General features: G+C 35.7%; 53 protein-coding genes (1 of these 53 running past the window's edge). 30 read left to right on the top strand and 23 right to left on the bottom strand.

The window, feature by feature from the left end; all coding sequences use genetic code 11:
* The 8 genes from DEU42_RS02260 to DEU42_RS02225 form a co-directional block, all read right to left on the bottom strand.
* Positions 1 to 159 carry the 5' end (the start) of a sodium:solute symporter gene (locus DEU42_RS02260; protein WP_114756660.1) on the bottom strand. Its footprint begins 1,548 nt before the window's first position, so only the first 159 of its 1,707 coding nucleotides appear in the window; the start codon lies at positions 157 to 159; its stop codon lies off the left edge, out of view.
* A gap of 156 nt (positions 160 to 315) precedes the next feature.
* The gene (locus DEU42_RS02255; RefSeq protein ID WP_114756659.1) at positions 316 to 2,802 is read right to left on the bottom strand and encodes a PIG-L family deacetylase; all 2,487 of its coding nucleotides are present in this window, start codon (positions 2,800 to 2,802) and stop codon (positions 316 to 318) included.
* Positions 2,803 to 2,806: 4 nt separating this feature from the next.
* Entirely contained in the window at positions 2,807 to 3,334 is a 528-nt protein-coding gene (locus DEU42_RS02250; protein ID WP_114756658.1) for a mechanosensitive ion channel domain-containing protein, read from the bottom strand.
* Between the two features lie 2 nt (positions 3,335 to 3,336).
* A complete protein-coding gene (locus DEU42_RS02245; RefSeq protein WP_114756657.1) occupies positions 3,337 to 3,921 on the bottom strand; it encodes a Maf-like protein in 585 nt (194 codons plus the stop codon).
* On the bottom strand, positions 3,914 to 4,807 hold the full coding sequence (locus DEU42_RS02240; protein WP_114756656.1) for a prenyltransferase: 894 nt from the start codon (positions 4,805 to 4,807) through the stop codon (positions 3,914 to 3,916). The genes DEU42_RS02245 and DEU42_RS02240 overlap by 8 nt, the downstream gene beginning before the upstream one ends.
* A 43-nt stretch (positions 4,808 to 4,850) precedes the next feature.
* Positions 4,851 to 5,378: a KdsC family phosphatase gene (locus DEU42_RS02235; RefSeq protein ID WP_114756655.1), complete on the bottom strand. Its 528-nt coding sequence runs from the start codon at positions 5,376 to 5,378 to the stop codon at positions 4,851 to 4,853.
* Positions 5,371 to 6,126: a Rossmann-like and DUF2520 domain-containing protein gene (locus DEU42_RS02230; RefSeq protein ID WP_114756654.1), complete on the bottom strand. Its 756-nt coding sequence runs from the start codon at positions 6,124 to 6,126 to the stop codon at positions 5,371 to 5,373. The genes DEU42_RS02235 and DEU42_RS02230 overlap by 8 nt, the downstream gene beginning before the upstream one ends.
* Before the next feature lie 114 nt (positions 6,127 to 6,240).
* Complete coding sequence (locus DEU42_RS02225; RefSeq protein WP_114756653.1) at positions 6,241 to 8,169, bottom strand: M1 family metallopeptidase; 1,929 nt, start codon at positions 8,167 to 8,169, stop codon at positions 6,241 to 6,243.
* A gap of 186 nt (positions 8,170 to 8,355) precedes the next feature.
* Here DEU42_RS02225 and ccsA point away from each other — a divergent pair, with 186 nt between their 5' ends.
* The 4 genes from ccsA (at position 8,356) to DEU42_RS02205 (ending at position 14,739) form a co-directional block, all read left to right on the top strand.
* Positions 8,356 to 11,484: a cytochrome c biogenesis protein CcsA gene (gene ccsA, locus DEU42_RS02220; RefSeq protein WP_114756652.1), complete on the top strand. Its 3,129-nt coding sequence runs from the start codon at positions 8,356 to 8,358 to the stop codon at positions 11,482 to 11,484.
* A 33-nt stretch (positions 11,485 to 11,517) separates the two neighbouring features.
* Positions 11,518 to 12,108, top strand: coding sequence for a glutathione peroxidase (locus tag DEU42_RS02215; protein WP_114756651.1), 591 nt, complete (start codon positions 11,518 to 11,520; stop codon positions 12,106 to 12,108).
* Between the two features lie 50 nt (positions 12,109 to 12,158).
* On the top strand, positions 12,159 to 13,814 hold the full coding sequence (menD, locus tag DEU42_RS02210) for a 2-succinyl-5-enolpyruvyl-6-hydroxy-3-cyclohexene-1-carboxylic-acid synthase (RefSeq protein ID WP_114756650.1): 1,656 nt from the start codon (positions 12,159 to 12,161) through the stop codon (positions 13,812 to 13,814).
* Between the two features lie 91 nt (positions 13,815 to 13,905).
* Positions 13,906 to 14,739 carry a S1 RNA-binding domain-containing protein gene (locus tag DEU42_RS02205; protein WP_114756649.1) on the top strand — a complete coding sequence of 278 codons (834 nt, stop codon included), beginning with the start codon at positions 13,906 to 13,908 and terminating at the stop codon, positions 14,737 to 14,739.
* 1 nt (position 14,740) lies between these two features.
* On the opposite strand, the gene DEU42_RS02200 is transcribed toward DEU42_RS02205, so the two are convergent.
* Together DEU42_RS02200 and DEU42_RS02195 are read right to left on the bottom strand one after the other, a co-directional pair.
* Positions 14,741 to 15,955 carry a sterol desaturase family protein gene (locus tag DEU42_RS02200; RefSeq protein WP_114756648.1) on the bottom strand — a complete coding sequence of 405 codons (1,215 nt, stop codon included), beginning with the start codon at positions 15,953 to 15,955 and terminating at the stop codon, positions 14,741 to 14,743.
* Positions 15,956 to 16,067: 112 nt separating this feature from the next.
* Positions 16,068 to 17,210: a serine hydrolase domain-containing protein gene (locus DEU42_RS02195; RefSeq protein ID WP_233506599.1), complete on the bottom strand. Its 1,143-nt coding sequence runs from the start codon at positions 17,208 to 17,210 to the stop codon at positions 16,068 to 16,070.
* 298 nt (positions 17,211 to 17,508) lie between these two features.
* Here DEU42_RS02195 and DEU42_RS02190 point away from each other — a divergent pair, with 298 nt between their 5' ends.
* Genes DEU42_RS02190 through DEU42_RS02165 form a run of 6 tightly spaced genes read left to right on the top strand, consistent with a single transcriptional unit; the run spans position 17,509 to position 23,070 of the window.
* On the top strand, positions 17,509 to 18,351 hold the full coding sequence (locus DEU42_RS02190; RefSeq protein WP_199509034.1) for a 1,4-dihydroxy-2-naphthoyl-CoA synthase: 843 nt from the start codon (positions 17,509 to 17,511) through the stop codon (positions 18,349 to 18,351).
* Between the two features lie 15 nt (positions 18,352 to 18,366).
* A complete protein-coding gene (locus DEU42_RS02185; RefSeq protein WP_114756646.1) occupies positions 18,367 to 18,894 on the top strand; it encodes a PH domain-containing protein in 528 nt (175 codons plus the stop codon).
* Positions 18,887 to 20,395 carry a PH domain-containing protein gene (locus DEU42_RS02180; RefSeq protein WP_114756645.1) on the top strand — a complete coding sequence of 503 codons (1,509 nt, stop codon included), beginning with the start codon at positions 18,887 to 18,889 and terminating at the stop codon, positions 20,393 to 20,395. Before DEU42_RS02185 ends, DEU42_RS02180 begins: the two co-directional genes overlap by 8 nt.
* A 26-nt stretch (positions 20,396 to 20,421) precedes the next feature.
* Entirely contained in the window at positions 20,422 to 21,324 is a 903-nt protein-coding gene (gene menA / locus DEU42_RS02175; RefSeq protein WP_114756644.1) for a 1,4-dihydroxy-2-naphthoate octaprenyltransferase, read from the top strand.
* Between the two features lie 31 nt (positions 21,325 to 21,355).
* A complete protein-coding gene (locus tag DEU42_RS02170) occupies positions 21,356 to 22,033 on the top strand; it encodes a metal-dependent hydrolase (RefSeq protein WP_114756643.1) in 678 nt (225 codons plus the stop codon).
* A gap of 2 nt (positions 22,034 to 22,035) precedes the next feature.
* Positions 22,036 to 23,070, top strand: coding sequence for an o-succinylbenzoate synthase (locus DEU42_RS02165; RefSeq protein ID WP_114756642.1), 1,035 nt, complete (start codon positions 22,036 to 22,038; stop codon positions 23,068 to 23,070).
* On the opposite strand, the gene DEU42_RS02160 is transcribed toward DEU42_RS02165, so the two are convergent.
* Together DEU42_RS02160 and nudK are read right to left on the bottom strand one after the other, a co-directional pair.
* Positions 23,067 to 25,370, bottom strand: coding sequence for an acyl-CoA dehydrogenase (locus DEU42_RS02160; protein WP_114756641.1), 2,304 nt, complete (start codon positions 25,368 to 25,370; stop codon positions 23,067 to 23,069). The two genes, DEU42_RS02165 and DEU42_RS02160, sit on opposite strands and share 4 nt — an antisense overlap.
* Positions 25,371 to 25,428: 58 nt before the next feature.
* The gene (nudK, locus tag DEU42_RS02155) at positions 25,429 to 26,007 is read right to left on the bottom strand and encodes a GDP-mannose pyrophosphatase NudK (RefSeq protein WP_114756640.1); all 579 of its coding nucleotides are present in this window, start codon (positions 26,005 to 26,007) and stop codon (positions 25,429 to 25,431) included.
* 162 nt (positions 26,008 to 26,169) lie between these two features.
* Between nudK and DEU42_RS02150 the strand changes: the two genes are divergently transcribed.
* Positions 26,170 to 26,583, top strand: coding sequence for a hypothetical protein (locus tag DEU42_RS02150; RefSeq protein ID WP_114756639.1), 414 nt, complete (start codon positions 26,170 to 26,172; stop codon positions 26,581 to 26,583).
* 138 nt (positions 26,584 to 26,721) lie between these two features.
* Here DEU42_RS02150 and DEU42_RS02145 read toward each other — a convergent pair whose 3' ends face one another.
* Positions 26,722 to 27,228: a DUF2911 domain-containing protein gene (locus DEU42_RS02145; protein WP_114756638.1), complete on the bottom strand. Its 507-nt coding sequence runs from the start codon at positions 27,226 to 27,228 to the stop codon at positions 26,722 to 26,724.
* A gap of 147 nt (positions 27,229 to 27,375) precedes the next feature.
* Between DEU42_RS02145 and DEU42_RS02140 the strand changes: the two genes are divergently transcribed.
* Together DEU42_RS02140 and DEU42_RS02135 are read left to right on the top strand one after the other, a co-directional pair.
* Positions 27,376 to 29,295, top strand: a complete 1,920-nt coding sequence (locus DEU42_RS02140) for a DUF294 nucleotidyltransferase-like domain-containing protein (RefSeq protein WP_114756637.1) — start codon at positions 27,376 to 27,378, stop codon at positions 29,293 to 29,295.
* A 2-nt stretch (positions 29,296 to 29,297) separates the two neighbouring features.
* Entirely contained in the window at positions 29,298 to 29,906 is a 609-nt protein-coding gene (locus tag DEU42_RS02135) for a PolC-type DNA polymerase III (protein WP_114756636.1), read from the top strand.
* Here DEU42_RS02135 and DEU42_RS02130 read toward each other — a convergent pair.
* From DEU42_RS02130 to DEU42_RS02120, 3 genes are all read right to left on the bottom strand, one after another.
* The gene (locus DEU42_RS02130) at positions 29,903 to 30,352 is read right to left on the bottom strand and encodes a DinB family protein (protein WP_114756958.1); all 450 of its coding nucleotides are present in this window, start codon (positions 30,350 to 30,352) and stop codon (positions 29,903 to 29,905) included. The two genes, DEU42_RS02135 and DEU42_RS02130, sit on opposite strands and share 4 nt — an antisense overlap.
* A 47-nt stretch (positions 30,353 to 30,399) precedes the next feature.
* A complete protein-coding gene (gene acs / locus DEU42_RS02125) occupies positions 30,400 to 32,307 on the bottom strand; it encodes an acetate--CoA ligase (RefSeq protein WP_114756635.1) in 1,908 nt (635 codons plus the stop codon).
* Between the two features lie 114 nt (positions 32,308 to 32,421).
* The gene (locus DEU42_RS02120) at positions 32,422 to 34,716 is read right to left on the bottom strand and encodes an O-antigen ligase family protein (protein WP_114756634.1); all 2,295 of its coding nucleotides are present in this window, start codon (positions 34,714 to 34,716) and stop codon (positions 32,422 to 32,424) included.
* A 324-nt stretch (positions 34,717 to 35,040) separates the two neighbouring features.
* On the opposite strand from DEU42_RS02120, the gene DEU42_RS02115 reads away from it, so the two are divergent.
* The 9 genes from DEU42_RS02115 to DEU42_RS02075 all read left to right on the top strand — a co-directional run bounded on the left by DEU42_RS02115 (position 35,041) and on the right by DEU42_RS02075 (position 44,279).
* Entirely contained in the window at positions 35,041 to 35,652 is a 612-nt protein-coding gene (locus DEU42_RS02115) for a flavin reductase family protein (protein WP_114756633.1), read from the top strand.
* A gap of 1 nt (position 35,653) precedes the next feature.
* Entirely contained in the window at positions 35,654 to 37,963 is a 2,310-nt protein-coding gene (locus tag DEU42_RS02110; RefSeq protein ID WP_114756632.1) for an FAD-dependent monooxygenase, read from the top strand.
* Between the two features lie 13 nt (positions 37,964 to 37,976).
* On the top strand, positions 37,977 to 39,593 hold the full coding sequence (locus DEU42_RS02105) for an AMP-binding protein (protein ID WP_114756631.1): 1,617 nt from the start codon (positions 37,977 to 37,979) through the stop codon (positions 39,591 to 39,593).
* Entirely contained in the window at positions 39,593 to 40,021 is a 429-nt protein-coding gene (locus DEU42_RS02100; RefSeq protein WP_114756630.1) for an acyl-CoA thioesterase, read from the top strand. Before DEU42_RS02105 ends, DEU42_RS02100 begins: the two co-directional genes overlap by 1 nt.
* Positions 40,022 to 40,025: 4 nt before the next feature.
* Entirely contained in the window at positions 40,026 to 41,009 is a 984-nt protein-coding gene (locus tag DEU42_RS02095; protein ID WP_114756957.1) for a carbon-nitrogen hydrolase family protein, read from the top strand.
* Positions 40,999 to 41,397, top strand: coding sequence for a hypothetical protein (locus tag DEU42_RS02090; protein ID WP_114756629.1), 399 nt, complete (start codon positions 40,999 to 41,001; stop codon positions 41,395 to 41,397). The genes DEU42_RS02095 and DEU42_RS02090 overlap by 11 nt, the downstream gene beginning before the upstream one ends.
* Before the next feature lie 62 nt (positions 41,398 to 41,459).
* Positions 41,460 to 42,566: a cupin domain-containing protein gene (locus DEU42_RS02085; protein ID WP_114756628.1), complete on the top strand. Its 1,107-nt coding sequence runs from the start codon at positions 41,460 to 41,462 to the stop codon at positions 42,564 to 42,566.
* A gap of 28 nt (positions 42,567 to 42,594) precedes the next feature.
* Complete coding sequence (locus DEU42_RS02080) at positions 42,595 to 43,512, top strand: fumarylacetoacetate hydrolase family protein (protein ID WP_114756627.1); 918 nt, start codon at positions 42,595 to 42,597, stop codon at positions 43,510 to 43,512.
* A gap of 11 nt (positions 43,513 to 43,523) precedes the next feature.
* Positions 43,524 to 44,279: an Asp/Glu racemase gene (locus tag DEU42_RS02075; RefSeq protein ID WP_114756626.1), complete on the top strand. Its 756-nt coding sequence runs from the start codon at positions 43,524 to 43,526 to the stop codon at positions 44,277 to 44,279.
* Positions 44,280 to 44,663: 384 nt separating this feature from the next.
* On the opposite strand, the gene DEU42_RS02070 is transcribed toward DEU42_RS02075, so the two are convergent.
* The 3 genes from DEU42_RS02070 to DEU42_RS02060 form a co-directional block, all read right to left on the bottom strand.
* Positions 44,664 to 45,035, bottom strand: coding sequence for a hypothetical protein (locus tag DEU42_RS02070; protein WP_114756625.1), 372 nt, complete (start codon positions 45,033 to 45,035; stop codon positions 44,664 to 44,666).
* A gap of 10 nt (positions 45,036 to 45,045) precedes the next feature.
* A complete protein-coding gene (locus tag DEU42_RS02065; RefSeq protein WP_114756624.1) occupies positions 45,046 to 45,240 on the bottom strand; it encodes a hypothetical protein in 195 nt (64 codons plus the stop codon).
* A gap of 191 nt (positions 45,241 to 45,431) precedes the next feature.
* Positions 45,432 to 46,955 (bottom strand): DEAD/DEAH box helicase, encoded by a 1,524-nt coding sequence (locus DEU42_RS02060; protein ID WP_114756956.1) that lies wholly within the window; start codon positions 46,953 to 46,955, stop codon positions 45,432 to 45,434.
* 158 nt (positions 46,956 to 47,113) lie between these two features.
* Between DEU42_RS02060 and nfi the strand changes: the two genes are divergently transcribed.
* Positions 47,114 to 47,830, top strand: a complete 717-nt coding sequence (gene nfi, locus DEU42_RS02055; protein ID WP_114756623.1) for a deoxyribonuclease V — start codon at positions 47,114 to 47,116, stop codon at positions 47,828 to 47,830.
* On the opposite strand, the gene DEU42_RS02050 is transcribed toward nfi, so the two are convergent.
* A complete protein-coding gene (locus DEU42_RS02050) occupies positions 47,831 to 48,343 on the bottom strand; it encodes a DUF6155 family protein (protein ID WP_114756622.1) in 513 nt (170 codons plus the stop codon).
* A gap of 125 nt (positions 48,344 to 48,468) precedes the next feature.
* Between DEU42_RS02050 and DEU42_RS02045 the strand changes: the two genes are divergently transcribed.
* From DEU42_RS02045 to DEU42_RS02035, 3 genes are all read left to right on the top strand, one after another.
* Positions 48,469 to 48,840 carry a hypothetical protein gene (locus DEU42_RS02045; protein ID WP_114756621.1) on the top strand — a complete coding sequence of 124 codons (372 nt, stop codon included), beginning with the start codon at positions 48,469 to 48,471 and terminating at the stop codon, positions 48,838 to 48,840.
* A gap of 142 nt (positions 48,841 to 48,982) precedes the next feature.
* Positions 48,983 to 49,267 (top strand): DUF3817 domain-containing protein, encoded by a 285-nt coding sequence (locus tag DEU42_RS02040; protein ID WP_114756620.1) that lies wholly within the window; start codon positions 48,983 to 48,985, stop codon positions 49,265 to 49,267.
* 16 nt (positions 49,268 to 49,283) lie between these two features.
* The gene (locus tag DEU42_RS02035; protein ID WP_114756619.1) at positions 49,284 to 50,528 is read left to right on the top strand and encodes a mechanosensitive ion channel family protein; all 1,245 of its coding nucleotides are present in this window, start codon (positions 49,284 to 49,286) and stop codon (positions 50,526 to 50,528) included.
* On the opposite strand, the gene DEU42_RS02030 is transcribed toward DEU42_RS02035, so the two are convergent.
* From DEU42_RS02030 to DEU42_RS02020, 3 genes are all read right to left on the bottom strand, one after another.
* Entirely contained in the window at positions 50,525 to 50,917 is a 393-nt protein-coding gene (locus tag DEU42_RS02030; RefSeq protein ID WP_114756618.1) for an acyl-CoA thioesterase, read from the bottom strand. The genes DEU42_RS02035 and DEU42_RS02030 overlap by 4 nt on opposite strands.
* A complete protein-coding gene (locus DEU42_RS02025; protein ID WP_114756617.1) occupies positions 50,914 to 51,333 on the bottom strand; it encodes an NUDIX domain-containing protein in 420 nt (139 codons plus the stop codon). The genes DEU42_RS02030 and DEU42_RS02025 overlap by 4 nt, the downstream gene beginning before the upstream one ends.
* Before the next feature lie 257 nt (positions 51,334 to 51,590).
* A complete protein-coding gene (locus tag DEU42_RS02020; RefSeq protein ID WP_114756616.1) occupies positions 51,591 to 53,567 on the bottom strand; it encodes a thiamine pyrophosphate-dependent enzyme in 1,977 nt (658 codons plus the stop codon).
* Between the two features lie 197 nt (positions 53,568 to 53,764).
* On the opposite strand from DEU42_RS02020, the gene DEU42_RS02015 reads away from it, so the two are divergent.
* The 4 genes from DEU42_RS02015 to DEU42_RS02000 all read left to right on the top strand — a co-directional run bounded on the left by DEU42_RS02015 (position 53,765) and on the right by DEU42_RS02000 (position 57,555).
* Positions 53,765 to 55,153, top strand: coding sequence for an AAA family ATPase (locus DEU42_RS02015; protein WP_158537843.1), 1,389 nt, complete (start codon positions 53,765 to 53,767; stop codon positions 55,151 to 55,153).
* On the top strand, positions 55,140 to 55,658 hold the full coding sequence (locus DEU42_RS02010; RefSeq protein ID WP_114756614.1) for a hypothetical protein: 519 nt from the start codon (positions 55,140 to 55,142) through the stop codon (positions 55,656 to 55,658). Before DEU42_RS02015 ends, DEU42_RS02010 begins: the two co-directional genes overlap by 14 nt.
* A gap of 90 nt (positions 55,659 to 55,748) precedes the next feature.
* Positions 55,749 to 56,684 (top strand): helix-turn-helix domain-containing protein, encoded by a 936-nt coding sequence (locus DEU42_RS02005; protein WP_114756613.1) that lies wholly within the window; start codon positions 55,749 to 55,751, stop codon positions 56,682 to 56,684.
* A 103-nt stretch (positions 56,685 to 56,787) separates the two neighbouring features.
* The gene (locus tag DEU42_RS02000) at positions 56,788 to 57,555 is read left to right on the top strand and encodes an SDR family oxidoreductase (protein ID WP_114756612.1); all 768 of its coding nucleotides are present in this window, start codon (positions 56,788 to 56,790) and stop codon (positions 57,553 to 57,555) included.
* Positions 57,556 to 57,671: the final 116 nt, after the last annotated feature.

The following is a 57,671-nucleotide window of genomic DNA, read 5'->3' as shown; positions in this document are numbered from 1 at the left end:
CTGAGTTGCCATAACAGATAAACCTACAGTCCACCATGGCGTTTCATTATTTCCTAATATGTATTCGTTAACATTCTTACTCCCTTTGGTTTTTATAGCGCCATAGGCGACAATAAACAAAAGAGTAGCCGAAAGAATAATCCAGTCTAATAGCTGCATATTAATAAATTTGCATTATAAAATAAAACAGCACGATGTAAATAATATTAAGCAAAAGCACCAGCGAGTAGCTTTTTTTCCAGCCTGCGGATTTATCTTTCATTTGTGTTTTATTTTTAGTTTTTAATAAGACTCATTTCTTGTTGGTTTGTTACATTATTTACCAATAGCAATCAGGTTTGCCATAAGCCTGTATGCTCCGGAAACTCCTTCGGGTAGCTCTCTGAAAAAGCTTAAGCCTGTATAAATGTAATATCCCTTACCGTATTTTGCGACCAATAAACCACCTTTTTTTGCTTCTTCACCTTTATCATGAGAAGTGAATATTGGAGTAAATTCTTTGCCCCATTCATCAGGATAATACAATCCCTGTTCCTGAACCCAACCTGTAAAATCTTTCTCAGTTATCTTATTAGGATAATTTAGCACAGGGTGTTTCGTATCCAGGAAATTAACTTTGGCATCTTCTTCAGTTACCCTATCTCTTGATATCCTCAATGGGTAAGGAGCTATATCTCTTGTAACTAAATCTCCGGTTGTGTTATATTGCACCACCATCGTTCCTCCATTAGCAACGTAATCAAATAATACCTGTTGTTTGAAAACTATGCCATCCAAAACATTGTAAGCACGTATACCTACAACGACAGCATCATAAGAACTTAATGTTTGCATAGTTATTACTTCCGGAGTCAACAATGTTACATTATATCCCATTTGCCTAAGGCTTTCCGGAACAGAATCTCCTGCACCCATGATATAAGCGATACTATTTCCCTCTATTTTAAGGTCGACTTTGGTAAACTTAGCTGTTGAAGGCATTAATACCTGTTGTATAGAAATATGAGGATAATTAATTATTACCTGTTCCCTGTCAAAATCTTCGCCATCAATAGTAGCTATACTTTTTGCGGTTACTTCAGAAGGACTGTCAGGAGGCGTTATTTCAAAGTTTACAATTGTTTCACTTCCTTTTCTAACAAGTTCAAACGGTATTGACGCCGGCGAAACCTTCCAACCATCAGGTAATTCTAAACGCAGTTCGCCTTTGCAATTGTCTTTTCCTGCTTTAATTTTAACACTGGCAGTTTGTCTTTTATTATCCTTAAACAACTGAACCTTATTCATTATACTTGTTGTAACGGAAGGTATAATGTCAAGAGGTTCATACACTTCCCCCTTTACAGGATCATTATATTTATAAACTATTGTACGTTCAAAAGGAATAGATACATCGCCAAACTTTACTGTAAAAGTAGCTGACATTTCCCTTATGATATCAGGAATCCCTATTTTTTGAAGATCATTTACAGTATACATTCCTTTATCTCCTTTTTCTGTCAACCAATAGGGAGAAGTAAAGTTTGCTGATTTAGGTATAACAACATCAAAAGAATTATCAACGCTTATGTTGTTAGCTAACAGTGTATCCTGTGTAATTGTTTTTCCTTCCGGATACAAAGCAACCGAACTAAGTTTCATTACAATATTGCTACGGTTAGTTGCTTCCCATCTGATCTTTAAATTGCTACCGGGCGTGGCAGACTGATTCTCGGCAGTTGCTTCAAGATAAAGACCAGTACATAATGCAATAATTTCTTTTATCTCTTTGGATTTTAAACTTTTCCAGTGTTTATCTTCAAGCTTTAAAATAGAAGAATATACTTTTAAAAGTTCAGGCACAGAAGCTGAGGGATTTCTGAAATCATAATTTTTAATTATAACTGCAATAGCATCTCCAATTGCTTTACCACCTTCAACTCGGTTCCATGAAGTATCAATTCCTTCAAAAAGGTTTTGTTTATCTTTCAGGTTATCGCCTTTAATCAGCTCAAGGTATTCCATATCGTCGCCACGAACGCCTGTAGTACCAAATCCTTGTGATTTATGTTTGCTCCTGCTTAAAGCAGCAATTTCCTGATTGGATAAACCAAGAGTAGGGTAGTAGTCTCCTGTCTGAAGGTTAATATATTTTGATTTATCTGCCTTCTCAAATTTGTCTTTCCCTCCAAAAAACCACCATGAAACGTTAAACATCACCCTTTTTGGTTGCCACAACTGTACATATTTCAGCTGTTCAGGCTCATAATTAGGATCTGCGGCGAGTGAATAGGCTTCTTGTGTCAACATAGCTGAAGACGTGTGGTGACCGTGAGTAGTTCCCGGAGAACGGTGATCAAAACGATTAATGATGATATCCGGCTGGAATTTTCTTATTATCCATACCATATCCTGCAAAACTTTTTCTTTATCCCAAATCTGGAGTGTTTCGTTAGGGACTTTAGAAAAACCAAAATCATTAGCGCGACTAAAGAATTGTTCTCCACCGTCTACCTTTCTAGCTTCAATAAGTTCCTGAGTACGGATTACTCCTAACTGCTCCCTTAATTCCAGACCTATCAGATTCTGTCCTCCATCACCACGGGTTAGTGATAAATAGCCTGTTCTTGCTTTTAATTTATTAGCCAGATAGGAAATAAGCCTTGTATTCTCATCATCGGGGTGCGCAGCAATGTATAAAGCACTTCCTAAAAAATTCAATTTTTCAAGTTTATTGTATATCTCAGCAGAAGCAGGTTTTTGAGGTTGAGTAAAACCTAAAGTGTAACTTAAAATAAATATTAATAATGATATGTTCTTCATTTAATTAGTCGTAAAATTCTTTGTCTTCCTGTCTAATTGGTACTATACTAACACCTTTTTGCAACAGTAAATTATTAGGATAAGTTATTACTTCTCCATCCCTGGTTTTTATGAGCGTATGAAAGGCTTTTATATCTTCAATCTGTCCTTCAATAGGAAAATCTTTGTCGTGTACTTTTATCACATCGCCAATACGGAAAGGGAAGCTAAAAAAAAGTATGATTCCCGAAGTAATGTTACTAAGTATAGACCACTGGGCAAAAAAAGCTACTCCAATAACTGTGAGGGCTCCTGAAATGTAAGTAAAAATTAATTCGGCCTGAAGCCCCCATATTGCAATTATTATAATGATATAGAATATCATTATAAAGAAGTTAATATATTTTGCAATAAGGTTAGTTCTGTGTTCCGATAACTCAGCAGAACGTGCATATCTTTTTATTAGCCTTTTTACTATGTAACCTACTATAAAAAAAACCGCCGATGTTATCAGGGTAATCATTAGTTGGGTATATACATAAGATTCTGACATTATTAAGCAAGCTTCATTAAGTATTGATACACTTTATCTACAGGCATGCCTACTACATTAGCATAAGAGCCTTCAATTTTTGCGATTGCAACAAGGCCAATCCATTCCTGAATACCATAAGAACCGGCTTTATCATAAGGTTTATACTCTTCAAGATAATAGGCTATCTCCTCATCGGTAAGTGGATTGAAAGTTACCTTAGTTGTTTCGTTAAATGTTTCGCTCTTCCGTGTATTTTTGATACAAACAGAGGTTATAACTTCATGTGTCTTGCCTGAAAGAGATTTAATCATATTAAAAGCATCCTCTTTATCCTTAGGTTTGCCAAGGGCTATCCCTTCGTGCCATACAATAGTGTCACTTGTAATTAGTATCTCATCATCGGAGAGTGTTTCTTCTAATGCAGAAGCCTTAAGTTCAGCCAGATAATCTGTAATTTCGGCACCTTTCAATGAATCAGGATAAATCTCTTCTACTTCCTTAAGGCGCACTTCAAAGTTTGCATCGAGCTCCCTAAGGAATTGCTGCCTTCTGGGAGATCCTGACGCAAGCACTATAGTATACCCTTTTAGTTTTTCCTTAAGCATTGCTATTAATATTAAAAGTTATTACTGCTATCGATAATGAGGTGAAAAATATTACGGCTTTAATCACAATTTCAAGTACTGCAAAATCTTTACTCGTTTTAGCTGACCATAAATTGATAAGGCAATAAATAACAGGCCCCAATACAAAAACCAATAAATAACCCATAGCCCATAAAAGTTCCTTCAGGTAAGCATTAATGTAATACAACACAAGACCTGCTACAATTATACCTACTCCAAAAGTAATTTTTGCTGCTCTTTCTTTCCCTATTGCAATTGGTAGAGTATTTAGTCCTTCATTATAGTCAAGATCAGTATTTTTAAGATCATTAAGAAGTGTAACAAGTAAACCTAAGGCAACCGAAAAGATTGAATAATGCTTTATAACTTCATATATATTTGCAAGATGTACAGGATCACCATTACCAAAAACAGGGTAAACGGTAAAGAATCCAATAATCATTATGCTTAATCCCATAACAATCGCAATTGCAATATTACCTAGCAATAGGCTTTGCCTTAAATTAGTTGAATAGAAATACAGAGTAGCTACCGGAATAGCAAAAGCCATCAAAAAACTAGTTCTTCCTATTATATCAGTTAAAAAATATCCTATAATTAATCCACCGATAGTTAGTGCTCCATATATATAAAATGCTACCGACTCATTCAGTCCGTAACTTTCACTTCCATTGGCTGTTATATTATTAATTAAGAAACCTCCTGCAGCAATCATGACACTTGCTAACACTAAAAGGTTGTAATAGGCATCACTGAGATTTAATATTATACCCGGTTGATAATCCAAAAAACCATATTTAAAGATAAATTGGGCAAAAGCAAGCAATATGAGATGGCCGAAACCTATTAGTTTTAAAAATTTCATTGGTAAGTTTTAAAGTTTGAACAAAATAAAAAATGAATAAATATTAGTCGTATCTGGCATTAAAATGTTCCATCCATTTGCCTTGTACTTTCATTACCTGTTCGATAACATCTCTTACACAGCCAGTTCCTCCATTTTTATGAGAGATATACTTGCTGATTTCTTTAATTTCCGGAGCTGCATCCTGAGGACAGGTTGGCAGTCCTACTAATTGCATTACATGAAAATCAGGAATATCATCTCCCATATATAACACCTGCTCCGGCTTTATATTATAAATATCTATAAATTCATCAAATGTCTCAACCTTATTAGGTACTCCGAGATAAATATCTGTAATTCCAAGGTTTCTGAGACGTATACGCACTCCTTCATTTAATCCACCCGATATAATACACACAGTATATCCATTTTCAACCGCTGCTTTCATGGCATACCCATCACGGATATTCATATTTCGCAACATTTCTCCGGTAGGTGTTACATGTATTGTACCATCTGTCAAAACACCATCCACATCAAAAATAAATGTGGTGATGTCATTCATTAATTCTTTATAGCTTTTAGCCATTTGTTCTTTGTATCGATTGAGTTAATAACCTATATATGTCTTTTTGCATAGGATCCTTAATAAAATCAAGATGCCTTTGTATTGTCGTTTTATCATTTCTCTTAGCAGGTCCGGTTTGGGCATTAATCGGAGAAACTGTCTTTATCTTGTCAGCCGTTTCGTGTATCAACGGCTTTAATATATCAAACGGAATATTATTTTCATCACAAACTCTACTCCCTAATACGTATAAATGGTTTGTGAAATTATTTACAAATACAGCTGCCACATGCAAAGCTTGTCTCTGTTCAGAACTAATACTGTAGGTTAGGGGAGAGATGCTTTTAGCTAATTCTTCTAATGCATTGTAATCATCAGGATGTTCTGCTTCTAGACATAATGGTATCTCTTTAAAATCAACATCTTTGTTTTTTGAAAAGGTTTGAAGAGGATAAAACACACCTCTTCTGTTTTTAGCATCTGATTTTTCAAGTGGAGTACTGCCTGAAGTATGCACTACAAGTCTGTTGCTAAAAGGCAATTGTTTCGATACGTTGTCAATGGCATCATCTGTAACAGAAATAATATACACATCAGCTTCCTTAAGATCCTGAATTGAATCAGTTATATATTCTAAAGAAAGAATATGTTCGAGTTTTCCAGGATTACGGGCATAAGCCTGCACTAATTCTACTTTTCCAGAATTTTTGAAAGCCTTTATCAAATGCTGTGCAACATTGCCCGAACCTATTACTATTACTTTTAGCATGCCGCTAAATTAGTAAAAAACTTTCAGGTATACCGACTATTGGAGGGTGTCAAAATGATGTATTCAATTCGTCAAAGCAACAAAAAAGCGGTTTAATTTTTAAACCGCTTTTTGTTATTCTTTTATCCAGGAATTATTAGATCCGTCAACATCAGGTAATATTCTGGAAGGATCAATATCAACAGCTTTTACCTTTTTAGACGATCTAAGCAGGTATTCCCATTCGTTAGTACGCTGCCAAACTTCTACAGGCAGTGTTTTTATCTCTTTTGAATCATCTTCATAAATTACTTTAAACACTATCGGCATTGGAACATCTCCTTTATTTGTAAAGGTAATAATCGCTGAATCCTGATTTTGTACTACATTACTAATTCCAAGATCAATATTGCCACTACCCATAAACCATCCTCTCCAGAACCAGTTCAGATTTTCACCTGCTCCGTTTTCCATAGCATTAAAGAAGTCTGATGGCTGAGGATGTTTGTATGACCAGTTTTTTATGTAAGCTTTAAAAGCATTATCAAAACGCTCTGCACCAAGAATATATTCACGAAGCATGATTAATCCTAATGCAGGTTTAGAATAAGCAGTGTAGCCTAAGTTCATAGGTCTTGCTACATCAGGGTAAGTATTGATGCCTTCTCTGTTTTTTGAGCGGTACCAAAACACCTGGTTACGGCCTTTAGCAGCGTCAGATGGATATTCTCCTTTATTGAATTCAAGTGTACTGTAATGATTGATAAAAGTATTAAAACCTTCATCCATCCATGCATATAGACGTTCGTTAGATCCAACTATCATCGGAAACCAGTTGTGTCCAAACTCATGATCAGTAACTTCCCAAAGATCCTGACCCTTACTGCGCGCATGACAGAAAGAAACACCTGGATATTCCATACCACCAACATTTGAAGCCACATTTACGGCATTAGGATAAGGATACTCAAACCACTTTGATGAGTAATTTTCTATAGATGCTTTTGTATACTCTGTAGATCGGCTCCATGCCTTAGGCCCGTCACTTTCTTTTGTATAAACAGATTGTGCTACTGCTTTCTTTCCACTTGGCAAATTGATACGTGCTGCATCCCATATAAAGCCTCTCGAAGCTGCAAAAACGGCATCACGGCTGTTTTTTATCCTGAAATGCCATGTTGTTTTACCATTTTGCGAAGGTCTTGTCAGTTTAGTATTCCCAATTTCATTGGGAGCTATCAGATAAACAGTTTTATCACTTTGAGATGCTTTATCCCAACGGTTTTGCAATTCTTTTGAAAGTACTTCTTTTGGGTTAACCAATTCTCCTGAACCTACAACTATAAAATCATAAGGTACAGTGACTTTAAAATCATAATCTCCATAGTCAAGATAAAACTCTCCGGCTCCAAGATATGGTTCGGTATTCCATCCTTTTACATCATCAAAAACAGCAACTCTCGGATACCATTGTGCAACAGAGTATATAATACCATCTTTGGTTTTAAGTTGTCCCATACGATCCATGCCTTCTTCCGGTATTTTAAATTCAAAATTCATTGAAACAGTCGCAATACCTCCTTTAGCTGCAATAGGTTCATTAAAGAAAACCTGCATGCGGGTATCAGTTATAAGATATTTTGAAGAAGCATCACCCTTTACTTTTGCTGAAAGCGATGATATCTTAAATCCACCATCAGTATCTCCCGCATAACGGTTTCTGCCTTCAATAGGAGTGGTAAGTGTTCCTCTTGAATCTTCAGTAAAACGATTTTGTTCAACATACATCCATACATAGTTCAGTTCTTCAGGACTATTGTTATGGTATGTCATTGTTAGTTTACCTTTCAATACGTTTGCTTTTTCATCAAGCTCAACATCAATATTGTAATCTGCTCTGTTTTGCCAGTATTGAGGACCAGGCACGCCGGATGCGCTACGATAAACGTTACCGCGACGATACATTATCTCGTCAAATTTAGACTGGTTGTTAGGAACAACTTCCTGTGCAAAAGCAGTCAAACTACTGAAGCAGAACAGTAAAAGAAATTTAGGAATTCTCATTAATGACTTAAGTTAGTTGGGAATAGTTTAGTTTGCGTTAAGAGTAAACGCCAAATATACCCAACTTCTTGCTATTATAAAAAAATATTTGACAATCTAAATTGGTCATTTTTTCTGATAAAATAAGGTTCGCGACTTAAGTTTTGAGTACTTTTGCAACAATTTATAAAACAACTTTCCGTACTCATGGATAAAATTATATCGTTCTTTTCTTCAACACGTTTAATGGCAGTGCTTTTCCTTGTTTTTGCCTTAGCAATGGGAATAGGTACCTTTATCGAAGATGCTTATAATACCGATACAGCACGAATCTACATTTACAATGCAAAATGGTTTGAAGCTATTATGTTTTTGTTTATTATAAACTTTATTGGAAACATTAAGCGCTATCAACTTCATAAAAAAGAGAAATGGGCTACGCTTTTATTGCACCTGTCTTTCATACTTATTATAGTTGGAGCATTCATTACCCGTTATATAAGTTATGAGGGGATGATGCCTATTCGTGAAGGAGCTACTGAAAGTCGTTTTTATTCTGACAAAACTTATCTGACTGTTCTTGTTGATGGTCAATATAAAGGAGAAATGCGCCGCAGGCCTTTTGAGGAAAAATTATTGCTATCACCTGTAGCTAATAATGATTTCACCATGAAAGGTCAGTTTGACGAAATCCCTTTTGAAGTAGTTTATAAGGATTTTAAACTAGGTGCTAAAGAAACTATAGTAAAAGATGCAAACGGAATTCATTATTTAAAAATGGTTGAAGCTGGTGACGGTGGCCGTCATGAGCATTACCTTAAAGAAGGTCAGGTTGAAAATATCCATAATATTTTGTTTGCTTTCAATGCACCAACAGAAGGTGCTATCAATATTACACTAAAAGATGGTAATTACAGCATAAAAACACCTTTTGAGGGTGATTTCATGCGAATGGCCGATCAGTTTAAAGGAATAGTATCTAAAGATGCAGATCAACCTTTAATGTTCCGTTCATTATATAATGTTGCCAATGCACGTTTTGTATTCCCTGAAGCGGCTATAAAAGGCAAGGTTGATTATGTTTCGAATAATGATTATAAGACTAAAGAAGATGCTGCACTTACTGTTGTAGTAAAGGCGGAAGGGGAAGAACATGAGGTAACTTTATTAGGAGGTAAAGGAAAAATGGGTGTACCACAATCGTTCAAGTTGGGTAATTTAGAATATACCCTTATCTATGGAAGCAGACAATATGATTTGCCATTCTCAATAAAAGTTAATGATTTTATAGCTAAGAAGTATCCTGGAACAGAGTCAAGCTATGAATCTTTTGAAAGCAAAGTGACTGTTGAGGATAAGGAAAAAAATAACAGTTTTGACGCACGTATTTTCATGAATAATGTACTTGACTATAGAGGCTACAGGTTCTTCCAGGCCTCATTTGATCAGGACGAGAAAGGAACTGTACTTTCTGTCAACCATGACTTTTATGGTACATGGACTTCTTATATTGGTTATTTCCTTCTGTATATAGGTTTAATGGCTATATTATTTGACAAAAACACTCGCTTTGGTGATTTAAAACAAAAGGTTGAAAAAATAAAAGCTAAAAAGGCTACGCTTTCTGTCATATTTTTATTCTTCTTTGTTCTTAATGGTTATTCTCAAAACCATTTGCATGAAAAGCCTACTGAAAAACAGATGGATTCACTTATTATGAAATATAAAGTAAGTGAAGAACATGCTGCTAAATTTGGGCGCCTTGTTATACAGGATGCTGGAGGAAGAATGAAGCCAATCAATACTTTTTCATCTGAGCTACTTCGTAAAGTAAGCAAAAGCGATACTTATAAAGGACTTAATGCCGATCAGGTATTCCTTTCTATGGCAATGATGGATCAGATGTGGTTCAGTATGCCAATTATCAAACTTGAAAGAGGTAATGACAGTTTGAGAATTGTAGCAGGTGTTGAAAAGCAAGCCGAATTTGCTGCATTAGCAGATTTCTTTGACGCACAGGGCAATTATAAACTTTCAAAAATTTTGGAGCGTGCTCATAGAGACAAAGAACCTACAAAGTTTGAAAAAGACTATATAAATATTGATAAAAGGATAAATCTTTTATATTCAGCATTGACAGGACAGATATTAAAAGTATATCCTATTCCCGGAGACAAAAACAATAAATGGGTATCGTACCTGGAGATACCTGAAGTAAACAATGCAGAACTTAATAAAATTAAGAACATACTGCCATTTTATATGCAGGCATTAGCCGAGGCGACTCAAAATAATGATTACAAAGTAGCTAATAGCCTTATCGAAGGGCTAACAAAATACCAGCATAAATTTGGTGGTAAAATAATGCCTTCTGATGATAAAGTAGATGCTGAGATATTGTATAACAAATATGATATCTTTAAAAAACTATTTTCTTGGTATTGCTATGCGGGGGTAATAATGTTTTTATTTGTCATCATTAAAATATTCAATTCCCGTAAATGGGTAAACTACACCGTTAAAACTTTCCACGGAATTATAATAATCTTATTTCTTCTTCATACACTGGGCTTGATTTACCGTTGGTATATTTCGGGTCACGCACCGTGGAGTAATGCTTACGAATCTGTTATTTATGTTGGCTGGGCAACAATGTTTTTTGGTCTTGCCTTTGGACGTAAATCTTCATTGACAGTAGCATCTACTGCTTTTGTAGCTTCAATGGTGTTGATGGTCGCACATTGGAACTGGACAGATCCGGAAATTGGTAATCTTGTTCCTGTATTAAATTCGTATTGGTTAATGATCCACGTTGCTGTTATCGTAGGTAGTTATGGTCCGTTTACACTTGGAATGGTTTTAGGTGTTGTAGCAATGATACTTATGCTGCTTACCAATGAAAAGAACAAGAAAAAAATGGATCTCAACATCAAAGAACTTACCTACATTAATGAAATGGCACTTACAGTTGGCCTAGTAATGCTTACTATAGGTAATTTCCTTGGAGGGCAGTGGGCCAATGAGAGTTGGGGTCGTTACTGGGGATGGGATCCAAAAGAAACATGGGCACTAGTGAGCATCATGGTTTATGCTTTTGTTATCCACATGCGTTTTGTACCGGCATTAAGAGGTAAATGGATTTTTAACTTCTTTAGTGTTTTAGCATTCGCATCTATCCTTATGACCTATTTTGGAGTAAACTTCTACCTTACCGGACTACATTCTTATGCCAGCGGTGAAGTAAGAACTCCAATGTATTTCTTCTGGATGGCTTTAGGAGTTTTTATTTTAGGGGGGCTTTCGTATATACAATATAAGAAACACTTTAAGAAATAATTTTTCGTAATTTTATAGAAATAAATCATCACGATGAAAAAACTTGCAATAGCAATAATGGGGTTAGCACTTTTGTTCAGTTGCCAGAATCAGGCGCAGACTAAAAAAAGTAAAACCAATAAAGAAACAACTAAGACAATGTCAGCATCAAACATTTATCAGTTTAAAGTAACTGATCTTTCGGGCAACGAATTTGATTTTGCAACTCTGAAAGGTAAAAAAGTAATGATTGTTAATACAGCTTCAAAATGCGGATTAACGCCTCAATACAAAGATCTTGAAGCTTTATATAAAGAATACAAGGATAAAGGTTTTGTAATAATTGGTTTTCCTGCAAATAACTTTGCTGCTCAGGAGCCTGGGACAAGTAAAGAAATTGCCGAATTCTGTCAGCTTAATTATGGCGTAACTTTTCCTATGATGGATAAAATATCTGTAAAAGGAGCTGATATGGCTCCGATTTACCATTTCCTGACTGAAAAAAGCAAAAACGGACTTCAGGATAGCGAGGTGGAGTGGAACTTCCAAAAATACCTTATCAATGAAAAAGGTGAGCTTGTAAAAGTTATTAGTCCCCGCACATTGCCGACAGATCCTGAAATCGTAAACTGGATCAAATCCTAAACCCAAAAAATACAATCCCGGTCTTATCCGGGATTTTTAAATTCCAAAAAATGATCTACCCTAAAATACCTTTAGCCCAAAGCATCATAGAAATATGCCGTGCTAAAGGAGTGATTGATATAATTATATCTCCCGGTTCACGTAATGCGCCATTAACAATTGGTTTTGCTAATAACCAAAATTTTACCTGCTATAGTGTTGCAGATGAACGTTGCGCAGCTTTTTTCGCCACGGGAATGTCCCAACAGCTTAAAAAGCCAACTGCAATTGTTTGTACATCAGGTTCTGCCTTACTGAACTATTATCCTGCAGTTGCAGAGGCATTTTACAGCCAAATTCCGCTTATCATAATATCTGCTGACAGACCTCATGATAAAATAGATATTGGGGATGGCCAGACCATTCGTCAGGAGAATGTATATGCAAATCATATTCTTTTTAACGCAAATCTATTAGAGGAAGCTTCTGCGGATAATGACAAACTGATAAATGAAGCAATAAATACAGCTATTTTAAAAAAAGGCCCAGTACATATAAATGCTCCTTTTGAAGAGCCATTATATGAAACGGTAGAGGGGCTATCTGTAACGCCAAATATAAACCATAGTAGTCCACGTCATCCGTTTAATGAAGATTTATCTGCTTATGTCGAGAAATGGAATTCTGCCAGGAAGAAACTTATTTTAGTTGGAGTAAACGATCCTGAATCAATTGATAAAACAATTATTGATCAGCTGGCTAATGATCCATCGGTAGTCGTAATGACCGAGACTACTTCAAACATGCACCATCCTACGTTTCTGAATAATATAGATACAATTATAACTCCTTTTACTCAGGAAGATTTTGAAAACTGGAGTCCGGATATATTGCTTACTTTCGGCGGAATGATAGTTTCTAAACGTGTAAAAGCCTGGTTAAGAAAATATAGTCCTTCTGAACACTGGCATATCGATACACTTAGGGCTTACGATACTTTTGGAGCACTTACAAAACATTTTGAAACAGATGCTAGTACTTTTCTTAGAGCATTCATGCCTCAAACTGTAGCTGTTGAAAGTAATTATAGTCAAACGGCTCAGCAATTAAAAGATTTCAGAAAAGTGAAACATGATGAGTATGTATCGAAGATTCCTTTTACCGATTTTAAAGCTTTTGAAATAATACTTCCTGAATTAAAAGATAATTCACAGCTACAGATAAGCAACAGTTCTGCAATACGTTACATTCAGCTACTTGATGTAAAAGATTCCATTGAAGTATTCTGTAATCGTGGCACGAGTGGCATTGACGGAAGCAGTTCTACTGCAATTGGAGCAGCTGTAGCAAGCGGAAAAGAAACAGTTCTAATAACAGGAGATATCAGTTTCCTGTATGACAGTAATGCCCTTTGGAATAATTATATCCCGAAAGATTTTAAAATAATTATCATCAATAATGGTGGGGGAGGTATCTTCAGGATATTACCGGGACATCAGGAAACCCCCGTATTCAACACATACTTTGAAACCGAGCATCATTTAACAGCGGAACACTTAGCAAAAATGTTTGGTTTCAGTTATCAAAGTGCTTCTGACGAGGCTGAGTTAAAAACTGAATTGAACACATTTATGCAAAACGGTGAAGAACCTAAAATTTTAGAAGTATTCACACCAATGCTGGAGAACGATAAAATCCTGTTACAGTATTTTAAAGAGTTAACATAAACAAAGCCGGATAATACCGGCTTTGTTGTTTTATAAGCTTTCCCTTTATATTGTTCAATTCTTTGTACCTTTGCACTTGAAATTTACCGTAATGATCGAAATAGGAAAATACAATACGCTTAAGATAGCAAGAGATACTCAAATAGGACTTTATCTTACTGATGGCAATCAGGATATATTATTACCCAATAAATATGTACCAAGAGAGTTTGAAATAGGAGAGGAGATTATTGTCTTTGTTTACCTTGATCAGGAAGAACGGCCAGTGGCTACTACGCTTGAGCCCTACATTTACCTGAATGAGTTTGCCTTATTGCGTGTAAATTTCATCAATAAATTTGGTGCTTTTCTGGATATGGGGCTTGAAAAAGACTTGTTTGTTCCTTTTAGAGAACAAGCCCGCGAAATGGAAAAGGGGAAGCGCTACCTTGTATTCATGTACCTTGACGAAAAATCGAACCGATTAGTCGGAACCAGCAAAATCAACCAATTCCTGAGTAACGATGAGATAACTGTCGAAAAAGGTGAAGAAGTTGACCTTATCATATCACATATTACAGATATGGGAATCAATGTTATCATTAACGAGCAGCACAAAGGCTTACTTTACAAAGATGAAGTATATGAAGATGTTCGTACCGGCGACAGAATGAAAGGATACATCAAAAATATCCGCCCTGACAAAAAAATAGACGTTACGCTACAACAAGCAGGATTTGCCGGAATAGAGCCTAATGCTGAAAAAGTACTTGATGAGCTTCGTGCGAGCCGTGGTTTTCTTCGTTTAAATGATGATAGCCACCCAGAGGATATAAAGACTGTACTTAAAATGAGTAAAAAGACTTTTAAAAAAGCAATAGGTACACTTTACAAACAGAAACTTATCGAAATAAAAGAAGACGGCATTTATCTCGTTAAGGAATAATCTATTTGGTTTGTAAAACATAACTCTGATACCATTTACTTAACGAAAATGCATTCTCAATCACAATAAGTAAGTAAACCGCCAGTAAAACCAACTCGGGGTATCCTTGACTATAAAATAAATAGGCTAAAAGTATTGCAAGACGTGCGTATTCGAGATAATATATCCATTTACGTTGTTCCAGCAATGCACCGCAATTTACAAGTGTGATGAGTATAAAACTCAAATAGAATAGTTTGTCAACTATAGTTTGAGTATTATAAAAAAACGTAAACCAACTAAGAAGCGTAACCGATATAACTATTTGGAATGTGAGATAATTTTTGAATCTAAGTTCTCTCAAACGAAATCTTCTGTCCTGTAAAAAACGCTTTTCAAGTTCAAGGCGTATATCCTGATCCATAACTGCCGGACTTCCGAAAACAGCACAGAATTTTCCTTTTAAAGTATTGGCACGTTTGTAAGATTCATATATCTCAAAATAATAATGAAAATGCATCCAAAGGAAACTATAACTTTTAAGCGAATGCGTTAGTCCATAGGTTGGTTGCTCTTCCTCTTCCTGAAATGTACCAAATATCTTGTCCCAAAAAACAAACATATCTCCATAGTTCTTATCAAGATATTTTTCATCCGATGCATGGTGAACTCCATGCAACGATGGTGTTATGAATACATATTCAAGCCATTTTACTCTTTTTAAAACCTGGGTGTGAGTAAAAAAGGAATATGCCCCATGAACAAGCAACATTGTTATAACCATAGTAGGGTGGAATCCTATTAATGGCAATATGCACCAAAAAACTGTGCGTATCAGTGCCTGAATCGTGGTAATTCTCGCCGAGGCGGTTAAATTAAATTCTTCACTCTGATGATGTACAATATGTGCTGCCCAAAAAAGATTTACTTCATGCCCAAGCCTATGATACCAATACCAAACGAAATCAGTTGCCAGAATTAATACAATCCACAAACCCCAATTACTGGGAATATCGAATATTGCATAGTTATTATATACCCAATAGTAAACCTGATAGAAACTGGCCGAAACGAAAAGGTTTATCAAACGTTCAGCTATACCAATACTTATATTAGAAACAGAACTTTCATATTTAAACAAGTGTCCTTTTTTTCTATACTGAGCAAGTTTATATTCCAGATACAAAAACAAAAAGAATGCTGGCATTGCAAACGCCAGATAATTTAGGTTTTCCATAATTGTGTCTTATTTTTGAACAAATATAATTATTAGTCTATAGATTTAGTAGACTATTTATTAACAGCCATGGTTAATAAACAACAAAGCCCTTAGAAATAAGGGCTTTGTATTATAATTCTAAATCTTCGTTTTTATCCGGTTTAATAGGGTATTTACCAAAAGCAGGAGATAGTTTCCAGATTTTGTATGGTTTATACGAAAACTTATTTGAAAGGCAAATAAGTGTAACTGTATCTTTTTTAAGAGTTATATAAGAAGATGTATTACCGTGCCACCAACCGTTATGATAAAATAATTTTTCTCCGGTTTCCCATTCATGCATACGAATACCAAGTCCATAGTTTTTAGTTCCTTTATGCTCGTAACTGTACCCCTGAAACACTTCTTTGTACAGTTTGGAATTCAGAAACTTCTTAGAATAAGTTGCTAAATCAAATTTAAGCAAATCACGAGGAGTTGAATAGATATTTTTGTCGCCATAAACATCATCCAGAAAATCCCATCCGTACAAAACATTATTTCCTTTATATGATCTGCTGGCAGTTTCACGGTCTCTTTGATAATCAAACACATAAGTATTCTTCATCCCAAGCGGATCAAAAAGTATCTTTTTCATTGCATCACGATAATTCATATGCGTAACCTTTTCAATAATCAGTGCCAGCATTGCATAATTAGTATTACAATATCCAAATTTTTTATCGGGCTTAAAGTAAAGGTCAAATTTATGCTGTGCAAAAAGCTCTAAAATGTCCTTATTTGTCAGCATACTTCTATCCCAAATAGCACGATCGTCCAGCACATATGCATAATTTGGTAATCCGCTTCTGTGGTTAAGCAGCATTCTTACTGTTATTTCGTTATAAGGAAACTCCGGAAGCAGCGTATTTACTTTCGCATTAAGATCCAGTTTATTTCTGTCAATCAGCTTTAAAACAACTGCAGCTGTTAATACTTTACTCACAGACGCTATATGAACAGGTGTATTCGCAGAAATTTCTTCTTTTTCACTCCTGTTAGCATAGCCTCCATATTTTTCAAAAAGTATTTTACCATTCTTGGCTACCAAAAATCCACCACTTAAATCATTTCTGCTCCATAATTTATGATAAAAATGTTCTATAGTAGCTGTTTTCGAATTTATAAAAGCTCTACTCGGTTTGGTTAATTTTGTATTTAAAGGAGTAATGTGCAATACTGTATCTACAGTCTCTTCGTTAGTGTTTTCGGCGAGAGTAGATTTTTCTTTCAAACAAGAAATACAGGTAAATGCAATTATATAGGGAAATATTCTTAAAAACTTCATTTGGTGATCACGTAAATGACAAATATAACTAAACAATAATTTTATAAAAGCATTTTAAACAAGGTTAACATTTAAAAAAAATGTTTTTTTTAATGCAATTTGGATAAAGTTTTGAATATAAATAATTTATGATCAAAACTTTTTTAATTGATTTTTCATATCATAAATACCATGTTAGTTCAATATCTATTTTCATTGGTGAATGCAAAAAATGCTTTATTTTTACGGTAAATATTAATATAGCATGAGCAATATAAACTGGAAAACCGTAAAAGAATTCGAAGATATTACCTATAAAAAATGTGATGGTGTTGCACGTATCGCGTTTAACAGACCTGATGTAAGAAATGCTTTCAGGCCAAAAACTACGGCCGAACTTTTTGAAGCTTTTCTGGATGCCAGGGAAGACACTTCAATAGGAGTTGTTTTGCTATCCGCTGAAGGTCCGTCGTCTAAAGATGGAGTGTATTCATTTTGCAGTGGTGGTGATCAAAAAGCAAGAGGCCATCAGGGGTATGTAGGTGATGATGGTATGCACCGTTTGAATATTCTTGAAGTGCAACGACTTATTCGTTTTATGCCAAAGGTTGTTATTGCTGTTGTTCCCGGTTGGGCCGTAGGAGGGGGGCATAGCCTTCATGTTGTATGTGATCTTACATTAGCCAGTAAAGAACACGCGATTTTCAAGCAAACAGATGCTGACGTAACCAGTTTTGATGGAGGATATGGATCTGCATATCTTGCTAAAATGGTAGGTCAGAAACGTGCACGTGAAATTTTCTTTTTAGGCCGTAATTATTCAGCTCAGGATGCTTATGAAATGGGAATGGTAAATGCTGTTATACCTCATGCTGAACTTGAAGACACAGCTTATGAATGGGCGCAGGAAATATTAGACAAATCACCTACATCTATAAAAATGCTGAAATTTGCCTTTAATCTTACTGATGACGGTATGGTGGGACAACAGGTATTTGCCGGTGAGGCAACCCGTCTTACATATATGACAGAAGAAGCTAAAGAAGGCCGTGATGCATTCCTTGAAAAAAGAAAGCCTAACTTTAGGGATATCAAATGGATACCTTAATCTCAAAGTATTCCAATGGAACGATTTACTAACGAAACAATAGATACACTTTCTTTACCTAAGTTTGAAGAAACCGTACTTTCACCTCTTAATATAAATTATAAGAAGATTATTTACTTTAATCTTGGGCTTACATTTTTAATTTTGGCTACGATTATAGGTGTAGTCCTGTATTTTATTGAGGAGTCAAGAGCATATGTAATTCCGGCAATCCTGGCTTACGTCGTATTGTTGTTGTTTAGCATAGCTGTAAATCTTATCAGTTTCAGAAACAGAGGATTTGCTTTTAGGGATCATGATGTTATTTACAAGAGTGGAGCTATCGTTTTAGAAACTACTATAATTCCTTATAACAGAGTGCAACATGTAACTTTACACGAAGGTTTTATTTCAAGAAAGTTGGGATTGGCTACTATAGAAATATTTACTGCCGGAGGTATTAATAGTGATATTAAGGTCCCAGGAGTAGAAAAGGAACATGCGGAAAAGATAAAACAATTACTAATTGGTAAAATTCTTAAACAGAATACTATTAATGAATAATGATTTCAGCAATCCGCAGCGACAATCACTGATAGGTGTTTTAATAATGTTTGCCGACACTTTGCAAAGTGCAATAAGAGCATTATTTCCGATTTTAATCGTATGGATCATTAAGATAGATCAAATGAATAAGATCTACCTTACTATTGGAATACTAGCAGTTTTTGTATTAGTTGCTGTTATTGCATATTTAAAATACATCAACTTTACCTTTTATCTCGATGAAGAGAACGAAGAGTTTGTAATTAAAAGAGGAATTATTAATAAAAGTAGGTTAGGTATTCCTTTAGATAAGATTCAACAGGTAAATATAAATCAGTCATTTTTACAAAAGATAATTGGTGTTCATGCTCTGGAAGTTGATACAGCTGGTACAGCTCAGAAAGAAGTTACTATAAAAGCAATTACTCACGACCTTGCTCAGTCACTAAAATCAAGATTACTTGAAGGAATCAAAACAACATCAGATAACTCTAAGGTTGAAACTGAATCGTATGATACAGTAGCGAAACATGCTTTTATTCAAATAAGCCTGCTAAGCCTTTTTAAAACAGGTATTACATCAAACTACGTAAGGAGCTTTGGTATATTACTTGCGTTTTTTATTACAATGTTTCAATACATTGAAGACTTTATAAAGTATGCGGAAATAGAAGATGATCCTTTAGATAATTACCTAAGGACCGATGTCATTCTGAAATTCATAATGTTCATTATCCTGGCTATTATGGCTATGGTAATAGTGGTTAATCTGGGACGCACAATTTTAAAGTTCTTTAATTTCAGGATAACGAAGCAAAATGATTCATTGCTACTTTCCCATGGATTGCTAAACACCAAGAACACTATTATAAAACCTGAAAAAGTTCAGATTGTAACTGTCGGGCGAAATTATTTTCAGAAAAAACTGGATGTACTTGATATAAAAATTCGTCAGGCTTCAAGTCAGGAGGCTAATAATCAGGATAACAAAAAAACAGCTATTGAGATACCGGGATGTAATACAGCTGAAAAAGATATGCTATTAAAATTCCTTTTGCATGAAATTCCTCAGGAAGGTATTGTTCTTAAGCCTAATATTAGAAAAATACTAATGCAGTCTATTAAATTCCTGATAATCCCTTTAGGAGCTTATTTTTTATTAGCCAATTATGCTTTTACAGAATTAAAAGAATATATGCTGTTTTTACCAGTTTATATACTATTTATAAGTCTCGTAATGTATTTTGGTTTTAGAAACAGCAGGCTTTTTGTAAATAATGAGTTTATTATTAAACAGGGAGGAGCATGGGATGTAGATAAAGATTACATTGCACCTCATAAAATACATGCTATCTCGGTTCACCAATATTTTTGGCATAAAGGTTTAGATATTGGAATTTTAAATCTTTACACTGCAGGTGGAAAAATATCATTTGGGCTGGCTGATTATACTACACTTAAACAGTTCGTAAATTATTGGCTGTATCAGGTTGAAACTACTAACAAAAACTGGATGTAACGCATCTTAATATATCTTGAAATTTAATGGCAAACGCTAAAGCTTGGCTTCAGGCCGCACGATTAAGAACACTACCTTTATCTGTATCGGGGATACTTGTTGGATGTTTTTATGCATTTTCACAAGGGTTTACCAATTATTCAATCCTGGGTTTCGCACTACTTACAACCTTAGGATTACAGATACTTTCCAATTTTGCAAATGATTATGGCGATGGAATAAAAGGTACGGATAACGAAAACAGAATTGGCCCTCAAAGAGCAATACAAAGTGGGGCCATTACCGTTGGAGAAATGAAAAAGGGTATTATAATAACTTCTTTACTTACTTTGGTAGCAGCGATTGTATTGATTTACCTTTCATTCGGTAAAGATAACTTTGGGTATTCAGTATTCTTTTTCTTCCTTGGTTTAGCAGCTATCGCAGCGGCGATAAAATATACTGTTGGGAATTCTGCCTATGGATATAGAGGACTTGGAGATTTGTTTGTGTTCATTTTCTTTGGGCTTGTTAGTGTTATAGGCTGTTATTTCCTATTTGCCAAACAGATTGATACGCTTGTTCTTTTACCGGCAATAACAATCGGATTGCTAAGTGTAGCGGTACTAAATCTGAATAATATGCGCGATCAGGCTTCAGATGCTTTATCGGGTAAAAATACTATTGTCGTTAAAATGGGGGCAAAAAATGCTAAAATATATCATTACACGGTAATTATAACAGCATTAGTACTGACTCTTGTTTTTGCAATACTATCAGATTTTAAAGCCATTCAGTATATATTTTTAATAGCATATATTCCATTTATATTGCACGTAAAAACAGTAGCAAAAAATACTGAACCACGTGCATTAGATCCGGAACTTAAAAAAGTAGCCTTAGGTACTTTTTTCCTTTCAGTATTGCTTTGTATAGCATTACAGTTATAATTTTATAATTCCAATAATAAAAAACATTCTTATGAAAATTACATTTTACGGCCATGCAAGCTTAGGAATAGAGGTAGGCGGCAAGCACCTAATAGTTGACCCGTTTATCTCCGCTAACGAACTTGCAAAAGATATTGACATTATGCAGTTAAAAGCAGATTATATACTGCTAACGCATGCTCACGGCGACCATATTCTTGATGCTGATGCCATAGCTAACAATACTGGTGCGGTAATAGTTTCTAATGCTGAAATCACAGGCTATTTTGAGAAAAAAGGGCATAAGGTACATCCTATGAATCATGGAGGTAGCTGGAATTTTGACTTTGGTAAAGTTAAATACGTTGTAGGTCATCACTCAAGTTCTTTCCCTGATGGCTCTTATGGTGGTAATCCCGGAGGTTTTGTTATTGAAGGTGAACATAAAAATATTTATATCGCCGGAGATACAGCAGTGACATTTGATATGAAACTGATTCCAATGCGTACAAAACTTGACCTTGTGGTTTTACCGGTTGGAAATAACTTCACTATGGATATTGAAGACGCTATCATAGCATCCGATTTCCTTGAATGCGATAAAGTACTTGGTTATCACTTTGATACTTTTGGATACATTAAAATTAATCATGACGATGCGATAAAAAAATTCTTCAATAAAGGAAAAGACCTTATGTTACTTGAAATAGGAGAATCGTTAGAGCTTTAATAATGAAAGCATCATACAAAAAATATATTCTTGACTTTAAACGCCCCAGCGGAACATCGCGGGGCGTTCTTACTCAAAAAGAAACCTGGTTCCTTATCCTTGAAGATAATGGAAAAACCGGAATAGGGGAGTGTGGTATACTTCGAACCCTAAGCATTGATGACAGGCCGGATTATGAAGAAAAGCTAAAATGGTCTTGTGAAAACATACATTTAGGAGAAGAATACCTTTGGAATTCCCTTAACGAATTTCCATCAATTCAATTTGGACTTGAAATGGCATTTCAATCTCTAAAATCAAATAATCCATATCTTTTATTTCCGTCAGCTTTTACTGATGGAACGAAAGGTATTGCTATCAATGGCCTTGTCTGGATGGGAGAGGAGAGCTACATGAAACAACAAATTGAAGAAAAATTACAGCAGGGATTTGATTGTATTAAACTAAAGATCGGAGCTATTGATTTTGATAAAGAACTCAATTTATTAGATTTCATAAGATCTAATTTTAGTGCTGAAGAGATAGAAATCCGTGTAGATGCTAATGGTGCATTTTCCTCAACAGATGCATTAGATAAATTAATACAACTTAATACATTTCAATTACATAGCATTGAACAACCTGTGAAACAAGGTCAGTTTGATTTAATGACTAATCTTTGTAATAAAACACCCTTTCCTATCGCTTTGGATGAAGAGCTTATCGGTGTATTTGGATATAAAAATAAAGAGGCCTTACTTCAAAAAATAAAGCCTCAGTATATAATTTTAAAACCAAGTCTCATAGGTGGTTTCCGTGGTTCCCGAGAGTGGATTGATATAGCAGAAAAAATGAATATTGGCTGGTGGATAACTTCTGCGCTTGAGAGTAATATTGGCCTCAATGCAATTGCACAATGGACATTTCTTCAAAACAACCCAATGCCACAGGGTTTAGGTACAGGATCACTATATACAAATAATTTTGACTCGCCGTTGGAGGTTGTCAATGGAAAATTAATTTATAATCCTGATATTATATGGCAGGTTAATTTTTAGGCTTCAGCAGCTTTATTAGTTACAATAGCACCAAGACAACTATCCGGTATGTTAAAAGCATCAACCAGAGGAACAGCATCCTGCCTGATTTCCCAACATAACTGACTCACAAGCTTGCGCACAGCTTTAGTTTTAACGCCTTCCATGTAACCCTGTTCAAGATACCAGGCTTTATGCTCTTCAATTTTATTTAATGCAAATAGATTATACACACGTTCCATTACTTCCTTAATTCCTTCATCGGTAATAGTAGATAACTTATCCTGAAACTGCTCCAGAAAAATACGGTCAAGATAACTGTCAGCAATCTGAATCATATGAGGATGCATTACATTAGCGGCATCAAAAGCATCTAAACCGTTATCTACAAGTTTTTTAAATCTTTTTGCAGCTGAACTGACTATCTCATTCTCCCTGTAACGGAAAGCATGAGTGTGGAATTCTTTATCTTTAAGATGAGAATCATCGGTGTTTCGGGTTGCAAAAGGATTCTTTTCAGTGATAGATGTCTTTGCCTGGTCCAATACGTAATTAAATATACCGGATACACTCATTTGACCAAATTGCTTACGGAACTCACCCAAACGGTTTTTAGCAGTAAGCTGCATTAACACTGTATTATCACCTTCAAAAGTAGTATATATTTCTGTGTCATTTTTAAGATCATCTATCCTGTTTTCTGAAAGATATCCTTTACCACCACAAGCTTCACGACACTCCTGAAGTGTGCCCCTTGTATTCCATGTGGAATATGACTTCATGCCTGCCGCCAAGGCTTCAATTTCCTGCATTTCTTCTTCTTTTCTATTTACAAAGCGCTTAGTAAGATATTGCAAACCAAAATGAATTGCGTAAGCATTTGCTAAATAAGGCATTAATCTCTTCTGATGCATTCTGTAATTAAGAATGGGAACTTCAAGGCCTCCATCGGGGCCAAATTGCCTACGCTTATCACCATATTTTACAGCAATAGTTAAGCCTGTCTTAGCGGCGGCTAATGCTGAACGCGGAATTCCAATCCTTCCTCCAACAAGTGTTCCTAACATTGTAAAGAAACGTCTGTTATCACTCGGTATAGGGCTTTCAAATTCTCCATTTTCATTTACCTGAGCAAAACGATCTAGCATATTATCATAAGGTATAATGACATTCTTAAAAGTTAAAATCCCATTATCAACCCCGTTTAGCCCCATTTTATGACCACAATCTTCAATAGTTACACCTTCAAGTACATTTTTATTTTTATCACGAATTGGCACTATAAAAGCATTAACACCATAATCTTTTTCATCGATGATCAGTTTAGCAAAAACAGTAACCATCTCACCATGATTAGCTGTATTGCCTATATATTCTTTACGGTCGTATTTTTCAGGAGTGTTGATTGTAAACGTCCTGTCTTTATGATTATAAACAGCTGTTGTCTGTACACCTTTTACATTCGAGCCATGATGTGTTTCTGTCATAGCAAATCCGCCTGGTAGGTTTAATGTGCCAACATCTTTAAGGTATTTAGCGTAATGTTTTTCAGTTCCCAGAGATAGTATACTCATTCCCCAAAGTCCAAACTGAACACCAAATTTTATCACAAGACTTAAATCGTGATAACTTAACGTCTCCATTATTGAAAAATAGCCTTCTATATCGGCTTTGCCTCCATATTCTTTAGGATAGGCATAATTTCCCATTCCTTCTTTAGCCAGTATTTTACACCAATCAAGTACTCTTTCACGATACTCAGCTGTATCTGAAATGGTTGCCAGCCTAAATTCTGGTGAAGAAATGATTCTTTTTACCTTATTAATATGAACTGATTGATCTCCATCGAGTAGCTCCGTTAACTTATTTACATCAAAGCTTTTAACAGTACCATATTTAGTAGTTATAGTATCCGTTTTAGATTTCAATCCGGCAATAGCCTCCTGTCCCATAATTCCCAGTTCAGATTCCATCTTTGCAAAAGCAGGGGCAATTTTAAGGATATCATCTTCTGTTAGTGCAGGTCTTTCCGAATTAGCTATAAGAATGCCTAATTCTGTAAGATTAGCAGGATTGGATTTATTAATTAAAGTATCAATTTTTTCTTTCCATTTAAAGAATTCTGAACGGCTAGGAGGGGAGATATAATCTATTTTTGTTTTAAGAAAGTCTTTTTCAGCTTTTGTGAGCCATTCCTGATTATTTATGAATCCTGCCAACGCAGAAAATTCTTTTTTAGTAAGGAAATCATCCTGCCATGCTACATAAAAAACAGGAATTAATATACTAAGTTTAGGATTGTTATTGAATGTAATGTCCATAAGGATGGTTTTTATTATAAAAATAAGCAATTACTTACAGTCACTAATAAAAATAGTGTTAAACTAAATCATGAATTTTAGCATACTGAAGAAGCATTATTGTTTTAGCATCCATAATTTCTCCGGTTTCGATCATCCTTAATGAATCATTAAAATTAAGTTCAAGTACTTCAATATTTTCCTGCTCATTATCTAATCCACCGCCTGTTCCGGTTTTCATATCATCTGAATACGCGCCAACGAAAAAATAAAGAATTTCTGTGACAGATCCCGGAGACATATACACTTCCATAATTTTTCTTACGTCAGATAAATTATAGCCGGTTTCTTCTTCAGTTTCTTTTTTAATACAATCTTCAGGATCCATTTCGTCAAGCATCCCTGCACAGGCTTCGATCATTTGTCCGTCTGTATTTCCATTAAACCATGTAGGCAATCTAAACTGTCTGGTTAAAATTACAGTTCCTTTGTTTTTGTTATATAGTAAAATTACAGCGCCATTGCCGCGATTATAAACTTCACGTTCCTGAGTTTGCCAGCTTCCGTCCTTAAGCTGATATTTATATGTAACCTTATTAAGTTTTCCCCAGTTGTCAGATAATAGTACTGTTGATTCAATTTTTACTTTTTCAGACATTATGTTAAATATTGATTTGATGATTTACAATTTACAAACGCTACAGGCGTTTTGATATTACATTTTATTTAGCAGTTAAAACTACATATTTAAAGACAACATAATTTTTAAAGGATTTATAAAAATTTTATATTTACTGAAAATAAAATCTAATAAACCAAAATGAAAAAACTATTAATCTGTTTACTGTTGGCTTTGGCCTTTAACATGAATGCCCAGGATAAATCTGTGCCATTATCAATTAAAAATTATGAGCTGTATTCAATTCTAAAAAAAGGAATTTCTTTTAAAGATTTCCCTGCGTTGCCGGAAACTGTAACAGAACATTATGTTGGTGGAGAACTTCAATATACAGTTGCAGAAACTGAAAAATTTACGCTTAAAATTATGGCGGACGGAGAATTTAGATTTAAAATGAAAAAACCGGCAACAACATTTGTAGAGCAATTATATTATATAAGATTTCCAAACAATACTGTGTTTGGTTATGCCATGCAAACCAGAAAAGACGGTGTAGTTCAAGTAACAGCTTATCAGGGTGATAAATTCGTTTATACTGGAGAAGTAAAAAAATAAAGACATTTTAGCGGGTTTATCCCGCTATTCTTACCATCTATATTGACTTATAATATATATTATGTAAAATAATAACTGAATATATTAAATAAAAAACGGCATTGAATATCAATGCCGCTCTGAATTATGTAAGCCTTATTATTTAACAGATACCGGTATATCTATGTTTTCCCAGCTTAACGTTATATTATTTTTGTTTATGTTATAAACAAGACTTTCATTCATTTTAGAAGATTTTCTTGTTTTTACCTGAACTCTTAAAGCATCTTTAGCTTCATCATAATTGTAAGCACTCATTTTAGGATCTTTTCCAAAAATTACTGTAGCCGATCCATTTTCAGGAATTACATAAATTGAATATTTTCCTGCAGCTAATTCTTTACCTTCAATTTTAAGGTTTTTATCAGTTTCAATTGTTGTTGGTGCATTAGCACCGGCACGCCAAACTTTTCCGTAAGGAACTAATTCTCCCCAGATTGTTCTTCCTTTTACAAACGGGCTGCTGTATTCTATCGTAATATTGGCACCGCTAATATTACCTTTTGCTGTTGCAGCAGGACTTGCTGGCTTTTTATCCTGTGCGAATGCACCAATTGTAAAAAATACAGAGAAAATCAGAATCGTAAACTTTGTAGTAAATTTCATTTTAAAAAATTGATTATAGTTATTTTGTAAATTTAAGCAGATTATCAACTAATTTAAAATTTTAACAAAGCTTTGAGATTTTTACTGTAGCTATTTTCTTTTATAGATTCCCAAAAAACATTACTTTTAAATCTCATTTGATTATATATGAAAAACCCTGTCGCCCAAAGTATTGCTGATTTTCTGAAACACTTCCCTCCTTTCGAAATACTCGAAAATGCTGAACTTGTAAATATAGCTGAACAGTCAAGGATTATTTATCTTGATAAGAATCAGATATTATTTAAAGGAGGAGATTCAGTTCACAATGATTTTTATATTATTAAAAATGGGGCTATTGGTCTTTCAATAACTTCTGATGCTGAAGAAACATTAATTGATAAATGTGATGAAGGTGATATATTAGGGTTAAGACCTTATTTTGCAAAAGAATACTACTTAATGTCTGCAAAATCCAGAGAAGAATCTATCATCATTGCAATTCCTATAGCTTTTTTTGAACCTTATATATTCTCAAACCAAAACATTCTTTCTTTTTTCCTGGAAAGCTTTGCTTCTCAAACACGCAATCCATACGATAAAGAACGTAAAGGTAAGCTTATATCGGAAAATATGATTGTTAGCGATCAGGTTGCCGACTTACAATACTATCAGCCTATTAAATACACAAAAAATCCTATTACTGCCAATCCCGATGACGTTTTGAGATTTATTGCTAAAACAATGGCTAACAGTGCTATTGGAAGTGTAATTATAGAACAAAACCAATTACCAATAGGTATAATTACAGACAGGGACTTGAGAGCAAAAATTGCAACAGGGCAATACCCTATTGATATAGATGCCCGAACAATAATGAAAAGCCCTGTAATAACTGTACCGGAAAATATTTCTGTAGCGGAGGCGCAAATGGTAATGCTAAAACATGGCGTTGGTCATTTATGTGTAACAAAAGACGGTAGTAATAAATCTGCCATAACAGGTATAATCAGTGAACACGATGTTATTGCTGCCCAATCAAATACTCCAGGAGTACTTTTAAAACAAACACGCCGAGCCGGTAATGCTAAAGAACTGAAATATGTACGCGAAAAACTTACCGACCTTATCCAGAATTCAATCGATACTAATATTCCTATTTCACACATATCAAATATAGTAGCTGAAATTAATATTGAGCTAACCCGTAGGGCAATAGAATTGTCAGTGGAAAAAATGGGCACCCCTCCTCCTGCTCTCTTTACCTGGGTAAATATTGGTAGCCAGGGCAGAAAAGAACAATTATTAAAAACGGATCAGGGTAACGCTTTAATTTTTGAAGATGTTGAGCCTGAAATCTATGATAATGTAAAATCATATTTTCTTGAATTGGCAGAAAGTGTAAATGAATTTCTTGAAAAGGTTGGCTACGAACCATCTCCAAAGGGATTACTTGCAAGCAATTCACTTTGGTGTAAATCTTTGTCAGGCTGGATAAAACAATACAACAGCTGGATTAATACCCCAGCTGAAAAAGGAGTTGAAGTTAGTACAGCTTTTTTTGATTTTGACTTTATTTATGGCGCTCCGGATATTGAAGATGCATTAATGGAAAATATCCGAAATAATATGGGGCATAATAAAAAGTTCTTCGGATTTCTTGCGGCTGATACTCTTCGAAATCCTCCTGCTCTGGGCTTTTTCAGACAGTTTTTACTTGAAGGTGATGGTGATCATAAAGACAAGTTTGATATTAAAGCCCGTGCTCTTGAGCCATTAATAGACTCTGCAAGAGCATTAGCATTAAGCCATAATTTACTTGAAGTAACGAATACTTATCATCGTTTTAAACAACTTGCGGAGCTTGAACCAAAAAACGCAGAGCTTTATGAAGAATGCGCTGAAGCCTATAACACACTTATGCGCTTTAGGACCGAAGAAGGTTTGACTAATGATTCTGACGGTAGATACATTGATATAAATGAACTATCTAAAACCGATAAAGGAAAACTTAAAAATTTTATTGAGCCAATTAATGAAATTCAGGATATTATTAAAAACAGATTTTCTATAACTTATATCAATTAATCATGGCATTTGACTGGCTTACTGGAAATAATCTCCCGCAATTCTGGAAAAATTATGTTTCCCTTTTCGATAATGATGAAGGAAATAGTGAAAAGCGTTATGTAGTTTTTGATATGGAAACAACCGGTCAGGACTGGAAAGAAGATGTAATATTATCTATTGGAGCAATTGGATTAAGTAATAATTCTATTGCTGTAGGTGATTTTTTTGAAGTTGTATTACTCCAGGAAAAATTCAGTACACAACCTACTTCTCAAAAAACAGTAATAAAAGAAAGTGCAGAAAAAGTTGTAGAAGCTGAAGCAATGATTCGCTTTCTAAATTTTATAAAAGACTCTACATTGGTTGGACATAATATAAATCTTGATATTGAGATGCTTAATTTCGCCTTAAAACGTCTGGATTTAGGCAGGGTTAGGAATCAATTTATGGATACAAACGTTTTATATCAAAGATGGAAGAATTTACCGGAAGATTCTCAATCAAGCCTTGATGAAGTTTGTGATATGCTTAAGGTTAAAAAAAATGAAATGCATACAGCATCCGGAAACGCATATATAACATCACTTATTTTTTTAAAACTAAGAAATAAATTGGGTATCAGGGACTAAATTTCTGATATTTTATAAAAAATATAATCTGTCACTAAAGGCGTTATATCATTATTTTTAAAATCTGAAGCGATTTGTCCCCTGTGGTATGTGGAATGATTTATTACATGGAATAAAATATCCTGTATACTATTAATATAAGTTTGTCCTTTAGTATTAGTATATTTAATTTGTCTATCAAAATCTAAATTACCAATTATGGCAAGAGAATTATAATAATTCACTTCGTTAATTGCTTTCAAATCCTGAAGAGGACTTATCCCCCAAACATCAACATTGTGATTTTTATCTTCAATTCTTGAATTCCATATCTCATGCGAGTTAACAATGTGATTAATCAGTTTTACTGATTTTACAGGCGGGTTATTGATTTCAGTTAAAGCATCAATAACTTTATTGTTAAAATGAAATGTGTATTCCAGGCCTTGCACAAAAAATAGTTTCATAATTTTACGTTTAAAAAACAAAAAAGCAGCCATAAGACTGCTTTCTTTTATAATTTACCATTTTTAATTTCGTCTACAATTTCAGGATTAAGCAATGTTGTTGTATCTCCAAAATTAGAAAAATCACCCTCAGCTATTTTTCTAAGAATCCTTCTCATAATTTTACCTGAACGCGTTTTAGGTAAACCCGATACAAACTGAATTTTATCCAGTTTTGCAATTGGGCCAATATGGCTTGAAATATGTTCATTAATTTCTTTACTAAGATTTTCCCTGTCACGCCCGGCCCCAGATTCTTTCAGGATAATAAAACCATAAAGAGCATTACCTTTCACATCATGCGGGAAGCCAACAATGGCTGACTCAGCTACAGCAGGATGTTCATTGATAGCATCTTCAATTGGTGCTGTACCAAGATTATGTCCGGAAACTATTACCACATCATCAACTCGACCTGTTATTCTGTAATACCCTACTTCATCTCTTAATGCACCATCTCCTGTAAAATATTTACCAGGGAAAGTAGAAAAATAAGTTTCTTTAAAGCGCTGATGGTCCCCCCAAATGGTTCTTGCCATACCCGGCCACGGGAATTTAATACATAAACTTCCAACTACCTGATTTCCCTCAATCTCATTTCTAAGCTCGTCCATTAGAACAGGCTGGATACCAGGTAATGGTAATGTTGCATACGTAGGTTTTGTAGGTGTTACAAACGGGATTGGTGATATCATTATCCCTCCTGTTTCTGTTTGCCACCATGTATCAACGATAGGTGATTTCTTTTTACCAACATGGTCATTATACCAGTGCCAAGCTTCTTCATTTATTGGCTCTCCTACTGAACCAATAACTTTTAGAGTACTTAGATCATGCTTGTTAACCCATTCCCAATTCTCTTTAGCAAGAGAACGGATTGCTGTAGGTGCAGTATAAAACTGTGTTACTTTATGTTTATCAATTACTTCCCAAAAACGACCGAAATCAGGATATGATGGAATGCCTTCAAAAAGTACCGTTGTAGCACCATTAAGTAATGGGCCATATAAAATATATGAGTGCCCTGTAATCCAGCCTATATCAGCAGTACACCAATATATGTCATTTTCTTCATAAGCAAAGATGTTCTTAAAAGTATAAGCAGTATGTACCATGTATCCTGCAGTAGTATGCAGCATTCCTTTAGGCTTACCGGTAGATCCAGACGTATACAGAATAAAAAGAGGATCTTCAGCATCCATAATTTCCGCTACATTGTTCGGTATTGCAGCGTCAATCAAAGGCTGAAGCCATTTATCACGGCCTTCCTCCATTTTTATATCAGAATTGGTTCTTTTTACGACCAATACATTCTCAACACACTGGCATTTTTGAAGAGCTTCATCAACAATACTTTTCAATTCGATTGTTTTACTGCCTCTATATCCACCGTCAGAAGTTATTACCATTTTACATCCCGAATCATTAATCCTGCTTGTAACAGCTGATGCAGAGAAACCTGCAAAAATAACGGAATGTATTGCACCTATTCTGGCGCAAGCTAATACAGAAATTGCAAGTTCCGGTATCATTGGAAGATAAATACAAACTCTGTCTCCTTTTTTGATTCCCTGATCTCGTAAAACATTAGCCATCCTCGAAACACGATCATACAATTCATTGTATGTAATATGTTTTGCATCTTCATTTGGGTTATTGGGTTCAAAAATAATTGCCGTCTTCCCTCCTCTTTTTGCCAAATGCCTGTCAATACAATTTTTAGTAATATTTACTTTTGCATTAACAAACCACTTTACATCGGCTTCCTGCATATCAAACTCAACTACTTTATCCCACTTTTGATACCATGTGAAATTTTCATCGGCTATTTTATCCCAAAACTTCCTAGGCTCTCGGATGGATTTATTATAATGCTTAAAATATTGCTCCAAGCTTTTTATCTGATAATAACTCATTATTGTATTAATGTTTAAATTGGAAAGAATCTATGTTTAGTAAATATACACATCTTAAAATTATTACTTAATTCTTTTTAAGAAATATCGTACCCTCAGTGTATTTTCGAAATATTATCTGCAAATTTTATTTATCTCATCTTCTTTCATCGGGTAATTTCTCTCTTTAGCAAGCTTAAAATATTCACAAGCTTTTTCTAAATTATTCAACTTCATATAACTAACTGCTGTATAGTACTCCGTATGACCATCATATAACCCGGGCTTCTTTAATGCATTCTGAAAATAATCAATTGCTTTGGCTATTTGTCCATTATTAAAATAATGAAAGCCAATGTTTTGAAGCGCATATATATTTCCCGGATCTATCTGAAGTGCTTTTTTATAGCATGCTAACGATTTTTCAGGATTTCCAATAGAGGCATATTTCTGACCTTCCACAAGTTGGTCTGTTACCATGAAATCCTTTTGCTGTCGGATTAAAATGGAATCATTAGGTATTACTTTAAGTCCGCTATTTATGAATTTATGTAACCCATTTCGACTATATCCGGCACTTTGCAATGCCTGGCCTGTTTGTTTCCATGCTAAAGCAGAATTAGTATACTTAGCAAACAAATCATGTTCTTTCAATATTTCAAGGGTATCTCTTTTTGATGCGGCAACATTAATTGATTTATTATAATAGCTGGCATTTTTTGGACGCCAATAAAAAGCTCTTTTTACATAATAATATGAACTGTCCGCATTTCCCTTTTCTTCAAAAACTAAATGTTTATAAAAATCGACTCTTCCCAGATAAGGATTTATTTTGTCGGCCATATTGAGATACTTAATTGCTTTATCATATTTTTTCTCTCTGAAATAATAAATCCCTGCATATTCTAAAAACGATTCAGAAGAGCCAAAAACATTAGGATATAGAGGCAGGCGCCTAATTACTTCATCTCCATTTAAAATACCACTTGCGTTTACATTTATGTCATCTGTTTTAATAAGATATTCGAGATTAGATGCTTTAAAAACAATATATGCTGAGAAAGTACTTACTAAAGAAATTACTATGATAAGCAATGAAGGATTTATCTTCTTTATATTTACAATATTATTGTTAAGCTGGCTACTATTTACAATAGTTAATGCAAACAATAAACTCATAAAGATTTGCATAGTTGGTCTATACATTGGAAAGTTGAACATTGAATCAACACCATAGACTATAACTAAAAGTAAGGTTATTAAAGCTATTATTCTATTTAATTCATTTTTCGATTTTATGACTCTAGTAAGGTTTATAAAAAATATTGAGACAAAAAGCGATAAATAAATAATACTATTAATCAACCCTGTTTCAGACAATATCTCCAGAAAATCATTATGGGCATGCAGACTAACTATGCTACTGTCTATGGACTTGCTTTCGTGAGGGATAGATTCAATACGGTAATTACCCAAACCTATTCCTAACACAGGACTGCTTTTCCATAATTTTAAAGCATCATCCCACATTGTGAGCCTCATTTTTGCCGAAGCATCATTAGTCTTTATCTGTTCTATTCTTTTCGTAACTGAGCTATATCTTTCACTCGCATTTCTAGTTTTCGCAAAAATCAAATTTGAAACGACAATAGAAAAAATCAATGGCAAAAGCAGTGTTGTTAGCTTTAAAAATACTGTTTTAGAGACCGGGTTAGTTTTAAACAGATAAACAATGTAAATAGAAAACACTAAAAAAAGATTTATCAAACCTGATCTTGCTCCGGTTAACAGTATAGTTAAAATAGCCAAAAATAAAGTTGCTGTTACAAACCATTTTTTATAACCCGAAAACTGAGTAATACCAAGCAATAAAAAAGGAATTTTTATGCTCATACTTGCGGCAAGTATGTTAATATTACCTGTTTTCCATTTTAATTGTCCGAGCCCTTCAATAACAGATGTTTTATTGGCGTGTACAAATGCATCATATAGTTCATTGAAAGATTGCAGAAATGTACTTATACAAATAACAAAAACTATTTTATAAAAAAGATTGAGTTTGTCTTTTAATAAAACACTAAGATTTACAAATAATACAAACACAATAAGTATCTCTGTAAGGTTAGCGATTACCAAAGAAACATTTTTAGCAGCAAAAACAGACACACCACACATGACTACAAAAACAAGATAAAAAAGAGCTAACCTACTTTTCTTTACTGCAACGAAACTATTATTAATAATATCCTTTGGGCTAAAATAAAAATACATTCCCATAAGTACATTTATAACAGAAAGATATAAAAATTGAGGATGTATTATTTCAATTGTTTTGAAGTAAGGCAAAAAATCAGTTGCCAAAATTAAGACAATGAAAAAAAGAACTGTAAAGTCAGAGATAACTAGGGGTTTCTTATCTGTTAATGACATAAAATTGTTTTGATTTTGCTTAAACAAATATAAATAGTTTTACAGATATTATTATCGTGTTGGTTAACATTGTTCTTCGAGATAAGACGAATACATAACTAGCTAACATTAAAAATCTAAAACAGTACAAATACCCACAAATAATCAATAATTATATACTTCTATTGAATTATTATCATTTTTCATATTCTTACAATGCATCTGAAAATCAATTAGTATTTATATAAATTTTAAATATTAATTACATAGACTATATTTTATAACAAAAATCTTTAAAATAAGACCACATATTTTCTTTTATTTGCAGTATTCATTTTTTTGATCATGAAAATAGATCCGGCACAAACTAGCCAAAAAGACGTTTACAAAATACTGACAGGTTCAGTTATACCACGACCTATAGGATGGATATCATCTATAAGTAAAGATGGTTATTTAAACCTGGCTCCCTTTTCTTTTTTTAATGCTGTAGGCGAAGATCCTCCACACGTAATGTTTTCTACTGTCCGAAGTGGCAACACTAACAAAGACACGCTAAACAATGTTTTAGAAACAAAGCAATTTGTGGTAAACATGGCGACAGAAGAATTAGTGGAAGCAATGAACGCAACGTCGGTAAACTTACCTCCTGATGGTAATGAATTTGAATTTGCCGGACTTACACCAATAGCATCAGACCTGATAAACCCTCCAAGAGTAAAAGAAAGTCCAATATCATTTGAGTGTGAACTAGTACACCATTATAATCTTGAAGACCATAAAGATGGTGGCGCAACTATCATGATCGGACGCATTGTAATGTTTCATGTTGATGAATCGGTTTTATTACCGGACTACAAGATAAATATGGAAACTTATCGTCCTATAGCCCGCCTGGCAGGCTATAATTACGCTAAGCTGGGAGAAATTTTTGCAATTAAAAGACCTTTTATATAAAATGAAAATAACAGTTATAGGCGGTGGACCGGGCGGATTGTACTTTTCGATCCTGCTAAAGAAAGCAATGCCTGATTGTAGTATAGATATTTACGAACGCAATAAAGCCGATGATTCTTTTGGTTTTGGCGTGGTTTTCTCAGATGAAACACTGAGTGAATTCCTTACAAGAGACCCTCAGTCTTACGAACTAATACGCACTAAATTCGCATATTGGGATGAACTTGATGTTGCCCGTGATGGTGAAAAAGTCCGCATTACAGGAAATGGTTTTTGTGGCTGCTCACGAAAAACATTACTCCAATTGTTACAGCAGCGTTGCCGTGAAGAAGGTGTAAATCTTCATTTTAAGGCTAATGTTGATGATTTAAGCCAATTTGCTGATTCAGACATAATAGTTGCTGCAGATGGTATCAATAGCAGTGTGCGTGAAAAATTTGCATCTGATTTCGGAACTATAACCGAAATGAAAAGTAATCGTTTCGTATGGATGGGTTCTACCCGACCACTTGATGCGTTTACCTATTTCTTCAGAACCACACCTTACGGCACTTTTGTAGCTCATACCTATCAATATGAGGAAGGAATGAGTACATGGATTTTTGAAACTACTGACGAAACCTGGCAAAAAGCAGGTTTTAGTGTTACGGATGAGGAAGACACTATTAAAAAGCTTTCAGAGTTATTTAAAGAAGAACTTGATGGGCATGGACTGATTTCCAACCGTTCGCACTGGAGGCAATTCCCTGCTATAACTAATAAAAACTGGAGTAAAGACAATATTGTCCTATTGGGTGATGCCAAGGCTACCGCCCACTACTCTATCGGTTCCGGAACAAAGCTGGCAATGGAATGTGCCATAGCACTTGCAGATTCAGTCATAAAATTCAAAACTGACATCCCATCAGTATTTGCCAATTATGAAAAGTTACGCCGTAACCGTGTTGAAATGATTCAGCATGCTGCAAATGTTTCTCTTGATTGGTTTGAACATATGGACAGGCATATCCAACATCCTTTTCAGCAGTTTGCTTTTAGCGTTATGACAAGAGCCAAGAAAGTAACATTTGAGAATCTTGCGCTACGAGATCCTTCTTTCCCACAAAAAGTACAAGCGGAATTTAATACCGCAATCAATACACCTGAAAATACCTCACCGGCATTCACTCCTTTCACATTACGTGGAATGACTGTAGAGAACCGAATAGTGATGAGTCCGATGGAACAATACTCTGCTAAAGACGGGCTTGTGTCCGACTGGCATCTTATGCATTATGGATCAAGAGCCACAGGAGGTTTAGGGTTAATTCTTACTGAAGCAACAGCTATATCGCCAGAAGGGAGAATAACTTTAGGTTGTCCGGGTATTTATTCTGAAGATCAGATAGTTGCATGGAAAAGAATAACTGAATTTATTCACTTGAACAGTACTTCCAAAATAGGTATACAATTAGGACATTCTGGCCGTAAGGGAGCTGTACAGTTTCCTTGGGAAGATGCCGGAAGCCCTGTAGAAAATGCGTGGGAACTAATATCTGCCTCTCCTATTCCATTTAATAGTAAAATGGCAACTCCACGAGAAATGACTATTGCTGATATGGATACCATAACAACAGAATTTGTCAATGCCACTAAGAATGCTGAAAAAGCAGGATTTGATATGGTTGAGCTACAGGCGCATCATGGATTCCTATTAGCTTCTTTCCTTTCTCCCTTAACCAACATCCGAACAGATGAATTTGGAGGAAACGTACATAACAGACTTAAATTCCCGACAAGAGTATTTAAGGCAATGCGCGAAGCATTTCCACAAAATAAACCAATGAGTGTTCGTATTTCGGCATCTGACTGGGCTGAAGGCGGAATTACCGAAGAAGACGTTCTGATCATTGCACAGGCATTTAAAGATGCTGGAGCGGATATCATAAACGTATCAACAGGATTAACTGTTGAAAAACAAAAACCGGCTGTTGGAAGAATGTGGCAGACACCTTTCTCTGATATGGTGCGTAACGAAGTACATATACCAACAATTACTGCGGGTTATATTCAGGATATTGACCAGATAAACACCATATTGCTAAACGGGCGTGCCGATTTGGTAGCGCTTGGTAAAACCTTATTGCTTGACACTTCTTTTGTACGAAATGCCCAGGCGTATGAGCATTACAGAGCTGATGACCTGCAATCAGTTGGTATACCAAAACAATATATGTCGGCAGCGTCACACCACTATCCATATAAAGCTGGTGAACGTAAAGCTGTTGAAGGAATGAAAAAAGCACTTAAACCGGTAACTCATAAAAAGTAAGAACACGCTAGTGATGAAACATTACGAAGATAATTTTGCACACGACCATCTGCCTCATGCTTCTTTACACGCAGAGTGCTTTACAAGTCATCCGGATTTTGAGTTTCCGGAAGACCTGAATTGTGTGGAAAAACTTTTAGACAGACATATTACAGAGGGGAACGGCGACAGGATTGCTATCCGCACCTTTGATATAACATGGACATTTAATGACCTGTATGAAAAGGCAAATCAAATTGCCCATGTACTAACTGAAAACCTTGATTTTAAACCAGGTAACAGGGTACTGATACGTTCGGCAAATAACCCCATGTATGTTGCCTGTTGGTTTGGTATACTAAAAGCCGGAGGAATCGTGGTGGCCACTATGCCCTTACTACGTGAAAAAGAACTTACTGTAATGGTTGACAGTGCCGAAATATCACATGCTTTTTGTGATTACAGGCTTGAAGATGCTATAATGGAAGTAAAATCACCATTTCTGAAACATGTAATAACATTTGATGGTTCAGGAGAAGGCTTTTCAAAACTTGAAACCCTGATGGGCAATAAACCAAAGGAGTTTAAGAATTATCCAACCAAAGCTGATTCACTTTCTATAATAGGTTTTACATCAGGAACGACAGGAAAACCTAAAATGACGTCGCATTATCACAAAGACATCTTATTGATATGTGAGGCTTTCCCTATATATTCACTTCAGCCTACACCTGAGGACGTGTTTACCGGAAGCCCACCACTTGGTTTTACTTTTGGTCTTGGTGGACTGGTATTATTTCCATTTTATTATGGAGCATCAACATTTCTAATAGAAAAACCGTCACCGGAATTATTACTACAAGCCATTCAGGATTTTAAGGTAACTATTTGCTTTACTGCACCTACCGCATGGAGAGTATTGACTACCAAAGTAAATGAATTTGATATTTCATCACTACGCAAATGTGTATCAGCTGGAGAAACTTTGCCACTAAAAGTATGGGAAGACTGGTATGAAGCTACAGGCCTGAAAATAATTGATGGTATTGGCTCAACCGAAATACTACATATCTTTATATCCTCTAATGAGGAAAATATGCGTAAAGGTGCAACAGGATTACCTGTACGAGGTTATGAAGCCAGGATTGTTGACAAAAAAGGAAATGAGCTTCCTGTAGGCACACCGGGACGACTTGCCGTTCGCGGTATTACAGGTTGCAAATACCTGAATAGCCCGGAAAAACAAAAGGAATACGTAGAAAACGGCTGGAATATTACCGGAGACATTTTCCGTCAGGACGAAGATGGTTACTTTTGGTTTGTAGCCCGTGGAGATGATATGATCATTTCATCAGGATATAATATAGCAGCCATTGAGGTTGAAACTGTACTACTTACCCACGAAGATATCGCCGAGTGCGCCGTAGTAGGACTTCCTGACGAAAATCGAGGCATGCTGGTATGCGCTTACATAGTATTAAAAGATAAAGAAAAAGCCTGCGATGCTTTAACCAAAACCATACAGGACTGGTTTAAGCAGGTTGCAGCACCCTATAAATACCCTAGAGAAATTCGCTATATGGATTCCCTCCCAAAAACGGAAACAGGTAAAATACAGCGATTTAAATTAAAGACAACAGTACAAGCCTAATGGAAAACGCATTTATAAAAAAAGAGAAAGTACGCTTTCAGCATGTAGATTACGCAGGGATAGTATTCTATCCGCGATTTTTAGAAATGCTAAATTGCCTTGTAGAAGATTTTTATGAGGAAGCATTAAATATGCCTTTCAAGAACATTCACAAAACCGGAGGAATACCTACCGTTGACCTAAAAGTGAAGTTTAAAAAAGCAGCGCGCCTTGGTGACGAGCTGACAAAATACTTTTGGATAAAAAATCTAGGCGGATCTTCAATGAACTGTGGATTCAAATTTGAGCATGAAGACGGCTCTGTTTGTCTTGAAGGTGAAGTAACGCTAGTAAAAGTAGATTTCCTTAATGACAGAGGTGATATAAAATCGAGTCCTTTCACGGAAGAAATGAGAGGAATCCTTGAAAAATATAGAATTCAAAATTAATACTATGTTGAATTTATCAAAATTTAAAGCAGCGGCAGTACAGGCCTCCCCTGTTTTCTTAAACGTTAATGCTACTGTAGACAAGTCAATTTCTATTATTAAAGAAGCGGCAGGAAATGGTGCCTCTTTAGTTGCTTTTCCGGAAGTATTTGTTGCCGGTTATCCCTACTGGAACTGGATAATGACACCTGTTCAGGGTAGCAAATGGTATGAGCAGCTATATGTAAATTCTATAGCGGTTCCTGGGCCTGAAGTTGACCGTATTTGCGAAGCTGCAAAAGAAAATAATATTCATATAGTGATTGGTGTAAACGAACGCGGACAAAGTTTTGGCGAACTATATAACACCAACCTAATTATTGATAACAAAGGAAATCTTGTTGGCAAGCACCGTAAACTTGTCCCTACATGGGCCGAAAAGCTTACGTGGACCGGAGGTGATGGTTCTTCATTAAAAGTATACAATACTGAAATTGGACCTATCGGCACACTGGCATGTGGTGAAAACACTAATACACTGGCTCGCTTTACCCTTCTTTCACAAGGTGAATTAATACACATAGCAAATTATATATCATTGCCTGTAGCGCCACCGGATTATAACATGGCCGAGGCTATTAAGATCAGGGCAGCTGCACATTCATTTGAAGGAAAGCTATTTACCATAGTGTCATGCTCAACAATCACTAAAGAGATTATTGATACTATGAAAGATGATGTACCTAACGCTGAAGAACTGCTTACCCGTAAGAACAGCGCATTCTCAGGTGTTATTGGCCCGAATGGGGCTGTCATAGGCGAGCCGCTTATTGATGAAGAAGGTATTGTATATGCTGATATTGATTTATCAAAATGTATTCAGCCAAAACAAATGCACGACATTCTTGGACACTATAACCGTTTTGATATCTTCGATCTTAGGGTAAATACTGCACCAAGAAAAAATATTACTTTTACGGGTACCGAAGAAGATTTTAATGATCTATAAAGACAAGGGCTTAGCTATCGTAGCTTCAGTATCGTTAGTTGGATGTGTTTTTCTTTTATCAGGAGAGCTTAATAACCTGGAAATACAAAAGACTGGTAAAAGAGTTGAAGTTAGAATAGTAGATGTTCGACAGAATAGTGGCAATCGTAATAGTTCCTATTTTAGATTTGAATATTTAGGTAAAGTACATATCAAAAACTTAATCGCATCTCAAAGCGACTATGTTTTAAATCACAAAACAATTGTACTAAAGACCAATAATGAAAATTCAGATTTTCTCTTTGAGGATGAAGATGGAACATCAGAAGTTGGAGCAATCGTTTTACTAATGCTCGTTTTAGCATTCTGCGTTTTCAAAGGCTTAAGAAAAAGAAAAAAGAAAAATTAATTCCTTACGACAAGGGAATTATAAAAAAGAAAAGAAACCAAGACAACCTAAAACAGGAAGGTATGGAAACAAAATATGACGATAGTGTATTAGGCCGTGCCCGTGTTCAGGACACTCCTGAACTGGAAGCCTATTATAAAGAGCTTGAAGGCCTTGGTGCAGGAGCACTCTGGACTGTAGCTAACGATATTGAACCATGGGAACCTCGATCTTCATCAGTACCCATGCTTTGGAAATATGAGAATCTAAGAGAACTTGTTCTTAAATCATCCGAACTGGTTACACCTGAACAGGCAGGTCGCCGTGTGGTTTACCTTGTAAACGACAAACGTAAAGACGTTAGCGCTGCTGTAGGTTGGTTATATACCGGAATTCAGGTAACGCGCCCGGGTGAAAGCACATCTGCCCATAGGCATAAAGCTTCTGCACTTCGTTTTATTATGGAAGGAGAAGGCGGCTATACCGTTGTTGATGGCAACAAGATCATGCTTGAGGTTAATGACTTTGTTATTACACCTAACAGCACCTGGCATGAGCACGGCGTTGAAGAAGGCGGTAAAACATGTATTTGGCAGGATGGGCTTGATATTCCTCTTGTAAATGCGCTGGAAGCCAACGATTATGCTGTTTATGATGGTAAACAACCATTGGTTGCACCTGTAAATCATTTACCGATGACTTATGGTAGCAGTGCAGGTATAGTTCCGGCTGATATTGCCTGGAATAAACCCTACTCTCCTCTTTTTAAATATTCATGGAAAAAAGTATACCCTGCATTATTAGAGGCTGCAAAAGTAAATGATGGTTCTCCTTTTGACGGTATTCTAATGCATTATACCAATCCAGTAACCGGAGGTCATGTAATGCAAACCATGGGAGCATCCATACAGCTACTAAGAGCCGGTGAACATACCAAAGCCCATAAACATACCGGATCTTTTGTATACCAGTGCGCCAAAGGCCATGGTTACTCAATTATCAACGGTAAACGATTTGACTGGAAAGAACGTGATATTTTCTGCGTGCCTTCATGGGCATATCATGAGCACGTAAATCTTTCTGAAACTGAAGACGCTTGTCTTTTCTCTTTTAATGATCTGCCTGTTATCCAGTCATTAGGATTATACCAGGAGAAAGAACATCCGGATGGTTACCAAAAAATAGATTAATACAGAATAAATACAACAAACGTAAATAATGAAATTAGTTACTTACAGAATAAACCATACCCCTGCCCGTTTAGGCTTTATTGAAGAGCAGATGATTATTGACGCGGAGAAACTGGGGCATATCAAACAAAGTCTGCTACCTGATAATATGCTTGACTTTATCGACTTAGGTATTGATGGGATTAACCATGCCGTTCGCCTAATTAATACAGCGACAAAAGAAGAACTGGAAGAATGTTCTATCCCATTAGCCAACGCTACATTATTAGCACCAATACCAAGACCTCGTAAAAACATCTTTGGTATTGGACTTAATTACACAGAACACGTTGCTGAATCAGCCCGTACGCTTGACACTTCAAAAGAATTACCACAGGAGCCTGTAATCTTCTCTAAGCCCACTACTGCGGTTACCGGACCTGATACTAATATCATCCACAACCAAAAGATTACCAAACAACTTGACTGGGAAGTTGAGCTTGGGGTAATTATTGGTAAAGGAGGAAAAAACATTTCCAGAGAAAATGCGATGGATCACGTATATGGCTACACAGTTATAAACGACATCAGTGCCCGTGACTGTCGTCGTGCAGGACAATGGATTGTTTCTAAAGGTCAGGATACCTTTGCCCCTATGGGACCGGTATTGGTTACACGTGATGAAATTGCAGACCCGCACAACCTTAACCTTCGTCTTACTGTAAATGGTGTAGAAAAACAGAATTCGAATACTAAATTCATGCTGTTCAATATCAATGACCTGATACATGATTTAAGTACAGTATTTACTCTTGACACAGCTGATATCATTGCTACAGGCACTCCTGCCGGTGTTGGAGCAGGTCGGAGTCCACAGGAATTTATGTGGCCCGGCGACGTAGTTGAGGCTACTGTTGAAGGAATAGGAACATTAAGAAATACCGTTGTAGACTCTGAAGAGGTTTAATAAATAATAAAATGACTAAGAAAACATATAGAATCGGCCAGATAGTACCTAGTTCAAACGTTACTATGGAAACCGAAATACCTGCATTACTACGTTCGCGTGAAACCATTTCACCTGAACGTTTTACATTCCATTCAAGCCGAATGAGAATGAAAAAAGTAACTAAGGAAGAGCTTGAAGCAATGGATGCACAGAGCCTTAAATGTGCTCAGGAACTTTCCGATGCTCGTGTAGACGTTATGGGTTATGCCTGTCTTGTAGCTATTATGAGTATGGGACGTGGTTACCACTGTGTATCGGAAACCAATCTTTACGAAGAAACAGTAAAGAACGATGCCCCTGCTCCTATTGTTACCAGTGCCGGCGCGCTGATTAATGGGCTTAATGTGTTAGGAGCTAAAAAAGTAGCTGTTATTACACCTTATATGAAACCACTTACTCAACTTGTAGTTGATTATATCGAACATCAGGGATTTGAAGTAGTTGATTCAATAGCACTTGAAATAGCTGATAATCTTGAAGTTGCTGCTCAGGATCCAATGAACCTGCTTGATATCTATAAACGTTTAAATCTTGAAGGTGTAGATGTACTTGTAGTTTCAGCCTGTGTACAAATGCCTTCACTTGAAGCAATCGACGCAATCGAAAAAGAAATAGGTATACCTGTTACTTCTGCAGCAGTGTGTACTACATACGAAATGCTTAAAAAACTCGGGCTTGACACTAAGGTGCCAATGGGTGGTGCTCTATTAAGTGGAAAATATTAATATCTCAATCCCCTCAAATGAGGGGATTTTTACTTCGCACATTTATAATTACCTGTAAATTCCCAGCGAAAAAATATATGAATCTATTACTGATAAAATATTATAAAAAAAGCAGCTGCAATAAATGCAGCTGCAATAATCAAATATAATAATAGGTATTCGGGGGCGTGTCTAAACTATTTTAACAAATCAGTTATTGTAAAATTGTTATACAAACTTAGCCCTGAAAGCCTGAAAAAAGAAATATTTGGCATAGACAAGTAATAGACAAAAACACAAAATGTTAATATTTTTCTTGATACAACCATGCAATGCCACTAAAAATATTAACTCAAATAAAAAAATCCCCAATATAAATATATTGGGGATCTAAAAAATATATCGTTAATAGCGTTCATTTGTCTCTTCAAAATCCTCATCATCACTTGATATGGATTTATTTTGATCTTCATCAAGATCTATATTGTCATCAAGCAAGTAATCATCCTGGTTAAATGCTTCAGAATTTCTACTGTTGCCTCCCAGATCATTCCATTTTCTTTTTCTGCTTTCTGAAGTAAAATCCATCTGGTCTGAATTTATTGTGGGGTCACCTTCAGGAGTATAGGTTACTCCTTGTTGCTCCATAGCGAGATATTTGTCGGTTTCCTCAACTCCATCAACAGGATGATTTTTATTAAGATCATTCTTTTCAGAACCTGATGGTAAATTTCCAACCTCTTTTTTATTATCTCTGTTTTTTTGATGATTTTCCATGATATTTTATTTAAAGTAATAATATGGTGCTTATCTCATTGAATTTTAAGAGCATCAGATTGTTCCTTAAAAGGTTAGTAAGCAATAAGCTACATGATACTTCCTGATTTTGTTCTTTTTCAGCCATAAATTGAGCAGTCGCTTTTTCATAAGAAAGCGCATTATATTCGTTTGCATTTTCAGTATGTATAATAATACGTTCCATATATATAATGTTTTAATGTGGTGTAGCTCTTTTGGATATTCTAAAGTTACTTACTAAAAATGTAATAACAGTATAAGATTGTATTAAATTAAAGCCAATTTCTTTATGCTGCAAGTTTTTTCGGCGAATCGGTATTTTACTGCTGTCAATAACAGATTTACGATAAAATTCACCTGAGGATAACTTTTTAGTTATTCATCAGAATGGTATTTATAAAACATACTACCTATCATTACACCCAGCCTGTTTTTGTAATCTTCTATCAGCCACTCTCTGTAATTTTTTGTTGTCTTAGCTAATAGTTTGGCATATTGCTTCACACGGTATTCAATATCCGGGTCTAAAAGCCGGGCAAGTTTTCTGGCCTCAGGGACTGAATCAGCATTCTCAATACACATAATAGCATGCTGGTGTATTGATTTATCAATGACCGCTTTTGGTTTATGCCTTTGTTCCGCAGCAAGACGAAATTCTTCTTCAACATCAAAAGATATATCCGTGCTTTTGGCAAACTTTTCTCTTACTTCGTCAGGCATACTATACGTATGATAACTCTCTATCTCAGCATCTGTTCTTATGTTTTCAAGGAATTGTTCGGGATGCCTGAATATATATTGCCAGTCAACCGGATCACTCCATAAGCCAAAACGCTGCGCATTATTTCCAAGGTCAATTACCGTGAATATATCTTTATGAGGCAGTTTACGTGAACCGCGACCGATCATCTGAAAATACAGCGTTAAAGATCTGGTCGCCCTGTTTAATATAATTGCTTCTACTGTAGGCTCGTCAAATCCAGTAGTAAGGATTGAAACAGAAGTAAGAATGGCATCCGGAGTTTTTTTAAACCACGAAAGTATCTTTTTACGTTCCATTTCCGGTGTTTTATTATCAAGGTGTTTAATAGGTAAACCGGCAGCTCTAAAGGTTTCATAAACATAGAGCGAAGTGTTTATACCATTATTAAATATCAATGTCTTTTTTCCCTGGGCACGCGATACGTAAGATTGTAATAGCAAATCCTGCATAGCCGTACGCGAATACAGCTCATCAGAAGAACTAACTGTATAGTCTCCGTTTATTCCGAGCTTAAGCGAGGTAAGCTCAACATCATAACCAAACATTTGAGCATTAGCCAAAAATCCTTTGTTGATTAGTGACTGAATTGGCTCGCCAACAATTAATTCACTATACGTCTCATACATTGGAAGTTCTATATTAGAACTCAAAGGAGTAGCTGTTACCCCCAAAAAAAGTGAATTCTTAAAGTAAGTGAATAGTTTTCGAAATGAGTTATAATGCGCTTCGTCTACAATTACCAATCCCACATAATCCATGTGGAATTTTTTATCCTTAAGACGATTATTAAGGGTTTCAACCATCGCCACATAACAGGAATAATCATTGTTTTCGGGCAGGTCCTTTACATTACTATCAATAATGGTATTCTTAACCCCAAAACTTTTAAGCATTTGTGAAGTTTGCTTACTTAGCTCTATCCTGTGTGTAAGCACAAGTACCTTACGCTGGTATTTTTCAATATAGCGACGGGCGATTTCAGAAAATATGACAGTTTTGCCACCTCCCGTAGGAAGCTGGTATAAAAGATGGAAGTTATTTGGTTTGCCCTCAAACTTCTCAAATATAGCATCTATATCGTCTTTCTGATAGTGGTACAGCTCTTTCCTGTCCTCGACATTTTCTTCTCTTTCCATGTAGGTATGATAATTCCCAAAAATATGGTATTTAAGCACATTTATCTGCATAGAAAATCATAATTCTGAGAACTTAAACAAAATTTAATGAAACATTATGAATAGCCATCAGCAAATCAATGCTTTAATAAGTAAATTTGATTTGAAGGAAAATAACTATGTACAACTACGATTCCACTTCAATAACCGAAGCCACCGAGATACAGAATTACTTAAGAAACAAGGTTTCTTTGGTAACTGATATCGAAAATATCACAACGATAGCCGGTGGTGACATTTCTCATAATAAAGATACTGATGTAGTTTATGCCGGCATTGTAGTTTTGAGTTATCCTGAAATGAAGTTACTATCCTATTCGCTTGTTTTAGCTAAAACCACTTTCCCTTATGTACCCGGCTATCTTGGATTTCGTGAAGTTCCAGCCCTATTACAGGCATGGGAACAACTACCTGAAAAGCCTGACCTTATGATACTGGACGGACAGGGTGTTACACATCCAAGGCGTATGGGTATTGCTTCACACTTTGGGGTTTTAACCAATCACCCCACTATTGGCTGTGCAAAAAATATGCTATATGGAAACTATAGCCCTTTGGGACTAGAGAAATTCAGCACCAGCCCTATTATTAGCCAAAATGAACATTTAGGCTATGCCGTACGCACAAAAGACAATGTAAAGCCGGTCTATATTTCTCCCGGACACAAAGTATCTGTTGAGGACAGTTTAAAATTCATGAAACCATGCATACTGAAACACAGAATACCAGAACCTACACGTCTTGCTCATGAAAAAGTAAACTTATTCAGAGTTGGAAAATTAAAAGAAGGCTTTCATATAACTGATATACAACCCGATTTATTTTCAGGGTTTTAATTATTCAAAGTTATCCCAAACCCTTTCAAACTCCTTTCGGTTTTCCCAACGTTGCCTGAAAGCTTCATCCAGTATCTTTTTGATACGCCCCATAAAATTATCGTTCATACCATTTGCTGCCACGTATTCAACAGCCTGCTTGTACGAATTAAATATACTCTTATAAAATGTGGAAGAACTGAATTCTTTCCTTTCAGAATATGTTTGCGCAATTTCTATATTATAAAGCATTACATCAGCTACAACATAAGGGTCTACCCCTATCGTCAAAAAATGCTTTATATATTTTTGTGCTGTAGAGCGGCGTAACTTCGGACGCTTTCCTTTTACCGGAAAGTATTCATTAGCAATCTTGATCTTAGCTTCCTGTTCGAGCTTATCTTCTTTAGGGTTGAATATAAAATCGTAATACGTTTTTACTTCACTAAACTTTTCATACAATGAAAGCATTTGATCTTCCAATTCTTCTTTTGGCAATGATGCCAGGTACTTTTTTAGGTCGCGTTTACTCATGGTTCTCAAAAATAAGCCTTAATTTTGCTACAAGCAATAAAATCTGAAAAAGAGTATTGAAAAACTAGATAAAGTAGTATTTTTGCAATCCTTTTAAACAAAGTCAAAACTAAATAACTTTTACTGTGGAAAATCCGAGTGCACAAAAACTGATCAACAAAATACAGTTGGACCTTTTTAAGAAAGGCTTCGATGCAGAAACATTAATTGCCGATCTGAAAAAATTACGCGAATATTCCCTTGAAGAGCAAAACCCGGTACTTACTAAGGCACTACGTCTTACTTATGAGCACCTTGAGGCTAACGGAGCTTTTCTTATTCCTATTCCTGATGATGAGCCTGTAGACGAGGAAACAGAATTGGTAACTGATGCTGTAAACGGTAACGAAAACAACCTTGAAAGCCTTGAATACCTTATTTCACTTTTCAGTGATTTGACTAAAAAGAATAATCTTCTGGATCTTAGAGAATACAACAAAGCATTCCTTGCATTTTAATCTCTATTAATTGGTTATATAATTTAAAGCTGTTTGTTTTCAAACAGCTTTTTTTATGTTTTAACAATATTTCGCCTGTTATTTGTTTTTTTGACTAAAGTCTATACCCTACATTTGCACTATTACCATTAATCTCCCAAGTATGACTCGCTTATTTAAAATCGTTGCCACCCTGGAGGGTGTTTCTCTTTTAGCTTTATTATTTATTGCCATGCCATTAAAATATGTATGGGACATGCCAGAGTATGTTCGCGTGGTAGGTATGGCTCACGGACTTTTATTTATTGTATACATCATCATTGCCAGTATGCTTAAATCTGAGCTGAAGTGGTCATTAAGCAAGTACTTAATTATTTGCCTGGCTTCAGTTATACCCTTCGGAACATTTTATATTGAATATAAGTATTTCAAAAATATCGAAAACTAAATTCATAAGTAAATAAATGGAGCTATTTAACTGGGCATATAAATTACTGACAGGTATTGGCCTTGGCCATGTTACGGCTATATACATTAATCTGGTAATTAATCTTATTATCATTGGCATCATAGCCTATGTTATCGACAAGATTGCCAAAAGAGTATTTATTCTTGGTTTTATTATTCTTGCCAGAAGTACAAAAACCTCTTTTGATGATTTTTTGGTAAGAAATAAAACCTCAAAATTTATTGCCCATTTAATTCCATTATATTTTATTTATAAAACAGTTCCGGTTGCATTAAAAGATTTTACCTACTGGGAATACATCTTCTCAAAGGGTATAACCACTTTCATTATTCTCATCAGCCTTTGGACTGCAAGGAGTATCTTCAATGCTTTTGGTGACTATCTTAAGCAGAAACCGGATTACAACGACAAACCTATTGATAGCTACGTACAAGTAGTAATGCTAATACTTTGGATTTTTGGCGTTATATCAATAATCCTCATGCTTTTTGATATTAAAATGGACAAGCTTTTAGCTACTTTCGGAGCTATTTCCGCTGTCATAATAATAGTATTCAAAGACACCATCCTTGGAGTTGTAGCCAGTATACAGGTTACTGTAAATGACATTGTGCGCATAGGCGACTGGATTACCATTGAAAAATTTGGGGCCGATGGCGACGTTATCGAAATCAACCTTGCAACGGTTAAGGTTAAGAACTTCGACAATACCACTACCACAATACCAACTTACAGCCTTATTTCCGATTCATTTAAAAACTGGAGAGGAATGCAAAGCTCGCCGGGAAGAAGGATTAAAAGGCACATACTGATTAAGGCCAACACCGTGCGTTTCCTGCACAAAGAAGAACTGGCTGACCTGAAAAAAATCCATCTCGTATCTGCTTATATCGACCAAAGACAACATGATATTGACCGATATAACGAGCAAAACGGTATCGATAAATCCCTTTCTATTAATGGGCGTAACCTGACTAACCTTGGTATATTCAGGAAGTATATCAATAATTATATTGAAACGCATCCGGGAGCTAATAAAGAGATGACCATCATGTGCCGTCACCTGCAACCAACCGAGAAAGGCATTCCTATTGAAATTTATTTGTTTACCTCTGATAAACGCTGGATAAACCACGAATATATCATGGCTGATATCTTTGACCACATCATTGCTTCAGTGGCTTATTTTGACCTTGAAATATTTGAATTACCTTCAGGTAAAGGTTATATCGACGCTTAAGGTTTAGATATCCTGTCCTTAACGTATTCTATCTTCGTTTTACCGTGAGCCGAAGGACGTCCAAAACTATCAAGGTTTACCATAGTGATATTATCAACAGTAATAATCTTTTCGTGTGTCATTTTATTACGCACCTCCGATTTTAAAACCAGTGAAGTAGTACCAAAGCGCACCACATCAATACCAATTTCTACGATATCGCCCTGTTTAGCAGAGCTCATAAAATTGATCTCCGACATATGTTTTGTTACCACACGCTGATTTTCAAGCTGTATAATAGAATATAGTGCTGCTTCTTCGTCAATCCAGGCCAGCAATTTCCCTCCAAATAAAGTTCCGTTAGGGTTAAGGTCTTCGGGTTTTACCCATTTTCTTGTGTGAAATCTCATAAGTGATGTTTTTCAAGAGCTAATTGTATGATATCCGCATGGTCAAACGCAAGTTCAGGCAAAGCTGAAACAGCAAACCATTCCGCTTCATCAGCATCATCAGCACCTATTGCCTGAGCATCTGCCTCTGCAAATCCTGAATAGGCTATAGAAACCGTATGGCTTCTTGGATCACGCCCCGGTTTACCGAACGCTCCAAGCTGCTCGAGGTTATCCAAAACGAGCCCTGTTTCCTCCTGAAGCTCTCTTTTGGCAGCAACAGCCAAATCTTCACCTTCGTCAACAAAACCGCCGGGCAATGCCCATTTCCCTTTAAAAGGTTCTTTTTTCCTTTTAATAAGAAGCAGTTCATTTCCCGCGTTAGATTTTCTGAACACAACAGCGTCAACCGTTACAAATATCTTTGATGTTCTCATACCTCAAAGTTAAGAAAAACCCGATCTCCTTTATGACAATTTTTAAGTGATTTTATTTATGATATGATAGATTTAAAGTGGTAAAGATTCGATAGTCACAAAGTAGCAAAGCTGCAAAGTGACAAAGTTATGATATAGATACAAAGCAACAGAGTTCCAAAGTAACAAAGTCTTAGACTTTGTTACTTTGGAACTCTTATATTATACAACGTAACTGAAAACTCAGCTACTTTGGAACTCTGCCACTTTGCTACTGCCTAGTATGCCATCAACTCCTGTAAAGCTGTTTCAAAACGTTGCTTAGGCAAATATTGGTCTTCCAGTGCTTTTGTAAACGGAATAGCACTCTCAAGGCTACCTACACGTTTTACAGGGCCATCCAGATATTCGAAACAATTTTCCATGATCATAGCTGAGATATCGCTCGCCACACCACCAAATAATGTATCTTCCTGAAGCACTATCACTTTACCTGTTTTCTTAACCGATTTATATATCGTTTCGGTATCAAGTGGCTGAAGCGTTCTTAAATCAATAAGATCAGCTTTTATATGCGGATGCTTATCAAGCGTTTCAAGTGCCCAGTGAACACCGGCACCAAAAGTTATGATAGTCACTTCTTCCCCTTCTTTAAGCAATGCTGCCTGACCGAAAGGAATTGTGTAATAATCTTTTGGAACATCCTGATAAATACTTCTGTACAACGCTTTGTGCTCAAAGAACATTACCGGATTCGGGTCGTTGATAGCAGTAGCCAAAAGCCCTTTTGCATCATAAGGGAATGCAGGATAAACAACTTTAAGCCCCGGGGTTTTGGTAAACCACGCCTCATTGGTCTGTGAATGGAAAGGCCCTGCCTGTACTCCTGCCCCACAAGGCATACGCACTACTACATCGGCATTTTCTTGCCAACGGTAGTGTACTTTAGCCAAATAGTTCACGATTGGGTTAAAGCCTGTTGACACGAAATCGGCAAACTGCATTTCGATAACCGATTTATAACCGTTAATGGAAAGCCCCATACCGGCAGATACAACAGCCGATTCACAGATAGGTGTATTGCGCACACGGTCTTTGCCAAACTCAGCCACAAAGCCATCTGTTATCTTGAAGGCACCGCCATATTCGGCGATATCCTGTCCCATTATCACAAGGTTCTCGTGACGCTCCATTGATTGCTTAAGCCCTTGTGAAATAGCATCGATCATACGAACGTTTTCCTTATCCTCTTTTGAAGTAACTTCTTCAAATTGATAAGGTTTATATACATCATTTAACTCTTCACTTAAACTTGCTTCGATAGCAGGTTCAGCAGAAGCTTTTTGATAATTCTCGTCAATTTCTTTCTTAAGTTCAGCTCTTAAAGCTTCGTCAGCTTCTTCGGTAAGCACACCTTCTTCCTTAAGATATTTTCTGTAATTATCTACCGGATCTTTGATAGCCCACATATCCATCAATTCCTGCGGAACGTATTTGGTACCACTCGCCTCTTCGTGCCCACGCATCCTGAAGGTTTTGAACTCTAATAATACCGGACGTGGGTTTTCACGTAGTGAAGCTACGATATCAGTCAGCTTGGTAAACACTTCAAGAATATTGTTACCATCAATAATATGCGATTCCATTCCGAAACCTACCCCTTTATCGGCAATGTTTTCGCAACGGTATTGCTCATTAGTTGGTGTAGAAAGTCCGTAACCATTATTCTCAACGATAAACAGTACCGGAAGCTCCCATACCGCAGCAATGTTCAATGCTTCGTGGAAATCGCCTTCAGAAGTAGCTCCTTCACCGGTAAATACAGCAGTAACTTTCTTCTCATCCCTTAGTTTGTGCGCTAAAGCGATACCATCAGCCACACCCAATTGCGGACCTAGGTGCGATATCATACCAATGATCTTGTATTCTTGTGTACCAAAGTGGAAAGAACGGTCACGCCCCTTAGTAAAACCATTAGCCTTACCCTGCCATTGCGAGAACAGTCTGTATAGCGGAATATCACGACCTGTGAACACACCAAGGTTACGGTGCATAGGCAGGATATATTCGTCTTTATCCAGAACAGCGGTAACACCTACAGAGATAGCCTCCTGCCCGATACCGGAAAACCATTTGGATACTTTGCCCTGGCGGATAAGAATGAGCATTTTCTCTTCTATCAGCCTTGGCTTTATTAATTTCTTATATAAATCGAGTAATTGTTCGTTGGTTAATTGTTTTCTATCGAAATTCATTGTGATTTTTGAATAATCATTAAACGCACCCAAATGTAATAAAATAACAGGATGTAAATAAAATGTTAGGAAAATTTATTTTGAACTTTAAACTTAATAATACACATGCATTTATCTGTACAGTCCTGCTTATATTTTTAATACCAATTAATAGAATTATAGTATCTATTAAATATATTTGTTTAAAACTTTGGAATATGAAGGTTATCATAAATGAATTAGGAGCTATTAAATCAGGAACAATAGATTTGTCCAAAAAAATTAATATTTTTTGTGGTCCTAATGGTACAGGTAAAACATACGTTGCTTATGCCATATATGGATTGTTAAAATCTAAAATTCATGTAGGCTTTAATCGTGAATTAGTTAATGAATTAATAGAAAATAAAAAGGCTGAGTTTAAAATTAATTATGACGCATTAAAAAATTATCGTGTAGAACTGGTAAAAAACTTCAAAGACAACTTAGACGGCTTATTTGGTATTGGAACGGAATTTGCGAAACAACATTTCAGCGATTCTTCTGTAAATTTTAATGATACTGATGAAGATTTTCAACAATTCTTACATTCAAGTGAAATTAATTCAAAAATCTTAATCGGAAAATTTGAGATAGGAATAATTAAAAACATTAATCTAAATTCTTTAAAATTAGAATTATTAGATTCAACAATATCAAGTGATGATATTGAAGCTCTTAACGTTTATTTGAATTCAACTATTATTGACTTTTTAGCAACCTACCCAATAACTTCTACTTATATTCTTCCCGTAGAGAGAAATTCAATTTTTACATTCAGTAAAGAATTATCCATACGTAAACAAGAGGCTGTAGATCATTTTCATGCAATGACAAGCAAAGGAAAAGTAGATAAGTTTGAATTATTATTTAATAAGACTACAAGATACCCACTGCCAATCAAAGATGGATTATTGGTAGCGGACGATTTGGCTGAAATTAAAAAAAATAAAAGTGCATATTATGATTTTGCTTCAAGAATTGAAACTGATTTACTTAATGGAACTGTAGAAATTAGTAATGATGGTGAAATTCAATTTAAACCAAAACAGTCTCCAAAAAAAGTACTACCCATACATATGACAGCTTCAATTATAAAGTCATTATCAAGTTTAGTCGTATATCTTAAGCATATAGCTCAGCCTAATGATTTAATAATTATTGATGAACCTGAGATTAATTTGCATCCTGATAATCAAATTATTTTAACTCGCTTATTTGCAAGACTTATTAATAATGGCTTTCGTTTATTAATAAGCACACATAGTGATTATGTAGTAAGAGAATTAAATAATTTAATAATGCTTTCTGAAAAAAATACAGAGATTGAAAAATTAAGGACGAAATTTCACTATGATAACAGTGAAACTCTTACAAAACAAGATATTGATGTCCATTATTTTAATTATCCAAAAAAAATGAGGGGGAATAAACAGGTTATTATTCAAAAAATAGAGATAACTGATAGTGGTTTTGAAATACCATCAGTAGATGCTGTAATAAATAAACAAAATGAAATTGCCGAAGAACTATATTATGCATTAAAATTTGGAAATGAAGATGAATAAATTACTGCATATTTCAAATGTCTTGGATGATTTTTTCAAAGAAGAGACAATATCCAAGCTTGTCGAAATTCAAGAAAATATGTCTATAGATTTTATTAGTGAAAAGCAAAAATATCTTTCATTTAGTTTTGATAAAAGACTCCCTGCTAATGAATTTCCGAAGGGTTTATTCCCTTTTTTTAATCGGGGACAGGCTGGAGTTTGTTCATTTTGCGATTATGTTATTTTCACTGAAAGAGCTGGACAGTTATTCATTTTACTGATAGAACTAAAGAAAGGAAAAGACAATGTAACAAAACAACTTAATGCTGGGCACTGTTTTGCTGAATTTGTAATAAATACCCTTAATAGAGTGTATAATTCTAATATAACACCACAAATAAGGAAAATTTCCATTAGAGAACGTCATATAAAACCAAAACAAAAACAGAAAGAAATAATTTATGATAACAATTTTTGCACGTTTAGTGATAGCAAATTTTGGTTAAAGAAATATTTAGTATAGCTATCCCCGGATTGCGCGGATTTGTAATCAGTGTAGATTTATACAAAGGTTATTTCCCTACCTTTGAATTTTGCAACAAAATTCAAAGTCATGAATATTGAGAATAAAACCCTTGAGGATTTCTATAAAGAAGCTGCCATCTTTACCGGAAGGGAAATTGATACACTGCTACCACCAGGCATTACCAAAGAGATAGGACACTTTAATATATTTGATATTGCAGATACTATCCGAGAGGTAAAACGCAAGAACCAAATGCCTTACAACCGCAGGGCGTATTACAAGATAAGCCTTATCCGTGGTAAGAACCGCGCTGAATATGCCGATAAGGTAATTGATGTTCAAAAGAATGCATTGTTATTTGCAACCCCTAAAGTACCCTATCATTGGGTACCGCAGGACGAGAACCAGTCGGGATCATTCATCGTATTTACAGATGATTTCATGATAAAGAACAAAAGCGGCGTAATGCTGGATGAGCTTCCTATCTTCAGGTCGGGCGGCTATCCTGTATTTGAGATATCCGATGAAGAAGCTGATGAGATTGAGCTTACATTCAAAAAAATGAAGAAGGAAATCGCTTCGGATTACGAATTCAAATACGACTTGTTACGCAATTACGTACTGGAACTCATCCATTACGGACAAAAACTACAACCGGCAACTACCATACAGTCAACACATAATGCCTCACAACGCATTATAGCATTGTTTATAGAATTACTAGAGCGTCAGTTCCCTATTGAGTCTACTTCCCAAAAGCTGTCATTGCGTTCAGCCAAAGAATATGCCGACAGGCTTGCAGTGCACGTTAACCACCTTAATAAGGTCCTTAAAGAAAACACAGGCAAAACTACTACTGAAATCATTACGGGACGCATGATACAGGAAGCCAAAATATTACTCAAGCAAACCGACTGGAATGTCTCTGAAATAGCCTACAGCCTGGGCTTTGACGAAGTAGCACATTTCTCTAACTTCTTTAAAAAACAGACCGAAATGGCTCCGCTAGCCTACCGGATATAATTGAGATTTGAATTTTGCAAATCAGGGATTGTAATTTGCAAACACCCGCCTCCCCTTCTTACCGAACTTTGTACCATCAATTAATAACAAGAATTATATAAAAATGGAAACAAAAAAAAATAAGATCGCAGTAGTAACCGGCGGAAGCCGCGGACTGGGTAGGGATATGGCTATTTCCCTTGCTAAAAAAGGCCTTGACGTAATATTCACCTATAACAGCAACAAAGCAGCAGCTGACGAAGTGGTTGCCGAAATCCAGTCGTTAGGACAAAAAGCCATCGCCTACCAGCTTGATACTTCTAAACCTGCTGAATTTGACAGCTTTTTAAGCGAGGTCGGTTCACACCTTAAGGAGCATACCGGAAGCTCAAACTTTGACTTCCTTATCAACAATGCGGGTACGGCACTTTACAGTCCGTTTGCTGACACTACCGAAGAACAACTGGACGATATGATAAACATCCATTACAAAGGTGTTTATATGCTTACCCAAAAAGCATTGAACTATTTGAATGATGGCGGTGGTATCGTAAACATTTCTTCAGGTCTGGCGCGTTTTACACAACCGGGTTCATCTGCTTACGGCGCCATGAAATCAGCTGTTGAATCACTTACCCGTTACCTAGCAAGAGAACTTGGCTCAAGAGGCATCAGGGCTAATGTAGTAGCTCCGGGACCTATTGCAACAGACTTTGGCGGTGGCCGTGTAAGAGACACTAAAGAAATCAACGACTTCCTGTCCAGCATCACTCCACTGGGTCGTGTTGGCCTTGCCGATGATATTGGAGGTGTAGTAGCCTTTTTATGTACCGATGACGCCAAATGGGTTAACGGACAACGCATTGAAGCATCAGGAGGTATTTTTATATAATACACATTGAGTACCGTTTGTCATTTCGATTTCTATGATATAACCAAATCTTTTTGATAAAAGGTTTGGTTTTTTATTACCGCAAAAACCCGATGGATTATTTTATTTCTAACAGC

This window comes from Flavobacterium sp. AG291, from assembly GCF_003350375.1.
In the GTDB taxonomy this organism is placed as follows: domain Bacteria; phylum Bacteroidota; class Bacteroidia; order Flavobacteriales; family Flavobacteriaceae; genus Flavobacterium; species Flavobacterium suzhouense.
The sequence above is the reverse complement of the archived record's forward strand: the minus strand, read 5'-3'. Positions and strand labels throughout refer to the sequence as shown.

What these genes read in the sequence shown, in the direction of transcription:
- DEU42_RS02255 (WP_114756659.1), bottom strand. Translation starts at nt 2,802, where the DNA reads ATGAAGAACATATCATTATTAATATTTATTTTAAGTTACACTTTAGGT.
- DEU42_RS02250 (WP_114756658.1), bottom strand. Translation starts at nt 3,334, where the DNA reads ATGTCAGAATCTTATGTATATACCCAACTAATGATTACCCTGATAACA.
- DEU42_RS02245 (WP_114756657.1), bottom strand. Translation starts at nt 3,921, where the DNA reads ATGCTTAAGGAAAAACTAAAAGGGTATACTATAGTGCTTGCGTCAGGA.
- DEU42_RS02240 (WP_114756656.1), bottom strand. Translation starts at nt 4,807, where the DNA reads ATGAAATTTTTAAAACTAATAGGTTTCGGCCATCTCATATTGCTTGCT.
- DEU42_RS02235 (WP_114756655.1), bottom strand. Translation starts at nt 5,378, where the DNA reads ATGGCTAAAAGCTATAAAGAATTAATGAATGACATCACCACATTTATT.
- DEU42_RS02230 (WP_114756654.1), bottom strand. Translation starts at nt 6,126, where the DNA reads ATGCTAAAAGTAATAGTAATAGGTTCGGGCAATGTTGCACAGCATTTG.
- DEU42_RS02225 (WP_114756653.1), bottom strand. Translation starts at nt 8,169, where the DNA reads ATGAGAATTCCTAAATTTCTTTTACTGTTCTGCTTCAGTAGTTTGACT.
- ccsA (WP_114756652.1), top strand. Translation starts at nt 8,356, where the DNA reads ATGGATAAAATTATATCGTTCTTTTCTTCAACACGTTTAATGGCAGTG.
- DEU42_RS02215 (WP_114756651.1), top strand. Translation starts at nt 11,518, where the DNA reads ATGAAAAAACTTGCAATAGCAATAATGGGGTTAGCACTTTTGTTCAGT.
- menD (WP_114756650.1), top strand. Translation starts at nt 12,159, where the DNA reads ATGATCTACCCTAAAATACCTTTAGCCCAAAGCATCATAGAAATATGC.
- DEU42_RS02205 (WP_114756649.1), top strand. Translation starts at nt 13,906, where the DNA reads ATGATCGAAATAGGAAAATACAATACGCTTAAGATAGCAAGAGATACT.
- DEU42_RS02200 (WP_114756648.1), bottom strand. Translation starts at nt 15,955, where the DNA reads ATGGAAAACCTAAATTATCTGGCGTTTGCAATGCCAGCATTCTTTTTG.
- DEU42_RS02190 (WP_199509034.1), top strand. Translation starts at nt 17,509, where the DNA reads ATGAGCAATATAAACTGGAAAACCGTAAAAGAATTCGAAGATATTACC.
- DEU42_RS02185 (WP_114756646.1), top strand. Translation starts at nt 18,367, where the DNA reads ATGGAACGATTTACTAACGAAACAATAGATACACTTTCTTTACCTAAG.
- DEU42_RS02180 (WP_114756645.1), top strand. Translation starts at nt 18,887, where the DNA reads ATGAATAATGATTTCAGCAATCCGCAGCGACAATCACTGATAGGTGTT.
- menA (WP_114756644.1), top strand. Translation starts at nt 20,422, where the DNA reads ATGGCAAACGCTAAAGCTTGGCTTCAGGCCGCACGATTAAGAACACTA.
- DEU42_RS02170 (WP_114756643.1), top strand. Translation starts at nt 21,356, where the DNA reads ATGAAAATTACATTTTACGGCCATGCAAGCTTAGGAATAGAGGTAGGC.
- DEU42_RS02165 (WP_114756642.1), top strand. Translation starts at nt 22,036, where the DNA reads ATGAAAGCATCATACAAAAAATATATTCTTGACTTTAAACGCCCCAGC.
- DEU42_RS02160 (WP_114756641.1), bottom strand. Translation starts at nt 25,370, where the DNA reads ATGGACATTACATTCAATAACAATCCTAAACTTAGTATATTAATTCCT.
- nudK (WP_114756640.1), bottom strand. Translation starts at nt 26,007, where the DNA reads ATGTCTGAAAAAGTAAAAATTGAATCAACAGTACTATTATCTGACAAC.
- DEU42_RS02150 (WP_114756639.1), top strand. Translation starts at nt 26,170, where the DNA reads ATGAAAAAACTATTAATCTGTTTACTGTTGGCTTTGGCCTTTAACATG.
- DEU42_RS02145 (WP_114756638.1), bottom strand. Translation starts at nt 27,228, where the DNA reads ATGAAATTTACTACAAAGTTTACGATTCTGATTTTCTCTGTATTTTTT.
- DEU42_RS02140 (WP_114756637.1), top strand. Translation starts at nt 27,376, where the DNA reads ATGAAAAACCCTGTCGCCCAAAGTATTGCTGATTTTCTGAAACACTTC.
- DEU42_RS02135 (WP_114756636.1), top strand. Translation starts at nt 29,298, where the DNA reads ATGGCATTTGACTGGCTTACTGGAAATAATCTCCCGCAATTCTGGAAA.
- DEU42_RS02130 (WP_114756958.1), bottom strand. Translation starts at nt 30,352, where the DNA reads ATGAAACTATTTTTTGTGCAAGGCCTGGAATACACATTTCATTTTAAC.
- acs (WP_114756635.1), bottom strand. Translation starts at nt 32,307, where the DNA reads ATGAGTTATTATCAGATAAAAAGCTTGGAGCAATATTTTAAGCATTAT.
- DEU42_RS02120 (WP_114756634.1), bottom strand. Translation starts at nt 34,716, where the DNA reads ATGTCATTAACAGATAAGAAACCCCTAGTTATCTCTGACTTTACAGTT.
- DEU42_RS02115 (WP_114756633.1), top strand. Translation starts at nt 35,041, where the DNA reads ATGAAAATAGATCCGGCACAAACTAGCCAAAAAGACGTTTACAAAATA.
- DEU42_RS02110 (WP_114756632.1), top strand. Translation starts at nt 35,654, where the DNA reads ATGAAAATAACAGTTATAGGCGGTGGACCGGGCGGATTGTACTTTTCG.
- DEU42_RS02105 (WP_114756631.1), top strand. Translation starts at nt 37,977, where the DNA reads ATGAAACATTACGAAGATAATTTTGCACACGACCATCTGCCTCATGCT.
- DEU42_RS02100 (WP_114756630.1), top strand. Translation starts at nt 39,593, where the DNA reads ATGGAAAACGCATTTATAAAAAAAGAGAAAGTACGCTTTCAGCATGTA.
- DEU42_RS02095 (WP_114756957.1), top strand. Translation starts at nt 40,026, where the DNA reads ATGTTGAATTTATCAAAATTTAAAGCAGCGGCAGTACAGGCCTCCCCT.
- DEU42_RS02090 (WP_114756629.1), top strand. Translation starts at nt 40,999, where the DNA reads ATGATCTATAAAGACAAGGGCTTAGCTATCGTAGCTTCAGTATCGTTA.
- DEU42_RS02085 (WP_114756628.1), top strand. Translation starts at nt 41,460, where the DNA reads ATGGAAACAAAATATGACGATAGTGTATTAGGCCGTGCCCGTGTTCAG.
- DEU42_RS02080 (WP_114756627.1), top strand. Translation starts at nt 42,595, where the DNA reads ATGAAATTAGTTACTTACAGAATAAACCATACCCCTGCCCGTTTAGGC.
- DEU42_RS02075 (WP_114756626.1), top strand. Translation starts at nt 43,524, where the DNA reads ATGACTAAGAAAACATATAGAATCGGCCAGATAGTACCTAGTTCAAAC.
- DEU42_RS02070 (WP_114756625.1), bottom strand. Translation starts at nt 45,035, where the DNA reads ATGGAAAATCATCAAAAAAACAGAGATAATAAAAAAGAGGTTGGAAAT.
- DEU42_RS02065 (WP_114756624.1), bottom strand. Translation starts at nt 45,240, where the DNA reads ATGGAACGTATTATTATACATACTGAAAATGCAAACGAATATAATGCG.
- DEU42_RS02060 (WP_114756956.1), bottom strand. Translation starts at nt 46,955, where the DNA reads ATGGAAAGAGAAGAAAATGTCGAGGACAGGAAAGAGCTGTACCACTAT.
- nfi (WP_114756623.1), top strand. Translation starts at nt 47,114, where the DNA reads ATGTACAACTACGATTCCACTTCAATAACCGAAGCCACCGAGATACAG.
- DEU42_RS02050 (WP_114756622.1), bottom strand. Translation starts at nt 48,343, where the DNA reads ATGAGTAAACGCGACCTAAAAAAGTACCTGGCATCATTGCCAAAAGAA.
- DEU42_RS02040 (WP_114756620.1), top strand. Translation starts at nt 48,983, where the DNA reads ATGACTCGCTTATTTAAAATCGTTGCCACCCTGGAGGGTGTTTCTCTT.
- DEU42_RS02035 (WP_114756619.1), top strand. Translation starts at nt 49,284, where the DNA reads ATGGAGCTATTTAACTGGGCATATAAATTACTGACAGGTATTGGCCTT.
- DEU42_RS02030 (WP_114756618.1), bottom strand. Translation starts at nt 50,917, where the DNA reads ATGAGATTTCACACAAGAAAATGGGTAAAACCCGAAGACCTTAACCCT.
- DEU42_RS02025 (WP_114756617.1), bottom strand. Translation starts at nt 51,333, where the DNA reads ATGAGAACATCAAAGATATTTGTAACGGTTGACGCTGTTGTGTTCAGA.
- DEU42_RS02020 (WP_114756616.1), bottom strand. Translation starts at nt 53,567, where the DNA reads ATGAATTTCGATAGAAAACAATTAACCAACGAACAATTACTCGATTTA.
- DEU42_RS02015 (WP_158537843.1), top strand. Translation starts at nt 53,765, where the DNA reads ATGAAGGTTATCATAAATGAATTAGGAGCTATTAAATCAGGAACAATA.
- DEU42_RS02010 (WP_114756614.1), top strand. Translation starts at nt 55,140, where the DNA reads ATGAAGATGAATAAATTACTGCATATTTCAAATGTCTTGGATGATTTT.
- DEU42_RS02005 (WP_114756613.1), top strand. Translation starts at nt 55,749, where the DNA reads ATGAATATTGAGAATAAAACCCTTGAGGATTTCTATAAAGAAGCTGCC.
- DEU42_RS02000 (WP_114756612.1), top strand. Translation starts at nt 56,788, where the DNA reads ATGGAAACAAAAAAAAATAAGATCGCAGTAGTAACCGGCGGAAGCCGC.